This is a genomic window from Alkalihalobacillus sp. NPDC127517 (genome assembly GCF_050276055.1).
Lineage (GTDB): Bacteria > Bacillota > Bacilli > Bacillales > Bacillaceae_D > Alkalicoccobacillus.
On sequence record NZ_JBNNQX010000008.1, the window covers coordinates 1 to 57,671 of the forward strand.

At 40.7% G+C, this 57,671-nt stretch carries 56 protein-coding genes (1 of these 56 running past the window's edge); 6 read left to right on the forward strand and 50 right to left on the reverse strand.

The genetic code is table 11. The features are described 5' to 3' along the window. Positions 1-134 precede the first annotated feature (134 nt). The 25 genes from mqnC to dnaE all read right to left on the reverse strand — a co-directional run bounded on the left by mqnC (position 135) and on the right by dnaE (position 30,300). A complete protein-coding gene (gene mqnC, locus ACQKKO_RS11970) occupies positions 135-1,247 on the reverse strand; it encodes a cyclic dehypoxanthinyl futalosine synthase (protein ID WP_498647439.1) in 1,113 nt (370 codons plus the stop codon). A gap of 98 nt (positions 1,248-1,345) precedes the next feature. After that, a complete protein-coding gene (gene dnaI, locus ACQKKO_RS11975) occupies positions 1,346-2,272 on the reverse strand; it encodes a primosomal protein DnaI (protein WP_498647441.1) in 927 nt (308 codons plus the stop codon). A 2-nt stretch (positions 2,273-2,274) separates the two neighbouring features. After that, entirely contained in the window at positions 2,275-3,723 is a 1,449-nt protein-coding gene (locus ACQKKO_RS11980) for a replication initiation and membrane attachment family protein (RefSeq protein ID WP_498647442.1), read from the reverse strand. A 250-nt stretch (positions 3,724-3,973) separates the two neighbouring features. Then, positions 3,974-4,429: a transcriptional regulator NrdR gene (nrdR, locus tag ACQKKO_RS11985; protein WP_498647443.1), complete on the reverse strand. Its 456-nt coding sequence runs from the start codon at positions 4,427-4,429 to the stop codon at positions 3,974-3,976. A gap of 80 nt (positions 4,430-4,509) precedes the next feature. Next, positions 4,510-4,911: a DUF1499 domain-containing protein gene (locus ACQKKO_RS11990; RefSeq protein WP_498647445.1), complete on the reverse strand. Its 402-nt coding sequence runs from the start codon at positions 4,909-4,911 to the stop codon at positions 4,510-4,512. 104 nt (positions 4,912-5,015) lie between these two features. Beyond that, on the reverse strand, positions 5,016-5,396 hold the full coding sequence (gene speD, locus ACQKKO_RS11995; RefSeq protein WP_203089670.1) for an adenosylmethionine decarboxylase: 381 nt from the start codon (positions 5,394-5,396) through the stop codon (positions 5,016-5,018). Positions 5,397-5,616: 220 nt separating this feature from the next. Further along, the gene (locus tag ACQKKO_RS12000; protein ID WP_498647448.1) at positions 5,617-6,639 is read right to left on the reverse strand and encodes a glyceraldehyde-3-phosphate dehydrogenase; all 1,023 of its coding nucleotides are present in this window, start codon (positions 6,637-6,639) and stop codon (positions 5,617-5,619) included. 147 nt (positions 6,640-6,786) lie between these two features. After that, positions 6,787-7,377, reverse strand: coding sequence for a dephospho-CoA kinase (gene coaE / locus ACQKKO_RS12005; protein WP_498647449.1), 591 nt, complete (start codon positions 7,375-7,377; stop codon positions 6,787-6,789). 10 nt (positions 7,378-7,387) lie between these two features. Then, complete coding sequence (gene ytaF / locus ACQKKO_RS12010; RefSeq protein ID WP_498647451.1) at positions 7,388-8,029, reverse strand: sporulation membrane protein YtaF; 642 nt, start codon at positions 8,027-8,029, stop codon at positions 7,388-7,390. Positions 8,030-8,095: 66 nt separating this feature from the next. Further along, complete coding sequence (mutM, locus tag ACQKKO_RS12015; protein WP_498647453.1) at positions 8,096-8,923, reverse strand: DNA-formamidopyrimidine glycosylase; 828 nt, start codon at positions 8,921-8,923, stop codon at positions 8,096-8,098. A 30-nt stretch (positions 8,924-8,953) separates the two neighbouring features. After that, positions 8,954-11,584: a DNA polymerase I gene (gene polA / locus ACQKKO_RS12020; protein ID WP_498647455.1), complete on the reverse strand. Its 2,631-nt coding sequence runs from the start codon at positions 11,582-11,584 to the stop codon at positions 8,954-8,956. Positions 11,585-11,842: 258 nt separating this feature from the next. Continuing rightward, entirely contained in the window at positions 11,843-13,630 is a 1,788-nt protein-coding gene (gene pnpS, locus ACQKKO_RS12025; protein ID WP_498647458.1) for a two-component system histidine kinase PnpS, read from the reverse strand. Further along, the gene (locus tag ACQKKO_RS12030; RefSeq protein WP_498647464.1) at positions 13,623-14,342 is read right to left on the reverse strand and encodes a response regulator transcription factor; all 720 of its coding nucleotides are present in this window, start codon (positions 14,340-14,342) and stop codon (positions 13,623-13,625) included. Before ACQKKO_RS12030 ends, pnpS begins: the two co-directional genes overlap by 8 nt. A 663-nt stretch (positions 14,343-15,005) precedes the next feature. Next, complete coding sequence (locus ACQKKO_RS12035; protein WP_498647468.1) at positions 15,006-15,416, reverse strand: hypothetical protein; 411 nt, start codon at positions 15,414-15,416, stop codon at positions 15,006-15,008. A 387-nt stretch (positions 15,417-15,803) separates the two neighbouring features. Beyond that, positions 15,804-16,748 (reverse strand): malate dehydrogenase, encoded by a 945-nt coding sequence (gene mdh / locus ACQKKO_RS12040; protein WP_498647471.1) that lies wholly within the window; start codon positions 16,746-16,748, stop codon positions 15,804-15,806. 44 nt (positions 16,749-16,792) lie between these two features. Continuing rightward, positions 16,793-18,109, reverse strand: a complete 1,317-nt coding sequence (gene icd, locus ACQKKO_RS12045; protein ID WP_498647474.1) for an NADP-dependent isocitrate dehydrogenase — start codon at positions 18,107-18,109, stop codon at positions 16,793-16,795. Between the two features lie 48 nt (positions 18,110-18,157). Next, entirely contained in the window at positions 18,158-19,273 is a 1,116-nt protein-coding gene (gene citZ / locus ACQKKO_RS12050; protein ID WP_498647476.1) for a citrate synthase, read from the reverse strand. A 183-nt stretch (positions 19,274-19,456) separates the two neighbouring features. After that, entirely contained in the window at positions 19,457-19,930 is a 474-nt protein-coding gene (locus ACQKKO_RS12055) for a DUF441 domain-containing protein (protein ID WP_498647478.1), read from the reverse strand. Positions 19,931-20,047: 117 nt separating this feature from the next. Then, on the reverse strand, positions 20,048-20,443 hold the full coding sequence (locus tag ACQKKO_RS12060; protein ID WP_498647480.1) for an FxsA family protein: 396 nt from the start codon (positions 20,441-20,443) through the stop codon (positions 20,048-20,050). A 68-nt stretch (positions 20,444-20,511) separates the two neighbouring features. Beyond that, positions 20,512-22,266, reverse strand: a complete 1,755-nt coding sequence (gene pyk / locus ACQKKO_RS12065; RefSeq protein ID WP_498647483.1) for a pyruvate kinase — start codon at positions 22,264-22,266, stop codon at positions 20,512-20,514. Positions 22,267-22,328: 62 nt separating this feature from the next. Beyond that, positions 22,329-23,288 carry a 6-phosphofructokinase gene (gene pfkA, locus ACQKKO_RS12070; protein WP_498647485.1) on the reverse strand — a complete coding sequence of 320 codons (960 nt, stop codon included), beginning with the start codon at positions 23,286-23,288 and terminating at the stop codon, positions 22,329-22,331. A gap of 161 nt (positions 23,289-23,449) precedes the next feature. After that, positions 23,450-24,412, reverse strand: coding sequence for an acetyl-CoA carboxylase carboxyl transferase subunit alpha (gene accA, locus ACQKKO_RS12075; protein ID WP_498647488.1), 963 nt, complete (start codon positions 24,410-24,412; stop codon positions 23,450-23,452). A 19-nt stretch (positions 24,413-24,431) separates the two neighbouring features. Further along, positions 24,432-25,280: an acetyl-CoA carboxylase, carboxyltransferase subunit beta gene (gene accD / locus ACQKKO_RS12080; RefSeq protein ID WP_498647490.1), complete on the reverse strand. Its 849-nt coding sequence runs from the start codon at positions 25,278-25,280 to the stop codon at positions 24,432-24,434. Between the two features lie 283 nt (positions 25,281-25,563). Beyond that, positions 25,564-26,799 carry an NADP-dependent malic enzyme gene (gene ystJ, locus ACQKKO_RS12085; protein ID WP_498647492.1) on the reverse strand — a complete coding sequence of 412 codons (1,236 nt, stop codon included), beginning with the start codon at positions 26,797-26,799 and terminating at the stop codon, positions 25,564-25,566. Between the two features lie 174 nt (positions 26,800-26,973). Next, positions 26,974-30,300: a DNA polymerase III subunit alpha gene (dnaE, locus tag ACQKKO_RS12090; protein WP_498647494.1), complete on the reverse strand. Its 3,327-nt coding sequence runs from the start codon at positions 30,298-30,300 to the stop codon at positions 26,974-26,976. Positions 30,301-30,399: 99 nt separating this feature from the next. Between dnaE and ytrH the strand changes: the two genes are divergently transcribed. From ytrH to ACQKKO_RS12105, 3 genes are all read left to right on the forward strand, one after another. Next, positions 30,400-30,732: a sporulation membrane protein YtrH gene (gene ytrH / locus ACQKKO_RS12095; RefSeq protein ID WP_479822362.1), complete on the forward strand. Its 333-nt coding sequence runs from the start codon at positions 30,400-30,402 to the stop codon at positions 30,730-30,732. Continuing rightward, positions 30,732-31,238, forward strand: coding sequence for a sporulation membrane protein YtrI (ytrI, locus tag ACQKKO_RS12100; protein ID WP_498647497.1), 507 nt, complete (start codon positions 30,732-30,734; stop codon positions 31,236-31,238). The genes ytrH and ytrI overlap by 1 nt, the downstream gene beginning before the upstream one ends. An 87-nt stretch (positions 31,239-31,325) precedes the next feature. Continuing rightward, positions 31,326-31,538, forward strand: a complete 213-nt coding sequence (locus tag ACQKKO_RS12105) for a YtzJ family protein (protein WP_479822366.1) — start codon at positions 31,326-31,328, stop codon at positions 31,536-31,538. 45 nt (positions 31,539-31,583) lie between these two features. Here the strand turns inward: ACQKKO_RS12105 and ACQKKO_RS12110 are convergent, their stop codons facing one another. After that, on the reverse strand, positions 31,584-32,516 hold the full coding sequence (locus tag ACQKKO_RS12110) for a DHH family phosphoesterase (RefSeq protein WP_498647501.1): 933 nt from the start codon (positions 32,514-32,516) through the stop codon (positions 31,584-31,586). Between the two features lie 100 nt (positions 32,517-32,616). Here ACQKKO_RS12110 and ACQKKO_RS12115 point away from each other — a divergent pair, with 100 nt between their 5' ends. Further along, positions 32,617-32,904: a YtpI family protein gene (locus ACQKKO_RS12115; protein ID WP_498647502.1), complete on the forward strand. Its 288-nt coding sequence runs from the start codon at positions 32,617-32,619 to the stop codon at positions 32,902-32,904. Between the two features lie 62 nt (positions 32,905-32,966). Here the strand turns inward: ACQKKO_RS12115 and ACQKKO_RS12120 are convergent, their stop codons facing one another. The 3 genes from ACQKKO_RS12120 to ACQKKO_RS12130 form a co-directional block, all read right to left on the reverse strand. After that, positions 32,967-34,271 carry a DRTGG domain-containing protein gene (locus ACQKKO_RS12120; RefSeq protein WP_498647504.1) on the reverse strand — a complete coding sequence of 435 codons (1,305 nt, stop codon included), beginning with the start codon at positions 34,269-34,271 and terminating at the stop codon, positions 32,967-32,969. An 83-nt stretch (positions 34,272-34,354) separates the two neighbouring features. After that, positions 34,355-34,600, reverse strand: a complete 246-nt coding sequence (locus ACQKKO_RS12125; RefSeq protein ID WP_498647506.1) for a hypothetical protein — start codon at positions 34,598-34,600, stop codon at positions 34,355-34,357. 82 nt (positions 34,601-34,682) lie between these two features. Beyond that, entirely contained in the window at positions 34,683-35,366 is a 684-nt protein-coding gene (locus tag ACQKKO_RS12130) for a metal-dependent hydrolase (RefSeq protein ID WP_498647508.1), read from the reverse strand. 128 nt (positions 35,367-35,494) lie between these two features. Between ACQKKO_RS12130 and ACQKKO_RS12135 the strand changes: the two genes are divergently transcribed. Continuing rightward, on the forward strand, positions 35,495-36,604 hold the full coding sequence (locus ACQKKO_RS12135; protein WP_498647510.1) for a M24 family metallopeptidase: 1,110 nt from the start codon (positions 35,495-35,497) through the stop codon (positions 36,602-36,604). A gap of 46 nt (positions 36,605-36,650) precedes the next feature. Here ACQKKO_RS12135 and ACQKKO_RS12140 read toward each other — a convergent pair whose 3' ends face one another. From ACQKKO_RS12140 to ezrA, 16 genes are all read right to left on the reverse strand, one after another. Next, positions 36,651-37,031, reverse strand: coding sequence for a hypothetical protein (locus tag ACQKKO_RS12140; RefSeq protein ID WP_498647512.1), 381 nt, complete (start codon positions 37,029-37,031; stop codon positions 36,651-36,653). 12 nt (positions 37,032-37,043) lie between these two features. Next, positions 37,044-37,199: a hypothetical protein gene (locus tag ACQKKO_RS12145; protein ID WP_498647514.1), complete on the reverse strand. Its 156-nt coding sequence runs from the start codon at positions 37,197-37,199 to the stop codon at positions 37,044-37,046. A 67-nt stretch (positions 37,200-37,266) separates the two neighbouring features. Then, positions 37,267-38,646, reverse strand: a complete 1,380-nt coding sequence (argH, locus tag ACQKKO_RS12150) for an argininosuccinate lyase (protein WP_498647516.1) — start codon at positions 38,644-38,646, stop codon at positions 37,267-37,269. Next, complete coding sequence (locus tag ACQKKO_RS12155; RefSeq protein WP_498647518.1) at positions 38,643-39,857, reverse strand: argininosuccinate synthase; 1,215 nt, start codon at positions 39,855-39,857, stop codon at positions 38,643-38,645. The genes argH and ACQKKO_RS12155 overlap by 4 nt, the downstream gene beginning before the upstream one ends. Before the next feature lie 301 nt (positions 39,858-40,158). After that, positions 40,159-41,349: an acetate kinase gene (locus ACQKKO_RS12160; RefSeq protein WP_498647522.1), complete on the reverse strand. Its 1,191-nt coding sequence runs from the start codon at positions 41,347-41,349 to the stop codon at positions 40,159-40,161. 244 nt (positions 41,350-41,593) lie between these two features. Further along, positions 41,594-42,574, reverse strand: coding sequence for a class I SAM-dependent methyltransferase (locus tag ACQKKO_RS12165; RefSeq protein ID WP_498647524.1), 981 nt, complete (start codon positions 42,572-42,574; stop codon positions 41,594-41,596). Between the two features lie 107 nt (positions 42,575-42,681). Continuing rightward, positions 42,682-43,182 (reverse strand): thiol peroxidase, encoded by a 501-nt coding sequence (gene tpx, locus ACQKKO_RS12170; protein ID WP_498647525.1) that lies wholly within the window; start codon positions 43,180-43,182, stop codon positions 42,682-42,684. An 83-nt stretch (positions 43,183-43,265) separates the two neighbouring features. Beyond that, positions 43,266-43,691: a GerW family sporulation protein gene (ytfJ, locus tag ACQKKO_RS12175; RefSeq protein WP_479822385.1), complete on the reverse strand. Its 426-nt coding sequence runs from the start codon at positions 43,689-43,691 to the stop codon at positions 43,266-43,268. Positions 43,692-43,718: 27 nt separating this feature from the next. Then, positions 43,719-44,348 (reverse strand): DUF2953 domain-containing protein, encoded by a 630-nt coding sequence (locus ACQKKO_RS12180; protein ID WP_498647530.1) that lies wholly within the window; start codon positions 44,346-44,348, stop codon positions 43,719-43,721. A gap of 78 nt (positions 44,349-44,426) precedes the next feature. Further along, positions 44,427-45,026, reverse strand: coding sequence for an RDD family protein (locus ACQKKO_RS12185; RefSeq protein WP_498647532.1), 600 nt, complete (start codon positions 45,024-45,026; stop codon positions 44,427-44,429). 15 nt (positions 45,027-45,041) lie between these two features. After that, positions 45,042-46,025 carry a signal peptide peptidase SppA gene (gene sppA, locus ACQKKO_RS12190; protein ID WP_498647534.1) on the reverse strand — a complete coding sequence of 328 codons (984 nt, stop codon included), beginning with the start codon at positions 46,023-46,025 and terminating at the stop codon, positions 45,042-45,044. Between the two features lie 57 nt (positions 46,026-46,082). Beyond that, positions 46,083-47,684 carry an amidohydrolase gene (locus tag ACQKKO_RS12195; RefSeq protein WP_498647536.1) on the reverse strand — a complete coding sequence of 534 codons (1,602 nt, stop codon included), beginning with the start codon at positions 47,682-47,684 and terminating at the stop codon, positions 46,083-46,085. Positions 47,685-47,816: 132 nt separating this feature from the next. Beyond that, entirely contained in the window at positions 47,817-48,020 is a 204-nt protein-coding gene (locus ACQKKO_RS12200; RefSeq protein WP_203089581.1) for an alpha/beta-type small acid-soluble spore protein, read from the reverse strand. A gap of 82 nt (positions 48,021-48,102) precedes the next feature. Beyond that, positions 48,103-49,308 (reverse strand): tRNA uracil 4-sulfurtransferase ThiI, encoded by a 1,206-nt coding sequence (gene thiI / locus ACQKKO_RS12205; RefSeq protein ID WP_498647538.1) that lies wholly within the window; start codon positions 49,306-49,308, stop codon positions 48,103-48,105. Further along, positions 49,305-50,456, reverse strand: coding sequence for a cysteine desulfurase family protein (locus ACQKKO_RS12210; protein ID WP_498647539.1), 1,152 nt, complete (start codon positions 50,454-50,456; stop codon positions 49,305-49,307). The genes thiI and ACQKKO_RS12210 overlap by 4 nt, the downstream gene beginning before the upstream one ends. A 113-nt stretch (positions 50,457-50,569) precedes the next feature. Further along, positions 50,570-52,258, reverse strand: a complete 1,689-nt coding sequence (gene ezrA, locus ACQKKO_RS12215) for a septation ring formation regulator EzrA (protein WP_498647541.1) — start codon at positions 52,256-52,258, stop codon at positions 50,570-50,572. A 257-nt stretch (positions 52,259-52,515) separates the two neighbouring features. On the opposite strand from ezrA, the gene hisJ reads away from it, so the two are divergent. Beyond that, positions 52,516-53,328 (forward strand): histidinol-phosphatase HisJ, encoded by an 813-nt coding sequence (hisJ, locus tag ACQKKO_RS12220; protein WP_498647542.1) that lies wholly within the window; start codon positions 52,516-52,518, stop codon positions 53,326-53,328. A 61-nt stretch (positions 53,329-53,389) separates the two neighbouring features. Here the strand turns inward: hisJ and rbsB are convergent, their stop codons facing one another. The 5 genes in view from rbsB to rbsK are tightly spaced (at most 15 nt apart) and all read right to left on the reverse strand, a layout consistent with a single transcriptional unit that may run on beyond the window. Further along, positions 53,390-54,316: a ribose ABC transporter substrate-binding protein RbsB gene (gene rbsB, locus ACQKKO_RS12225; RefSeq protein ID WP_498647544.1), complete on the reverse strand. Its 927-nt coding sequence runs from the start codon at positions 54,314-54,316 to the stop codon at positions 53,390-53,392. Between the two features lie 14 nt (positions 54,317-54,330). Then, positions 54,331-55,275, reverse strand: coding sequence for an ABC transporter permease subunit (locus tag ACQKKO_RS12230; RefSeq protein ID WP_498647546.1), 945 nt, complete (start codon positions 55,273-55,275; stop codon positions 54,331-54,333). Beyond that, entirely contained in the window at positions 55,262-56,761 is a 1,500-nt protein-coding gene (locus ACQKKO_RS12235; protein ID WP_498647548.1) for a sugar ABC transporter ATP-binding protein, read from the reverse strand. Before ACQKKO_RS12235 ends, ACQKKO_RS12230 begins: the two co-directional genes overlap by 14 nt. 15 nt (positions 56,762-56,776) lie before the next feature. Next, entirely contained in the window at positions 56,777-57,166 is a 390-nt protein-coding gene (rbsD, locus tag ACQKKO_RS12240; RefSeq protein WP_498647550.1) for a D-ribose pyranase, read from the reverse strand. After that, positions 57,163-57,671: the 3' portion of a ribokinase gene (gene rbsK / locus ACQKKO_RS12245; protein WP_498647552.1), read on the reverse strand. It continues 370 nt past the right edge of the window; 509 of the gene's 879 nt are visible here — the last part of the coding sequence; its start codon lies off the right edge, out of view — the gene reads right to left on this strand; the stop codon is at positions 57,163-57,165. Before rbsK ends, rbsD begins: the two co-directional genes overlap by 4 nt.

Below are 57,671 nucleotides of genomic sequence, written 5' to 3' on the forward strand. Positions count from 1 at the left end.
CGCGATGGACACCCTTGCCGTCAGCTAACAGTTCCTACTGCCAAGCCTGTAGTGGACTTTCACCACCAAGTTATCACCCATGCTGGGCGCACACAAAAAAGCTTCCTGCCGCTGGCAAGAAGCTTCTCAGATAGTTAGTTTTGCATGATAAAGTCTTTTTCAGCTGATTCTTCCCCGTCAAACACACGAACAATATCATAAGACGTTGTACGTTGCGCTGGAATTTTACCCGCTTCACGAATCAAACGAAGAGTTAAATTCGTGTTGACCTTATGCGTTGTATTGGCAGCTGACACTACGTTTTCTTCCATCATCGTTGAACCAAAATCGTTACAACCAAAATGAAGTGACTGCTTTCCTACTTCAGGTCCCATTGTTACCCATGAAGACTGGAAGTTTGGAATGTTATCTAAGAAGATGCGAGAGATCGCTACATTCTTAAGATAATCTTCTTTTGTCAGTTTCTTTAATCGACGCAGACCCGTATTCTCAGGCTGAAGCAGCCATGAAATAAAGGCTGTGAAGCATTCCGTTTCATCTTGAGCATCTCTCACCCGCTGCAAGTGCAAGGCACGTTCTTCAAATGACTCCCCAAAACCAATAACCATGGTTGCGGATCCGAACATACCAACCTTCTTACTTGCTTTCATCGCATCCATCCACTGTTCCCACGTAACCTTCAGGCGACTAACACGCAGTCTTGTTTCCTCAGTAAGAATTTCAGCTCCACCACCTGGCATACTATCAAGACCCGCTGCATGAAGCTCACGAAGAACTTCTTCCACCGACAAGTCAGACACCTCAGCGATTTTCCAAATTTCAGCAGGAGAGAACGAGTGCATCCAGATATCAGGAAAGCGCTCTTTAATTCCTTTTAACAAATTCGTATAATAATCAAGCTTTAAGTTAGGATTGGTTCCACCTTGCATTAGAATCTCTGTTCCACCGACATCAAGAGTTTCTTGAATTTTAGAGAAGATCACTTCATCATCAAGAACATACCCTTCTTTTGAATTAGGTGGGCGATAAAATGCACAAAAGCTGCAATATGTATCACAGAAGTTTGTGTAGTTTACATTTCGTCCGATGACAAATGTTGTAACAGGCTCTGGATGCCACTTCTTCATAATTGTATCAGCGGCTTTTCCTAGCTTTTCAAGGTCATCACTTTCATATAATTTTACAGCGTCCTCCATGGAAATACGATCCCCATTGACGGCGCGTTCAAGTATTTCATCAACGCTCATGTTGTAACCCCCATCACCTTTTAAAGGATAATTTCATCGTATCATAGATAAATAGAAACTTCCAATTGACAACACCTAAAAAAAAAGGAGAGGCTACGTTAGCTTCTCCGATTCTCACCTTTAATTATTATCGCTTCTGTATAATGCTTAATTCGTTCCATTATTCGCATGGCCTTTAGCTCTTCTGTACCACCTTTATCTGAATAAGCAAGATGGCGTTCCAACTCATCATAATCATAGTTCGATGTAAAAAGAGTAGGTAACTTTTCAAGCATCCGGTGCTGCAAAATGGCACCTAGCACATCATCCCTTATCCAGCTTGACATCGTTTCAGCGCCAATATCATCTAAGATTAATACTTGTGCTTTCTTAACCGCTTCAAGCTTCTCTTGAAATGAACCATCAGAGATGGACTGTCGCATCTCCCGAAAGAAATCAGGAGCGAAGATAATGAATGTTTCAATGTTTCGATCCTTTAATTCGTTCGCAACCGCACCCATCAAATAGGTCTTTCCAACGCCAAATTTGCCATATAGGTATAATCCGTTGCCATCTTCTCCTGGCTTTGCATTCATGGCAAATTGAAGAGCAGCACGACTTGCTTCCATTCGGTCTGTTCCGTGATCTAAATGTTCAAAACTAGCAGAAAGAATTTCTTTAGGGATATAAAGAGATTGAATAAGCGTTTGTTCCTGCTTTTGTTTCTCAGCTTGAACTTTTAAGCTACAGGCATGATACTGAAGCTCTAAATGCTTACGGTCCACATATAGCTCTGGCTGATACCCTTGCATTAAATTAGGGCAACGAACAAGCCCAGGACAGTTATCACAGTTCTCACGCTCTTTTTTGTATTCATAAAGCTTGTTAAGTCCTGTTTGGATCATCTCACTTGTTACAATAGGATGTTCTTCTAAGAAACGAATGATATAAGGGCTTTTTAGCAAGTCTTCCTTCGCACGATCCAATCGCTTTTGAAGTTCATCATTTCCATCCCATTTGGAAAGCGCTGTGTCTATACGTTCCACAATTACCCTCCCTTTTGTTGTTTTGATCGTCTTAATTCTTCGAGCATGCTCTCAAAGCTTTGTTTTGACTGTTGCTCTGTATCATTCGACCGTTCAGTTTTGTTTTCACTTGCTGAAGCCGTTTCCGATTGTGCTTGCTCTTGGGATTGTTTTTCTTCAAGTAGCCATTTTGGAAGCTTATCTTTCTTACGATTTCGTTTCCCTTGTTGTTTTTGCGTGGAATATGAATCCGCAGCTTCCGCCTTGCTTTGCTTCTCTTGCTTTGCCAGTTGCATCGCTTCATGAACAAGCTTTACTTTTTTCCTAGACCAATGACCAGCAATCTTATGAACAAGTGGTTTAGAGAGCTTCATGTCATATTGATACAACACATAATCCAACAAGACATTTGCAACACCTGGTAACAACTGATAATCAAGAATGAGTCCTTCAACAATCTTCACATCAGCTGGTGCGACCTGAGCACCCTCAGAGCGAAGTTCAAGAAGTCTTAATGGCGAAGTCTCCTCGTAAAAGAGGATCGTTCTCTCTTCATCTGTTGTTGGTTCCTTCTGATTCATCGTACGCTCTTTCATCGGCTGTGTTCTCAGACCCAGTCCAGGAGGATTACTCCCATATTCCAACCGATACCAATCCTGTGCTTTTTTCCTTAATAATTCTAAATCAACTCGTTCGTCCGGTCCCACTGCTTGTGAAACAATTTTACTCATTTCAAGCGGATCCACACGATAAACAAAGGCCAGTCGAATGACGGTTTCTTCTACTTCTTTTGTGATCGCCCGTTCTGGAACCACAAAGCTTGAAAGTGCATTTTTCATAAGCTCCAAGTCAAAGTCTTCGAAAGAAAACCCTTGTTTATCATGACGAGAAAGAATTGTTTTATTTGTATAATTCGCCAGTGCTTCCCCGGTTTCTGAACGTAAATTTGAAACCATCTCAGAATGATGTAAGGACGTATACACCTCATCAAATGAATACGTTAACTCCGTATATTCTGATGTCGGAACTGCGTCCACTGAAAAACGATTACGTAATTCTCTAAATTGGGTTTTCCCTAATCGATTAAAAAGATACACACTGAGTACATCATTTTCAAAAAATTGTTTAGGTGTCATAGGTGGTTGCAGTTCATAAAGATAGCGACTCTCTGAATCAACCTTTTGTTTATAGCTTTTTAGTAATCCAATTCCTTCTAGCTTTTTACGTTCCTCAAAGATCTCTGCTAGTGAGAGCTCTGTCATCAACATAAGCTGCCGATGCGTTTGCTCGGAGCTAATCCATTGATCTCTTTCTAAATGTGCCCATAAGGTTGTATATAAACCGTTTGCTACCGTACCTATTAATGGTTGATAGAGTAATACCATTACTTTTTGATCCATATCAGTTAAATAATCAGCCGTTCGAACGGTATATCTATCAACAGGAAGCAGCTCCCTCCAGTGCCAACTCAACGTAGTGCCCCCCTTGTTTCTTCAATCGTGATCATAGTGTAACACGTTCCCTCTATTTCTGCGCCTCATAAATCTGGCAATGCAGGAAACAAGGGCTTTACTATAAAAGATTACATGCTTACATTCAATCTATGAAAAAGCTTGTTCAATAAAACACGAACGGCAAATGATTCCTTTGCAGAATCATTTGCCTTCTTTAAATCCGTTTTTAGTTATTCCTGCTTCTAACCAGCGAACATTGCAAATGCCATTATTCCTTGTTCATTAAATCAGTTAATTCTTTAATGAAGACATTAATATCTTTAAATTGGCGATAAACGGAAGCAAACCGGACATATGCCACATCATCAATGTCTGCCAGTCTTTCCATAACTAATTCTCCAACGTCTTGGCTAAGCATTTCATTTTTCCCAGACCCTCTTAGATCTCTTTCAACATTATTTACTACGTTCTCTAATGTTTCAAGGGAGACTGCTCGTTTTTCACATGCACGAATAAGTCCTCTTAAAATTTTATCTCGACTGAACTCTTGGCGCGTCCCGTCCTTTTTTACAACAATTAATGGAACCTCTTCAACCGTTTCAAAGGTTGTAAACCGGTTTCCACACGATTCACATTCTCTTCGTCTTCGTATTGAGCGAGCTTCATCACTTGGCCTAGAATCCAGTACCCTTGTACCATTAAAATGGCATGTGGGACATCGCATGTAATCATCTCCAACCTTACACAAGTCAAGTCTTCTTTCTACCATTTATTTTATAAAAAAAGACGGGCGCTGACAAGCGGTTATAATAGTTGCTCCCCTAAGCCAGACCCGATATATATCAGTTGTTTATCCAATCTCTTGTACATTAACTCAAGCATCCGTTTACTTTTTCCAAAATCTGAAGGCAAGACGGTATTATATGAGCATGAAAAATCAACCGCCGTCTTAAACGGTCTAACCGTAATAACAGAGGCTACCAGTAAAAACTTTTTCCCGGATGATTGCTCAATAATGATTTCTCCGCGTTCTCGTTCCGTTCGTTTTAAGTTGTATCCCGATTCTTTTACAACAACTTCTATCGCTTCAATGACTTTATCCTTGTTTCCTTTATAATATCTTGTCTGAAGCGATTCATTACTGTGTTTTTCCCCTGTTTCAGCATGACTTCTCGTTAAAAAATGCCAGGTTTCTTTTAATCCCATATGAACCCCTCTTTCTCTACAAAAATCAGTAAGCGTTATCATTAGTATAAACTAAAAAAGTGAATCTGCCAAAAGGCAAATTCACTTTCCTACATACGTTGTAATTAATTAGATTCAACAGCCACTTTTTTAGGCTGAACTGGTCCCATACCTCGAGGTACTTCAATGACTTCGCTAGACGTTGAATGAAGTTCCTGAGCTATATAATTGGAAGCCAGGTGCGGATCTAAATCTCCACAGGTATATACATCTATACTCGCATAGCCATGTTCAGGAAAACTGTGAATGGTTAAATGTGATTCTGAGATGATCACCACTCCACTCACACCATGAGGGGCAAACTTATGAAAAGCTACCTCTCTTACTTCAGCTCCTGCTTTTAACGCGGCATCAACAAAAACCTGTTCAATAAAGTCCATATTATTCAACTTTTCTACATTACAACCCCATAGTTCTGCAATAACATGCCGACCCATTGTGTCCATAAGTTGAATCCCCCTTTACAGTAATAATCATGCCTTTCCAAGCATGCAGCACCACCTATACACACGGGGGAAAGTTAGTCCTATGAGGTCCTAACCCTTTCTGTGTAGAGATCATACCTTGTTTGCCGTTCACGGCTCACGACAACAAGTATACTGTTTTTCAGAGGTCAATGCAATAGACTCAAGTAAGAAACTTGTCATTAATTGCGTATACTCTCACTCATACAGTTAATTCTTTTTTTAGGCGTGCAGCAACATAATTCATTAGATCCACCACTCGACATGAGTATCCCCACTCATTGTCATACCAAGCAAGAACCTTTAAGTGACGAGTACCTTGAACACTTGTAGATAATCCGTCAATAACCGAGGATTGCTCCTCTCCATTAAAATCAATGGAAACAAGTGGTTCATCCGTTATTCCAAGGATGCCTGAAAGCTCAGAGCTTGCCGCTTGTCTAAATGCTGTGTTCACCATTTCTACTGTTACATCTTTCTTTAATTGAACAACCAGGTCTACTAATGACACATTTGGTGTTGGTACTCGTAATGCCATCCCATGAAGCTTTCCTTCAAGCTGAGGCAGAACTTTAGATATGGCTTTAGCGGCACCAGTAGAGGTAGGAATAATAGATTGGCCACAAGATCTGGCTCTACGCAAATCTTTATGAGGGTTATCGATGTTTTTCTGATCATTTGTATATGAATGAACCGTTGTCATCATTCCGCTCTCAATTCCAAATCTTTGGTCGAGTACTTTTGCAACCGGTGCCAAACAATTTGTTGTGCATGAAGCATTTGAAATAATGTGGTGATGCTCTGCCTCGTATTCGTGTTCATTTACACCCATGACAATCGTAATATCTTCGTCCTTTGCAGGTGCTGTAATTAATACTTTTCTTGCCCCTGCTTGCACATGATATCCCGCTGCTTCTTTTGTTTTAAACGCACCTGTCGCTTCAATGACAATATCAATCTCTAGCTCACTCCAAGGAAGGCTTCTTGGATCTCTTGCTTGGAATAACTTAATTTCTTGACCATCAACATATAATTGATCATCCTGAACATCCACTGACAGAGGAAATCTTCCATGCACGCTATCATATTTGATCAGATGTGCAAGCGTCTCTGCTGGATACGTTGCATTAATAGCTACCATATGAACCTTTTTATCAAGCATAGCCTTACGAAAGACCATTCGTCCAATACGTCCAAACCCATTGATCGCTACATTTGTTTTCATCATGATCCCACCCTTTATAGTGTTATACTTTATAACCATTTATTTATTATATAGTATAACACATTATAATTAAGTGCGAATGATTTTCTTGAATATAATAAAAAAACCTACTAAAAATCAGCAAAACTGATCTTTAGTAGGTCATATCTATCCATTCCACGCCTTTAATATGTGACGCAATTCATTTCTTGTCTCTTCCCTAGTACCATGATTATGAATGACACCATCTGCTCGTTCTATTTTTTCATCAATAGGTATTTGAGCATTTATTCGTGATCGGGCTTGTTCCATTCCTGCTTGATCGCGGGACATTAATCGTTTAAGCTGAAGCTCTGGTGTGACATAAACAAGGAGCACCTTATCCACTAGGTAAAATAACTCACTTTCATATAGTAAGGGGATATCCATCACTACATGCTCATGTCCTTCCCTCTGATAAGCCTCAGCCTTTGCAACTAACTCCGACCTCACCACGGGATGAACAATGGCATTTAGTTTCAAGCGCATGCTCTCATTTGTAAAAATTCGTTCGCCAAGCATTGCGCGGTTAATGGAGCCATCTTTATTTAAAATCTCATGCCCAAACGCCTGGACAACTTGATGATACGCTGCCCCGTCTATTTCCAATACTTTTCTAGCAATCACATCGGCATCTACAACAGGAATACCCTCCTGCACCATCATCGATGCCACAGTTGATTTTCCCGTCGCTATTCCGCCGGTTAATCCAATAATCATAAGCTCCTCCTTATATCTTCCAAATTCCGATTATAATGAGAAGAACTCCAGGAATAAAGGCGAGTCGATTAATCCAAGAAATACTCGCAAACCGAAATCCACTTTTCATGCCAAGCATAAGAAAGAAACCACTCATAAAAGCGACGCAGACTGCGAGTAGCCAAGGAGCATACCCTAGTAACGCTGCTCCTACCCCAGCTCCAAATGCATCAAGCGATAAAGCTGCCCCGAGCAAGAGCGCTTCTCTGCCTGTAATAGCGCCAGACTGATCCATATCTGCTTTTAATGGTTCTCTTAGTACATGAATTACAAATCCAAAGATCCTCAGTTGAAAACTAAACGGATGTTCTTTTTTCTTACGCACCGGCTTTGGTTTCTTTTTAACAGGCGCATACACCTGCCATAATGTAAAAAGTCCAATTAAAATAAGTAGGATAGCCCCAATCGCTTCCGCTACATCCTGAGAAAGATAAAGGACGATAGTTTTTCCGAGTCCCATCGCAATAAGAATGGAGGCTCCAGAACAACACGCAATAAATAGAAGAGAAACAAAGGGAATTTTCATTTTTCGAAGTCCGTACGTCATTCCTACTCCGTAGCTATCAAGACTTAGGGCGAATGCAAGCACAACTAATGCAACAAAACCAGACATGAATAGAAGCTCCTTTCTTTAGGCGATCATGTTTTAGCATATGAAAGGAGCTTATTCAATGTACCTTTAGTTCGCTTGACACGTTGGGCAAAAGTGAGTTCCACGTCCGCCAACAACAATTCGAATAATGGTATCGTCACAGTGTTTGCACGGTTCGTTTTTTCGACCATAGACATCCAGCGTCTGTTGAAACATCCCCATCTCTCCTTGACCATTTACATAGGATTTAATGGAGCTGCCACCAAGCTGAACGGCTTCTGACAACGTTTCAATAATACTGTGGTGGAGCTTTTGAAATTCATCATCAGTTAATGATTGGGCAAGCCGCTCTGGATGAATACGCGCCCTGAACAACGCTTCATCTACGTAGATATTCCCTAGACCAACAACAGTTTTTTGATCTAAAAGAAACGGCTTTATCTTGCGTGTGGTTTTCTTGCTTGCATGTGTGAGCAATTCAACCGTAAATGCTTCGTCAAATGGCTCTACCCCAAGCTGAAGCAATGGCATCGTTTCTTCTTCTTTTCCTTTTTCAAAAAGGTGCATGGTTCCAAACTTACGTACATCTTGATACCTAAGCTCTGTTCCATCGGAAAAGCTAAATGTAACGTGGGTATGAGGAACTGGCGAGTCCTCTTGCTTGTATACCCCGTATCTTCCTTCCATGCGTAGGTGAGAGACCATGACTAGATCATCAAGTTCAAAAAGCAAGAACTTGCCTCGTCTTCTCATAGAATGGATCGTTTGTCCCTTTATTTCTGTTGTAAACTCCGCTGGATCAGCTGGTCGTTTAATAATATTTGGCCATGCAATATCAACCGATTGAATGGTTTTTCCGACAACCAATTCTTCAAGCGTTCGTTTGACCGTTTCTACTTCAGGTAATTCTGGCATGTATCATACGCATCCTTTACTTTACTCACTTTATTTTGCTTCGTACCACGTATCGCCAACCGAAACATCTGCTTTAAGAGGGACATTTAATTCCAAAGCAGCTTCCATCACCTCAGGTACGATTTGTTTCATTTGCTCTAGTTCATCTTCTGGTACTTCAAAGATTAATTCATCGTGTACCTGCAAGAGCATTCGACTCTTTAACCCAACAGATTCAAGACGTTCAGCCATGTCGATCATTGCTTTCTTAATAATGTCTGCTGCTGTCCCTTGAATTGGTGTATTCATTGCTGTTCGTTCTGCAAAGCTTCGTAAATTAAAGTTACGGCTGACGAGCTCCGGCAAATAACGTCTACGCTGCATTAAGGTCGATACATATCCTTTTTCACGTGCATCTTCAACAACATTTGACATATACGCCTTCACATTTGGATAACTCTCCAAGTAACGTTCAATAAATTCAGCCGCTTCCTTACGGGTGATATTTAAGCTTTGTGATAATCCATAATCACTAATTCCATACACGATTCCGAAGTTTACAGCCTTAGAGCTTCTCCGCATATTTGATGTAACCTCAGACTCACCTACATGAAAGACATCCATTGCTGTTTTTGTATGGATATCCATATCATTTCTAAACGCCTCAATTAATCCTTGATCTTCTGAAATGTGTGCAAGAACGCGCAACTCAATTTGAGAATAATCAGCAGCTAGAATCGACCAGCCTGGTTCTGATGGAATAAACGCTTTACGAATCGTTCGTCCTTCTTCTAGTCGAATTGGAATGTTTTGCAGGTTCGGATCCGTAGAGCTTAATCTTCCTGTTTGTGTGAGTGCTTGATTATATCGAGTATGAATACGCCCCGTACTTTCATCTACAACTTTTAAGAGACCTTCAATATAAGTAGAATACAACTTACCTAACTGACGATACAGTAAAATATGCTCAATAATTTTATGTTCGTCTGCAAGCTTCTCTAACACATCCGCTGAAGTGGAATACCCGGTTTTTGTTTTCTTCACTGGCGGTAATCCTAGCGTTTCAAATAACACTTCACCAAGCTGCTTAGGAGAATTAATATTAAAGCTTGTTCCCGCTAAGTCATGGATGGTTTCCTCAAGTGCTTTTAAACGCTCTGACAAGTCTTCACCCATTTGCTTAAGCTGCGAGGAATCCACTTTAATCCCCGTAGTTTCCATCCGACCAAGTACCACAGACAGGGGCATCTCCAGATCAAAAAAGAGTTCGGATTGGTTGTTATTTTCAAGCTCTTTCTCTAAATCTTCCTTTAAGTTAAAAATGGCAGACGCTTTACGTCCTAAATGGTCACTTAATGCATCTTCTTCTGGAACACGTTGTTTGGCTCCCTTGCCATACACTGATTCATCATCTTGGACAATCGACAAACCTTTACGTTGAGCGATATCACTCATCCCATGTGAAGATACAGATGGATCAAGTAAGTAGGATGCAATCAACAGGTCAAACTCAACACCATCCAGTTCGATATCCTGCCAGCCGAGTGCGACTACTGTTCGTTTTGCATCAAACACCCATTTTTTCTTTGTTTCATCCTTGGCCCATTCCACGAATAACTCAGATTCAACTGCTGTGGTTGTTGGGATGAAATAGGTTCCATTTTCATTTGTAATGGCAAAGCCTTCAATTGGTGCATGGTGATAATGTTCACCAAGTACCTCTGCCACTAAAGCAGCTGGTGTAGCAAGGTGCTCTTCTGTTACTTCATCAACGAGTGTAATGTCCATTTCACTTAATTCTTCTGAAGGTGTTTCGCCGTTTTCATCTGGTAGTCGATTTAAAAGGGAAGAAAAATCTAGATCCTTAAAGAAAGCCGATACGTTTGCTACATCGTAGTCACCAAAGGCTAGATCGTCTATTCCTAAATCAACTGGAACCTCTGTAAAAATGGTTGCAAGCTTTTTACTCATTAAGGCTTGTTCACGGTGCTCCACAAGTCGTTCTTTCATTTTCTTACCTGAAATTTGGTCTACCGAATCAAGAACTGTTTCAACAGAACCAAATTCCTTTAATAACTTCAGCGCTGTTTTCTCACCGATTCCTGGAACACCAGGAATATTATCTGATGAATCACCCATTAATCCTTTGAGATCAATAATTTGTTTTGCAGAGATTCCATACTTCTCATCGATGGCTTCTAGATCATATCGATCCATATTGGTGATTCCTTTTTTCGTTAAATGCACTTCCACTTTATCTGTAACGAGCTGCAGTAAGTCCTTATCTCCAGAAATAACTTTCACATTCCAGCCTTCCTGCTCCGCTCGACTGGCAAGCGTTCCAATAATATCATCCGCTTCATACTCCGTCGCCTCATGTCGTTTAATTCCATACGTATCAAGAAGTTGGCGGATAAATGGAAGCTGTTCAGACAGCTCTGGTGGTGTTTTTTGTCTTGTTCCTTTATATTCTGAAAAGGTCTTATGACGGAACGTCGATTTTCCGGCATCAAAAGCCACCAACATGTGGGTTGGCTTTTCATCCTCAAGTATTTTTAGAAGCATCGTTGTGAATCCGTACACCGCATTTGTGTAAATTCCTTTATCATTCGACAAAAGCGGTAACGCAAAAAAAGCTCGGTACGCAATACTATTTCCATCTATTAAGATTAATTTCTTCATGTGGGTCCGCCTCATTTCTCTGGTTATCCTTGTCACAATTGTACCATAGGCAAACTTAAATAGAAAAAGTCGAGAAATGAAGACACAAAAAGAGGACGAAAGCATAAGGGGGAGCTTTCGTCCTTCAAGGGGGTGAACAATATCATCCAGCCAGGGTTAGTGGGACTGGAATTATCATTCGTGGTAGACCGTTCACTTATTGAGTATAAGGATAAGCTGTTAAACAGTCATAAAGGCATTGTAAATGTTTTGTAAAGATTAAAAGAGTTCTTCTTGTTGCTCTTTAGGAAAAACAAGTGTAAACACTGTGCCTTGACCTTGCTTACTTTTCACTTGAATACTTGCATGGTGAGCCTCAGCCAAATGCTTTACAATCGCTAAACCTAAACCAGTTCCGCCAGAATTACGGCTTCTCGCTCGATCCACACGATAAAAGCGTTCAAATACTCTTGGGATTTCTTTATCTTCTATACCAATCCCTGTATCCGAAACCTTTAATTCAACAGATCCCGGTTTTCCCTTAATACTCACCTTAACTTCCCCGCTCGCAGGAGTGTACATAATCGCATTGTTAATGATGTTGATCAGGATTTGCTTCATGCGTTCAGGATCCCCTTGCATGGTTGAATCCCCCGAGGCTTCAAGCGATAAGGTAATCTCTTTCGCTACTGCCTTTTCAGATAGCATTGTCACAACTTCTTCAGCAATTTGCTCCAGCGTCATATTTGTCCAGTGAACCTGAAAATTGGAGCGCTCTACTTTTGACAGCTCGAGTAGATCGTGAATTAAGCTCTGTAACCTCTCACTTTCCTTTAAAATGATCTTTAAGAACTTCTCTCTTAGCTCTTCTTGATTCATCGCTCCATCTAGCAATGTTTCTGAGAACCCTTTAATTGAAGTGATTGGTGTCTTCAGCTCATGCGACACATTTGCTACAAAATCTTTACGGATTTGTTCAAGCTTCTTCTGCTCCGTGATATCGTGCAAGACAAGTGTCATTCCTCTCATCTTACCTGATGCATCTAAAACGGGCGCTCCATACACATCATATACCTTAGCCATGTATGGTTTGCCAAGCGTCAGCTGATCTCTCTGCTTCGTTTCTGTAATAAAGACCGATTGAATAAATTGGACCAACCCAGATTCATCCATAACGTCATGATAGAGTCGATTCAACCATGCCTGATCTTCCACCTGGAAAATCATTCGACTTGCTTTATTCATCACGGAAATATCACCACGAACATTAATTAGAAGCAAGCCACTTCCCATGTTCTCAATAAGTGTTTCCATTCGCTCCTGTTGCGCTTGATGCCGTTTCGAAATGTAATCTAAATTATAAGCCAACATATTGAGCGACCTACTTAGCTGCCCAATCTCAGCATGTTGGTTTTCAAAGGTGCGAGCAGAATAGTCCCCTTTTGCTAATCGTTTCGCCACCTTAACCGATTCATCAATCGGCTTCATCATCTCTTTTGTCACCCTAAAAGCTAAGAAAGAAATGAGTGAAACAGCTATAAAAAAGCTTGCCCCAATAATTAACCAGATGGTTCGATCAACAGAATTTAAATCCTCCATTGGTAACCCTAATCGAAAATACCCTACTTTGGCATTTGTTTCATCGTAAATAGGTACAGCATAATAAAGAAGCTCTTGATCTAATGTTTGGCTATAACGAATTTCAAAGCCATCTTCCTCAAGATCAGCCTCCCGAATTTCAGGTCGATCCAAATGGTTGTCTAAAGGCTGCCCCGTTTGTGCGGATTCACCTAACACCTGACCTTCGAGATCGATAATGGTCACACGAGCAATCACGCGGTCACTAATAATCTCTGCCAGCTGATCCAAGTCAGAGTCAGAAGTTAAATCACTCCAAAGCTCTTGGACCATGTAAGAGCCTAATTGCGCCTCACTCTCAAGTCTTTCCGTGATCGTTTTTAAATAAAAGTCCTTGTACCATTGTCCGATGGCTAATCCAAGCCCAGACATGACTATGAGTGTAATCAGTGTAACTGTAGAAATTAAACGAAAACGCAGCTTATGCATCTAGCAACGGTTCTTCCATTTTGTACCCTAAGCCACGAATGGTTTTAATATAAACGGGTTTCTTTGTATTCGGTTCAATTTTCTCTCGCAAGTGACTGATGTGGACATCCACAATTCGGGTATCCCCTACGAATTCGTAGTCCCATACCGCATTAAGTAACTGATCTCGAGTCAGTACCCGTCCTTTATGATTTGCAAGATATAATAGCAATTCAAATTCTTTTGGTGTGAGCGATAACGCCTGTCCTCTGCAGTTCACTTCATAATTCTCCGGAAAGATATCAACCTCTCCAATGCGAATCATCTCAGAGGCATCCTCCGTTGATTGTGGTTGCTGATTCGCTTGAGCCGCCCTTCTTAGGATAGCACGCACTCTAGCCACAACCTCTCTTGGACTAAACGGCTTTGTCATATAGTCATCCGCACCCAGTTCAAGGCCTAGCACCTTATCAAATTCATCATCTTTTGCTGTTAGCATAAGAATAGGTGTCTGCACTTTGCTGATGCGAAGTTGTTTACATACATCGATTCCATCCATTTCAGGTAGCATCAAATCTAGCACAATCAAGTCAAACGGCTGTTGTTTTGCAAGCTCTAGACCTTCTGCACCATCTTTCGCTGTTTCAACCTCGTACCCTGCCTGTTCAAGATTAAATTGGAGTAACGTTACAATTGATTCCTCATCATCTACTACTAAAAGTCGTTTTCCCATAAAGGATATCCTACACTCCTTACATTTTAATTGAACAGTCTTCTCTCTATTTACATGTAGTATAACAAATTTTATTCAAACATTTGCGATAATCTTTACATAAGTTAATAAATGCTTCGATCAGCTTACGAGAATTTAAGATATTTAGTAGGAGAAAAATCAGAAATACAATGCTGCGCTTTGTATGCCGCTACCGGAATGGCTGGCTCGCTTTCCTAGGGAAGGCGCTGAACTAAATTGGCTGGCGCCAATTCATTTCACCTCTGCCTTTTCGTCCCTTAGGAGTCGGCCGGCCATTCCGTCCGCTCGGTTTGGTTCTGACACATTGCGGTTTGCACAACAATCTAGATTAGTGTTCTAGTTGCCGCTACCAGAATAGCCGGCACACTTTCCTAGGGAAGGCGCTGAACTAAATTGGCTAGCGCCAATTCATTTTTTCACCTCTGCCTTTTTGTCCCTTAGGAGTCGGCCGGCTATTCAGTCCGCTAGTTTTGTTTCTATGAATTTACTAGGATACGTTCTATTTGGTTATAGAAAATTTTTTTATTCCTCCAAAATTGTATGAAGGGGATATCTAGATAGTGAAATAGAGCAGTTCACTATTGCGGATCATTTGTAGTAGTCATAAAAACACTTAAGGAGTAAGGCAATAATAAAGTCTAACTATAGAGGGCTATTGTTAAAATCTCCATTTTTAGTTGCGTTCGATACACCCCAATAGATCAAGCGGAATACGGCAGTGTTCAGGCAAAAAATCCAGAAGTATTCAAATGCACTGTAATTAGGAACACTGATTAAAATGGAGTTTAAAAATACGAGGCTTAGAGACAAATACTCGATTACAGAATCTTTTAACCCAATGTTCTTATAAAGGACTTTCGTTTTCGTAAGGTTAAAAACATCTTTTAATTCTTTTGTACGATACCCTTTAACAGCTCCTAGACTGATTACATAGATCCCTAAAGCAGGTCCATAATCTATACTTAATACCCAGGTTGATGCACTGTACAATAAAGTAAATAGAATGAGAACTATTTTAACATCTCTCCTCGCCATGTTAGTTCGATCGAACACGTAACGTTAATCATGCTTATCAGAAATCAATCACTACATTTAGATAACCTACTACATATATGTACTACAAATTCGATAATTATAATCGTAATCCTATATCATTTTTAGCTATTTATTTTTTTTATTGTCTAACAATGATCTTATAATTTATTATCACTAACCAGCGGACGGAATGGTCGGCCGACTCCTAAGGGATCTAAGGGCAGGGTTGAAATGAACTGGCTCATGCCAGGTTAGTTCAACGCCCTCCCTAGGAAAGCGTGCCGATCATTCCGGGAGCGGCATATAGTCTCACATCACGGTTCTAGTGTTTTAACATTTTTAGTTTTAAGCAATACGCAAAGAAACAAGCCACACGAAAGCATGACTTGTTTCTTTTTGTCCGAATTATTCGTTTGGCAGAGCTTCCATTACACTTCGAACAGAGTCTACTGAGCGATCTAATTGGTTCTTCTCATCCTCTGTAAGGTCTAGCTCGATAATCTTCTCAATTCCGTCTCCACCGAGAATCGTTGGGACTCCAAGATATAGATCGTCATAACCGTACTCCCCTTCAAGATAAGCAATCGTTGGTAACACTCGCTTTTTATCTTTAAGGATTGCTTCAACCATTTGAGTAAGAGAAGCAGCTGGTGCGTAGTATGCACTACCATTTCCGAGTAAACCGACAATCTCTCCGCCGCCTTTACGAGTACGCTCAACAATTTCACTAATACGCTCCTCAGAAAGTAAGCTTTGAAGCGGTACGCCACCTGCTGCCGAATAACGAATTAATGGCACCATGTCGTCTCCGTGTCCACCCAGCACAAATCCAGTAATGTCCTCAACGGAAATATTTAGCTCCTCTGCAATAAACGAACGGAATCGTGCTGTATCAAGCACACCAGATTGACCAATAACACGATTTTTCGGGAAACCCGATTCCTTGTAAACCGTATATGTCATGGCATCGGCCGGATTTGTAAGCACGATGATATAGCAATTAGGTGAGTGTTTCACAACTTCTTTTGTCACAGATTTCATGATACCGGCATTTGTGCTAACAAGATCATCACGACTCATGCCCGGCTTACGAGCAATGCCAGCTGTAATAACAACGACATCAGAGTCCTTTGTATCTTCATAGCTTGATGTGCCAGTAATCTTTGCATCTGTCCCTTGAACTGGCGTTGATTCAAACATATCTAACGCTTTCCCTTTAGTTGGTCCTTCCATATTCGGAATATCAACAAGAACTACATCTCCAAGCTCTTTTTGAGCAACCATAAGAGCGGTTGTAGCTCCCGTAAAGCCTCCACCAACTACTGAGATCTTTCTGCGTTTAATAGCCATTTGCTGTTCACTCCTTTAATCGATATCATCTGGTTCACTGCAAATTATGAGAGGTTTTTAATTAGTTCATCTGCAAAACCTGAGCATGAAACCTCAGTTGCACCATCCATCAGTCTAGCGAAATCATACGTTACCACTTTGCTAGCAATGGTTTTATCCATAGAGTTCATGATCAGATCAGCAGCTTCGTTCCAGTTTAAGTGGCGAAGTAACAGCTCTCCTGATAATAGAACAGAAGAAGGGTTCACTTTATCAAGACCAGCATACTTAGGTGCTGTTCCATGAGTCGCTTCAAAGATAGCATGTCCAGTGTCATAGTTGATGTTTGCTCCCGGAGCAATACCGATTCCACCAACCTGTGCAGCTAGTGCATCAGAGATGTAGTCACCGTTTAAGTTCATTGTTGCAACAACATCAAATTCTTTTGGACGAGTCAAGATTTGTTGTAAGAAAATATCAGCAATTGAATCTTTTACGACAATCTTACCTGCAGCTTCAGCTTCAGATTGTGCTTTATCTGCTGCTTCTCTTCCTTCTGCTTCAACAATCTTGTCGTACTGAGCCCATGTGAATACTTTATCACCGTACTCACGTTCAGCAAGCTCGTAACCCCAAGATTTAAATGCGCCTTCAGTGAACTTCATGATGTTTCCTTTATGAACAAGTGTCACGCTCTTACGTCCTTCAGTTAGAGCGTAGTCAATAGCTGCACGAACTAGACGCTCTGTTCCTTCTTTGGAAACAGGCTTAATTCCGATCCCTGATGTTTCAGGGAAACGAATTTTCTTAGCTCCCATTTCGTTTTTCAAGAATTCGATCAGCTTTTTCACTTCATCTGATCCTTCTTGATATTCGATACCAGCATAAATATCTTCAGAGTTTTCACGGAAAATAACCATGTCTACATCTTCAGGACGTTTAACTGGAGAAGGAACTCCTTCAAAATAACGAACCGGACGTAAGCAAGTGTAAAGATCAAGCTCTTGTCTAAGTGCTACGTTTAAAGAACGAATTCCACCACCAACTGGAGTCGTTAGAGGTCCTTTAATTGCGATTAGGTATTCACGAACGGCATCAAGCGTTTCTTCTGGTAACCAGCTACCTGTTTCGTTAAACGCTTTTTCACCAGCTAAAATTTCTTTCCATACAATTTTCTTTTCGCCATTATATGCTTTCTCAACTGCAGCGTCTAATACGCGAGAAGCTGCTGCCCAGATATCAGGACCAATTCCATCTCCTTCGATATAAGGAATAATCGGCTCATTTGGTACATCCAACACACCATTGTTTACTTTAATAATCTCTCCACTAGACATAATATAGACCTCCTGAAAAGTTTTGACCGACGCATGATCGGACATACTGAAAATTATATGTACTAGGAGGGGTTCCCCTCCTGTAACACCTTATTAACGTTGCTCCAAAGGAACAAATTCTTGCTTACCAGGTCCAACATATTCAGCTCTTGGACGAATTAAACGGTTATTTGCATATTGTTCAAGAATGTGAGCTGTCCATCCCGATGTGCGACTAATCGCAAAAATCGGAGTAAATAAATCATGATCAATTCCTAAACTATGATAAACACTCGCAGAATAAAAGTCTACATTTGGAAGAAGACCTTTTTCATTGGTTACGAGTTCCTCGATACGTACAGACATATCATACCACTTTGTTTCACCTGTTGTATCCGTTAATTGCTTAGACATATCACGTAAAAACTTCGCACGCGGATCACCATTTTTATATACACGATGTCCAAAGCCCATGATCTTTTCTTTGTTGTCAAATGCGTTCTTAATATACGACTCTACTTGATCCACATCGCCAATCTCAGAAAGCATTTTCATCACTGCTTCGTTCGCTCCCCCGTGTAGAGGACCTTTAAGAGCTCCAATTGCTGCAGTTATACCAGAATAAACATCTGATAACGTCGCAACACAGACTCTCGCTGTAAAGGTAGAAGCATTTAATTCATGGTCCGCATGAAGAACAAGGGCTTTATTAAAGGCCGTGACTTCAAGGTCATTTGGTTCCTCGCCTTTAAGCATATAAAGGAAATTAGCAGCAAAGCTTAAATCCGGGTTCGGTTTTACAGGCTCCTTACCTTGGCGGATTCTAGAAAACGCTGTCACAATCGTTGGGATTTGAGCTTGAATGCGTAAAGCTTTTGAACGATTTGCTTCTTCTTCCATCTTGTCCGCATCAGGGTCGAACAACCCTAGTGTTGAAATGGCTGTACGTAAAACCGCCATTGGATGAACCTTATCTAAAGGTAAGGCCTTTAATTGATCTATCACTTGTTCAGGTACTTCCGCATGATGGGCAAGTTCATTCGTGAAATCTTTTAGTTCATCTTGATTTGGTAATCGACCGTTCCAAAGAATATAAACAACTTCTTCGAAACTAGCATGTTCAGTCAAATCGTTAATGTCATAGCCTTGATACGTTAAAACATCATCAATAATTGAACTTACACTAGACGTTGTAGCTACAATACCTTCTAAACCTTTTGTAGTAGTCACGCAGATCTCCCCTTTTTAATCAAACTTTAATGTGCTAAAAAGTAAATGCTTTCATTTCAGTTTTCAGAGATTCTATTACTAATAGAAAATTGTCTCATCCATTCTCATTTATCTTACCTTGACTGTCATTAATGCTCAATAAAAGCGACTTCATTTTTTATGAAACTGAAGGATACGTAGATGTTATCCACCAAGATTCATAAAAAATGTGACCGCCTTCATTGTTAGATACGCAACACCGGCCCCAATTAATGGACCTACTGCCACTCCATTCAAAACAGCAACAGCAAAGATGGTTCCAATGACAAGTGCTACCGTGATATGTGGGTCATTTTGTAAGAGATCTATTCCATTTGCAGCAATTAGCGCAACGAGTACGCCTGAGCCAAGCGCAATCCAGGCATAGGATGACTTAGCGGCCTCAGCAAGATGTTTAAAACCAATGTCACCTGTTGCGATTGGTGTTAATACAGCAATCGTAATAACGGTTACACCAATATTTAACCCTTTTTGCTGAAGAAGCGGGAATAGCTTATCTCCAAGCCCAATCCATTTCACAACAAGCAAAAATACAACAGCAATCAAGAGCGATTGATTTCTCGCCACGATTGCAATCCCCATTAGAATCAACATAAACAAGGTGGCATGAGAAATCAAAGTATGGACCCAACTTTCCTCTTAGCAATTCATAGTTATCATATCACAGTTTAATTCATTCCGCTATATCTGTCGATTGGAGCAGAAACTGCCAGCCGAAGTAAGGATATTATACATTTATCGACGGGACCTAACAATAACCTGTCCTTTTTGAAACAGATGATACATCCACTTTACTGCTAATGCCTTAACAGCCGCTCTTGAGAAGGGAAGAAACAGCAGAATTCCAATGAAATCCGTTAAAAATCCCGGAAGAAACAGACATAAAGCACCCAGAAAGACGCAAATTCCATCTAATACGGCTCCAGTTGGTGGTTGGCCACTTCTTGCCTGCATCTTCATTAGTCGGACAGCTTGTAATCCTTCTCTTCTAGCAAGTAGAATGCCAAGAAGACTTGTTGCTATCATTAAAGCCATTGTGGTCCATATACCCACCCATTGAACCATAAAATAAAACCCAACTATTTCAATCGCAGGGACTATAACTGCTAATGCTACAATATATTTTTTCATTCAAAAACTCCTCTAATTGAAAAATGAAGATAAAAAAACTGGAGAAGGAAATCCTTCTCCAGCATTTATTATAGTACACTCGCGTGGCCTCTGTAAATGTCACCGCGTGCTCCATCAACAGTCACTTCTTCACCATCAACGAATAGTTTTAAGGCTCCTTCAACTCCAACAATGACTGGTGTAGCAAGATTTAATCCAACTACCGCCGCATGAGAAGTTAAGCCGCCTTCCTCTGTAATAACCGCTGCTGCTTTTTCAAAGGCAGGGATCATATCTTTGTCTGTGCTGTACGTAACAAGGATCGCGCCCTCAACCATTTTCTCGTTTGCTTCTGCAGCTGTTGTGGCAACAACAACTTTACCAGATGCAGAACGGCGGCCGATTCCTTGACCTTTTGCAACAACTTCACCGATGATATGAACCTTAAGTAGGTTTGTTGTACCAGGTTCACCAACAGGAACACCTGCAGAGATAACAACAAGATCACCTTGATTGATACGTCCAGACTTTCTAGCTCGTTCAACCGTTGATTCTAGCATTTCATCTGTTGTTCCAGCTCTTTCACCTAGAAGCGGCTCTACACCCCATACTAGATTCAATTTACGATACTCGCGTTCGTTACCAGTAACCGCTAAGATTGGTGACTTTGGACGATACTTAGAAGCGATACGAGCCGTATAACCACTTTCTGTCGCAGTTAGAATAGCTGCTGCGTTAAGTGTTTCAGCAGTGAATACAACCGATTGGCCAACTGCACTCGTAATAGAAGGCTTGGCTTCTTTCGTTTTTCTTCTCAAGATCGCTTCATAGTTCAGAGCTTTTTCTGTTCTTGTTGCGATATTGTGCATCGTTTGAACAGCTTCTACAGGATAGTCTCCCGCTGCCGTTTCACCTGATAGCATAATTGCATCAGTGCCATCAAAAATAGCATTTGCCACGTCACTTGCTTCTGCACGAGTTGGACGAGGGTTACGTTGCATGGAATCAAGCATTTGAGTTGCTGTAATAACAGGCTTTGCAACGGCATTACATTTTTTGATAAGCATTTTTTGTACTAATGGTACCTCTTCAGCTGGAATTTCCACACCAAGGTCTCCACGAGCAACCATTAAACCGTCAGATACTTCAAGGATTTCGTCAATGTTATCGACACCCTCTTGGTTTTCAATCTTAGGAATAATCCCGATTGAATGAGCATCATTCTGCTCTAGTAATTCACGAATTTCTAGTACATCCGATGCTCTGCGCACAAAGGAAGCAGCAACAAAGTCAACGTTCTGCTCAATACCAAATTTAATGTCTGCTGCGTCCTTATCTGTAATACCAGGTAAGTCTACACTTACATTTGGAATGTTACAGCCTTTTTTATTTTTAAGTACTCCGTTATTCAGTACTTTTGTTTTGATTTCATCTTGTCCAATTTCCAATACTTCAAGACCAATTAGCCCATCGTCTAATAAAATGGTAGAGCCTGGTTCTACATCATTTACAAGACCTGGATATGTAATCGAGATCTTTTCGCAGTTTCCGACTACTTCTTTCATCGAAACGATTAACTCTTGACCTGCTTTTAGTTCTGCTACTCCACCTTCAAGTGTTTGAGTGCGGATCTCTGGTCCTTTTGTATCTAAAAGAATAGCGACGGTTTTTCCTGTTTTCTCTGAAGCTTCACGAATGTTTGTAATACGAGCACCGTGCTCTTCAAAATCCCCATGAGAAAAATTCAATCTCGCCACGTTCATTCCCGCTTCAATTAATTGAACCAGCTGTTCTACTGATTCACTTGCAGGTCCTATTGTACATACAATCTTTGTTTTACGCATAAATTCCTCCTGAATGATTAGATGTTTACTTTACTATTTTAAATCAAGAAACCCGTACCCTTTTAGATAGACAGTTCTTGAGATAACATGTACATGTCTAAGTCTACTGTATGCTTTTTAGATAGCGCTTCGTCAATATCATGATAGACAAGCTTGTTCTGTTGAATACCTACCGTTACACCTGATTTTCCAGCAAGTAATAGATCAACAGCTTTTGCTCCCAAACGGCTAGCAAGTACACGGTCAGCTCCAGTTGGAGAACCGCCACGTTGAATATGACCTAGTACCGTTACTCTTGTCTCCATATTTGTTGCTTCTTTAAGGCGTTGTCCAAACTCCATACCGCTACCTACGCCTTCAGCTACAATAATAATACTATGTTTTTTGCCACGCTCTTGTCCACGTTTTAATCGGTAAGTGATTTGGTCGAAATCATAGTCAGCTTCTGGAATCAAGATTGTTTCTGCTCCATCCGCAAGTCCAGCCCATAAAGCCAAGTCTCCTGCATGACGACCCATCACTTCAATGATGTACGTACGCTCATGTGATGTAGCTGTATCTCGAATTTTATCAATCGCATCAATGACCGTATTTAAGGCTGTATCAAAACCAATTGTAAAGTCAGTTCCAGGAATATCGTTATCAATCGTTCCAGGCACACCAATTGTCGGGAAGCCATGTCCTGTTAGCTTTTGAGCTCCTTGGAATGAACCATCTCCACCAATGACAACTAAACCTTCTATGCCAAATTTCTTTAATTGTTCGATTCCTTTTTGCTGGCCTTCAAGCGTTTTAAATTCCTCGCAACGTGCTGTATAAAGCATCGTTCCACCACGATGAATGATATCACCTACAGAGCCAAGCTCCATTTTCTTAATATCTCCAGCAATTAAACCAGCATAACCGTAGTAAATCCCGTACACTTCTATATCATGGTATATCGCTTTTCGCACAACTGCACGAATTGCAGCATTCATACCTGGAGAATCTCCACCACTTGTTAATACACCGATTCTTTTCAAACTATTTCCTCCTTCACTCACTCGAAAAAACATTCAACATGTTTCTATTCTATTTTATCATGCTCTCAATTAAAAAAAATACCATGTTCATATAAAGAATACAAACTTTCATCAAAAAAAGAAGGATTCTTATGTCAAGAATCCTCCATTCTCCTATCTATTCACAGTATTTCTATTGAATGGCTACCCATTAGCTTATACTTTTCGTGTCTTGATAAAAGAAGTTCGTCCTCTGTATGCACACTTAATGCTTGTAATGATTGTTCAATGACTCGACCAATACTTTCAGCCTGTGTCTCAACATCCAGATGCGCGCCACCTTTTGGTTCATAGATAATTTCATCTATCACTTCAAGTCTCTTTAAATCTGGAGCCGTAATCATCATCGTTTCTGCAGCTCGTTGTGCTTGTGTTGAATCCTTCCAAAGCAATGCTGCCGCACCTTCAGGAGAAATCACAGAATACGTGGAGTTCTCGAGCATATGAATGTGATCAGCTACGCCTAAAGCAAGAGCGCCACCACTTCCACCTTCTCCGATGACAATGGATATAACAGGTACTTTTAACCCAGCCATTTCAAGAAGATTACGTGCAATTGCCTCACTCTGTCCACGTTCCTCTGACTCTTTCCCCGGGTCTGCTCCTTTTGTATCAATAAAGCAAATGATTGGTCGCTTAAATTTCTCAGCCTGCTTCATTAATCGTAGAGCTTTGCGGTACCCTTCTGGTCTTGGTGATCCAAAGTTACGACGAATGTTTTCTTTCGTATCCTTGCCTCGTTGGTGTCCAATCACAGTAACGGCCTGACCATTAAACTTTGCAATCCCACCAACAATAGCTTCATCTTCACTAAACAACCGATCGCCGTGAAGTTCAATAAAGTCCTCAAACAAATGGTTAATGTAGTCAAGCGTAGTCGGTCTCTTGCTGTTACGTGCAATTTGAACCCGTTCCCATGGCTTCAAATTGCCGTAAATTTCTTTTTCCAATTCGTGCAGACGATCTTCCATCCGTTTAATCTCTGCAGATAAATCAATGTCCTTCTCATGCGCAAAGGTTTGTAGTTCTTCTATCTTCTCTTTTAATTCATTTATTGGTTTTTCAAACACCATTTCATTTCCCATTAGTACGTGACTCCCTTCTTTAGGACGGCGTGTGCATGTCTAGAATTTTTGTGAGTGTTTCTTTCATATCATGTCTCGGGATAACTTTATCTAGTTGTCCATGCTTTAATAAAAACTCCGCCGTCTGAAAGTCTTCTGGAAGTTCTTGTCTTGTTGTTTGTTCGATGATTCTACGTCCCGCAAATCCAATTAATGCACGAGGTTCTGCGAAATTATAATCACCTAGAGAAGCGAAACTTGCCGATACTCCTCCCGTTGTTGGGTGTGTCATAATAGAAATATATAATCCACCCGCACGGTTCAGCATCTGAAGAGCTGAGCTTGTTTTGGCCATTTGCATTAAGCTTAAAACACCCTCCTGCATACGTGCACCACCAGATGCTGTAAACAAGATAAGAGGTCGATTCAGTTCGATCGCTTTTTCAATTGCTCGTGTAATCTTTTCTCCTACAACTGTACCCATGCTTCCCATACGGAAACGAGAATCCATAATAGCAATGACTACGGGAAACGAATTAATCGTTCCTTCTCCTGTTACAACGGCTTCGTTAAGCTTCGTCTTTTTCCGATCAGATTCTAGCTTTTCTTCATAACCAGGAAAATTAAGAGGGTTTTTACCAATCATTCCTTTGTCATATTCGACAAATGAGTTTTCGTCGAGTAAAAAGTCCAGACGTTCGTACGCACTCATCCGATGATGGTGACCACATGAAGGGCAAACCTGTAAATTCTTTTTGAAATCCTTCGTATAGAGAATGGTTCCACAGTTTTGACATTTGGTCATTAAACCTTCTGGAACTTCTTGCTTCGCTCTTTCAGAAGGAATCGTCGCGTACCTTTTTTTCTTTGAAAATAAATCTTTAAGCATATTTGCACCTCACTAGCATCCGACAACCTCCTAGAGGATTGTCAATCGCTGAACAAGTAGTAGTAGGGTCTCTTAAAAAAGAGAGCCAGATAAAACATATACAATATAAATTCTAAAAATAATATATAAGAACCACATGACAATTTCAATCAAACTAAAAAAGAATGATTTACCTTGACTATATTCTATGACCGGTCCAAGCATTCCTGCCGAAATCAATTATAACATACAACAAGCCGGCGGTTATCCTCCGGCTTGTTGTATGTATAATCTATCTTGTGTGTTAGTCGTTAATTAATGTTAACTCTCTTGTACGCGCTGCTACTTCTTCAGGATCCACTTTAATTCTAGCAACACCTGTTTCCATCGCTGTTTTTGCTACTGCTGCTGCTACAGCTGGTGCTACACGAGCGTCAAATGGTGCCGGAATCACGTAATCTGTTGTTAAATCGGATTCATCAATTAAGTTAGCAATCGCATAGACTGCTGCCACTTTCATTTCTTCGTTAATATGTGTTGCTCTTACATCAAGTGCACCACGGAAAATTCCTGGGAAAGCCAACACATTATTTACTTGGTTCGGAAAATCTGAACGTCCTGTACCAATAACCGATGCACCCGCTGCTTTTGCATCTTCTGGCATAATTTCTGGAACTGGATTAGCCATGGCAAAAATGATTGGGTTATCGTTCATGCTTTCAACCATTTCTTTTGTGACAGCACCTTCAGCAGATACACCAATAAAGACATCGGCTCCTTTAATGACATCAGCAAGTGAACCTTCTTGACGTTTTGCATTCGTATGTTTAGCGACAGAATCCTTAATTGGATTCATCCCATAGGATCTACCTTCAAAAATAGCTCCTTTTGTGTCACACATTACAATTTCACGTACACCCATGCTTAGCATTAATTTGATAATGGCAATCCCTGCAGCTCCAGCACCGTTTGCTACAACTTTAATTTCAGAAAGCTTTTTGCCGCTTAATTTAAGCGCATTAATTAATCCAGCAAGGGTTACGATAGCCGTTCCGTGTTGATCATCGTGGAAAATGGGTATATTTGTTTCTTTCTTTAATCTTTCTTCAATTTCAAAACAATCAGGAGCAGCGATATCTTCGAGATTCACCCCACCAAATGTTGGCTCAAGAAGTTTAACCGTTTGAACGATCTCGTCGACACTGTTTGTACGTAAGCAAATTGGAAATGCATCTACACCAGCAAAGGACTTAAATAGTACTGCCTTTCCTTCCATTACAGGTAAAGAAGCTTCAGGACCGATGTTTCCAAGCCCAAGTACTGCTGTACCGTTACTTACGACTGCAACCATGTTTCCTTTCATCGTGTATTCGAATACATTCTCAACATCTTCAAAAATCTCTTTGCATGGCTCTGCTACACCTGGAGAATAAGCTAAGCTTAGGTCTCTAGCATTTTTGACTGGAACTTTCGCTTTCGATTCTAATTTCCCTTTGTTTATTCTGTGAATGTGTAGGGCTTCTTCTCTTGTCGTTGGCAAAATATCCACTCTCCTCTTTTTTTATATACGCTGACCTATACCGGGTCCATCCTTTAACAAACACATTTATTATAAACAAAAGTTTCGGACCCGCCAAGTACATGGAAAGCTAAGTTCAGAAAATCTCAATTTTTTTAGTTTAAAAAGTCTATGAATCTCTTATTTCTTTTCTCGTCATTGTACAACAAGATTCTCTTCTCCAACAATGTGCTTTAATCTAGTCAGAAGAGGTTGATTCAGATCAATATTATACTCATTTGATAGTGCTTCTCTTTCGTTTGTATCCTCAAAAAAAAGCACGACTGGGGTGTTCCCCTTTGACTCTAAAAGCACGGGCTCAATTTGTGTCCATTGGCTGGGTAACTGTTTATTTAACCGGATAAACAGACGTTTGTTATGTCTTCCCTTTAGTTTATCTAACGGGACTGCCTGATCCATAATAAATTGCTGTCTATCACGGCTATCATCCATTTTCCCTTCAAGAAAAAGCAGACCATTTGGCTTTAGTAGTTCTCCACACTCTTTCCATGCTTTAGGAAAAACAGTCACTTCGCAATGACCACTCTCATCGCCAAGCTTTAAGAATGCCATCGGGTCTCCTTTTTTGGTTGTAATTCGACGTACATCTTCTACCAAACCCGCGATTCGCACCTTTCCTTTTTTCGTAATGGCTTGTTCAATTGTCACGCGATGATACTGACTTAACACCTGTTTGTATTCACTAACAGGATGTCCGGACAAATAAAAGCCAAGTGCCTGCTTCTCATACATCAGCTTTTCTGTAGGAAGCAGAGGCACAGCCTCTAAGTAATCAGGCAAGTCAGGATTAAGTGTGAATAATCCTTCTGTTTCTGCTTGAAACTCTCTTACGCTTTCTCCGTACTCAACCGCCTCATCTAACGAATGCAACAGTGTGGATCGCTCGAGTTCCCATTCGTCAAATACACCTGCTTTAATCAAGCTCTCAAGCGCTCGTTTAGACACAATCTGTGGATGTAGCCTTGTACAAAGATCAAATAAATGTTCAAATGGCCTTATTGAACGCTCACGAATTAATTCTTGTACTGCACCTACACCAACATGTTCAATAGACAGCAATCCAAACCGAATTCCCTTCTCATCATTTGTAAATAAGTGTCCACTTTTACTAATAGATGGAGGTAGTATCGTTTGTCCCTGTTGCCTAGCTTCGGTTAGGTATAATGCTAACTTCTCTTGATTATGCCATACAGATGAAAGAAGTGCAGTATAAAATGCTGAAGCATAGTGGGTTTTTACATACGCAAGCTGATAACTTAAAAGACTGTAAGCAACCGCATGACTTCGATTAAACCCATAATTTGCGAATTGTTCAATTAATGTGTACGCACGTGTGGCAGTGGACTCATCGTACCCAAGATCAATTGCACGAGAAACAAAATTCTCCTTTTGTTGATGAAGCGACCCTTCGTCTTTTTTGCTGATGGCCCTTCTGAGAAGATCAGCCTCAGCTAATGAATAGCCAGCAAGCTTTGCTGCGAGTTGCATGATTTGCTCTTGATAAACGAGGACGCCGTATGTAGGCTTCAGGATCGCTTCAACATCTTTATGCAAATAATCAATCGTTCGCTTCTGTTGTTTCCCTTCAATGTAAACGGGAATATAATCCATAGGACCCGGTCGGTACAAGGCATTCACCGCAACGATATCTTCAAATTCAGTAGGTTTTAGTCGAGTTAATACACTTCTCATCCCATCAGATTCCAATTGAAAGATTCCAGTTGTATTCCCACTTGCAAGTAATGCGAACGTCGCACGGTCATTTATTGGGAGATCCTGGAGTGAGAACGATTGCTTAGTTTGTTGCTTGATCGTTGCTGCAATTGTTTCGAGCAGTGTTAAATTTCTGAGACCAAGAAAGTCGAACTTTAACAATCCAATCTCTTCAACAACCTCCATAGAGGCTTGTGTTAGGGCTACACGGTCCCTACCTCTTTGGAGCGCTACTCGATTCGTTAACGGTTCCGCACTTATAATGACGCCAGCTGCGTGTGTTGAGGTATGTCTTGGTAACCCCTCAATGGTTTTAGCCGCATCTATTAATGTTCCTGCTTCATGATTATCGACATAAAGCTGATAGAGCGTTTTGCTTTGATTAAGCGCCTTTTGAATCGTCATTTTCGGAGTTGCTGGTACTTCCTTTACTACTCGTTCAAGTAACCCTGGTTCGGTCCCCATTACTTTTGCAGTCGCCCGCAGCGCAGCCCGTGCTGCAAACGTACCAAACGTAAGAATTTGCGCCACGTGATGTGAACCATATTTATGTTGGACATATTCAATTACTTCGTCACGACGGTGATCTGGAAAATCGATATCGATGTCTGGAAGCGTAACTCGTTCAGGATTCAAAAATCGCTCAAATAACAGATTGTAGTGAATAGGATCTACATGTGTAATATATAAGCAATACGCAACGAGTGATCCAGCTGCCGAGCCACGTCCCGGACCAGCTAAGATGCCTTCGGTTCTGGCAAACTTCATAAAATCCCATACAATTAGAAAATAGTCGTTAAAGCCCATCTCATGAATAACTGATAATTCGTATTCTAACCGTTCCTTGACAGACTCCATGTTCGATTGATTCGTATATCTTTCACGTAAGCCTTGCTCACATAACGAGCGTAAATAATCTGATGATGACTGAGCCGCAAGTGGATATTTAGGTAGTTGACGGTCTAAAGGTAATGAGAGATTGATTGAATCAGCTAGCTCTTCACTATTTTGAAGAGCCTGCGGAAAAGCATGGAACCATTGAGTCATCTCATCAGCAGATGGTAAGCTACCATCTTCAAGCTCAATTTGATCTGGATGAATCTCTAGATCAATTGCTCGCAACAACTTGTAGCTTGAATGATCTTCTTTGTTTAGATAACGTACTGGTTTAGCCGCAATCAAATGAATATTCTCCTGCTCGGCAAACATCGCTAACTGGTTCTGATACGTCTCATCGCCGTCCAACATTAATTCGAGATACCACGATTGTTGAGCACCTCGCCAACTATCCATCCATTGGACAATCGACTTTTGATTGTTCGCTTTAATCCACCGAGACACAAATACTTGTTTATAGGGAATAATCACGGCACAGTCTGTAACCTCAGCTGCTAGCCACTCTTGCTTTGTTATATATTGCTCACGATCTTCTTTCATTCCAAGCATTGTGGCGAGCTCTAATAAGTGTCGATAGCCTTGATTTGATTTCGCAATCACACGAAGAGGGAAGGATTCATCATGACCTTTCTTAGTTGGTTCAGATACGGTAATTTCCATACCAATGAGTGGTTTCATACCATGGTTCACACATGCCTGATAGAAAGGAACCGCACCATACATCACGTGATGATCAGTCAGCGCTAGCGCACTATACCCACGCTGTTTAGCGGTTTGAACAAGTTCATCTATCTGTATAGATGAGTTCAATAAACTGTATTCACTATAGATCGCGGTCTGAACAGCACCCATGTTTTCATCCTCCTTTCTTTAACTAATCAATAAACTGTCATACTTTTAATAGCTTGACTCATATATATAAGGACGACCCTATAAGAGGAGGCGCCTAAATTGACGAGAGAAATGCTTGCAACACTTGTAATTGATTTCTTTGTTGCATTTGGTGTCATTATTGGTGGTGCATTAATAGGCGGTATTGGGGCCTTTTTACTTGGAAAGCCACCGTTACTCGCCATTCATAATTTAGCAGGTAGTTTAAAGATTTGGGCCATTGTCGCCGCTCTTGGAGGCACCTTTGATGCGATTACAACGCTTGAAAGAGGCCTTTTCAGTGGAATTCATGATGATATTTACAAGACACTTATGATGGTGTTTGCAGCGTTATGTGGAGCGCACACAGGTACAATCTTAATTCAGTGGATTGTTGGAGAACCTTTATCATAATGAGAATTCCATCTAACGTGTCACGACCTGGCTGGTTACGTTTTTTTGCTGGAATCATGCTCGGTAGTATTCTAGGGTGGGTCTTCTTCTTATACCAGTATGGGCAGATTTATGATGGCCTGATCGTTACACGTATTCAACAGGACTTAAAGATTGAAACGCTTCAGGAACGTATTGAACAGCTTGTTAGTGAACAAAAAAGTCAAAATGCGGATAACCAAAAAAAGCTTACCATTCAACAAATCGAAGTTCATTTTAAGATGGATTCACGGCTAAGTCTTGATCAACTAACCCTTTATGACATTCGACAGTCCATTTTATCAGAGCTTGCCTATTTAGAACGTAAAGATATAGAGTCCGTTCACCATACAAAAGATTTACTCATACGTACCATTGAAAATAAAACCTTTACGGTCGAAGATAAAAACTATCGAGTGAAAATTAATGAGGTGTATTTATTTACAACCTTGCATCTTTATGCCGAAATTGAAGTGGATCATCGTTAATTTATCTGAAATTTCATCAAAAGACTGGATTTAGCTTACTTTTCCTTTATACTAGAATATAGACATGAGGTTAGGAGGCCATCCACTATGGACATGACTGGTAAAGATATGGTCATTAATCGTAAGGATATGGCACGAAAAAAACTTGCAAAGCTTAAAGCAGGTCAAAGTGCCTTCGCAGAAACAAATGAAGTTGCTGATCTCCTGCGGAAGCTTGCTAAGGAAGATGGCGTGGCTTTCCAAGAAGATCATACCGATTTAGGCGCATGGTTTATCCCTGAGACAGAGAAAAGTGAATAAGAGAGTAAGGAGAGGACTTCTGCTGAAGGCCTCTTTTTTTGAATCTTAATGACTCTCACAAGCTTGTATAAGCTTACTCACAATCTCATCTGTTTCTTCCCAGGAATAAGCCGTTGCTCCAGAAGCCAAAGCATGGCCGCCACCCTGATGCTCTGCAGCAATTGTATTAATAACAGGTCCACGTGAACGTAACCTTACCCGAATTCGGTCCTCTTCTTCCACAAAAAAGACCCAGGCCATCAGCCCTTCTACTGATGAAAAGCTATTAATTAATTGGGAAGACTCGTTACTTGTCACATTGAATTGTTTGAGCACTTCTTTTTGTAGCTTCATTACACCTACCTGGCCCTCGTAGATTTCGAAATGCTGTAATACATACCCTTCAAACCGCGTCATTTTTAGCTCTCTTTTATAAAGTTCTGCATAAAAAGCATTTACATCAATCTCTTGTTCTAAAAGCAAGGCTGTGCGGCGTAACGTTTCTGGCTTTGTATTTGGATATCTGAACCTGCCTGTGTCCCCGACAATGCCAGCATACAATAATAAGGATGAGCTTTTTGATAAATGCAGGGACTCAGACTGTTCCACCAGTTCAACAATCATCTCACTTGTGGAGCTTGCTGCAACATCTACCCATACTATATCACCATATGGCTCTTCGTTTGGGTGATGGTCAATCTTAACGAGCTTTGCACCTTTTTCGAATCGGTCGTCGCTAATTCGCTCTTTTGTTGCACTGTCACATACAATCACAAGTGCTCCTTCATAAACTTCATCAGAGATCGTATCCATTTCACCTAGGAATTGAAGCGATGGCTCAACGTCGCCTACCGCGTAAATTTGTTTCTCAGGATAAGAATTCTTTAAAAGCTCCGCTAACCCCAATTGTGAACCTAGTGCATCAGGATCAGGTCTGATATGTCTGTGTATAATGATCGTATCATGTGCTTGAATAAAATCGACTATGTTGCTCTTCATTTTTAATAGCTCCTTTGAATCATTTAGTGTAAGATCTAGTAATTTCGAACGTGTCACGCTACAATGCAAGTATGATCTGTTTTTTTAGGGAGGGTGAACAATGGACAAGCTATTAATTATTTTAATTGTTTTAACCGGTGTCTTTTTTCTCTATAACCGCATCCAAGCATGGAGAAAACCCGATTCATTAATTAAAAAGATTTATGAAACGCGTTCCAGGCTTTTTCTTGGGGTGTTCCTACTTGTATTCAGCTTAAATTTACTTATTATCCCTAGAGGAATCATTGATATTATCATTGGACTCGTGTTAATTGTTTTTGCACTTGCCAATACCATTTATGGTTATAAAGCATATAAACACTATATTGCTCAGGCAGAGCCGTCTTGAATGAAAACCGTTGAACCCATAAGCCATATGATTGGCTTATGGGTTACTGTTTTTTTATCCAATCAATCAATTAATTGAGCCATCACGAGTGCCTTTCCTACGATTCGTTCCGCGTCATAAAGCTCTACATCTATTTTTGCGTGCTTTCGCCCTAGCTCCAGGACATTTGGAATGACTGTGATTAAGTTGTCAATTTGAACTGGCTTTAAAAAGTACAAGGTCATGTTTTCAACCACTAAGTCACCTTTAGAACGAGACCGTAAAACCCGACTCCCTGCTTCTGTTACCAGTGTGGTCATCACCCCATAAGAAACCGTACCAAGATGATTACTCATCTGTGGCGAGATTAAACATTGATACTGACCTTCTAGACCAGGAACCTGTTCCATTCGGCTGACTACAATGTCTTCAATCGTTTCTCCTACTTGTGGCTGGCGTTGAATCATCTGCAACGCTTTTAAGACGTCCTGCCTGCTCACAATACCTGTAAGATGATTTTGGGTATCAACAACCGGCAGCAACTCGATTCCTTCCCAAACCATGACATGAGCAGCAGAAGCCACAGATGTTCGCTCGCTCACCGTTATTGGGTCAGCTGTCATCACTTTGTCGATGGTCGTTTGTTTTGAAATGTCTACTACATCCTTAGCAGCAATCATTCCCTTAACCTTTGTAAGCTTGTCCACAACAGGGTAACGACTATGTCCAGTTTGTTCGTTAAGCTCATGCCAACGATGAACCACATCGTCTGTATAGAGCAACGAAGTCTCTTCTAGTGGTATGAGAATATCGTTTACCAAGACAATTTCTTTTTTTATTAATTGATCGTAAATCGCTCGATTAATCATGGCTGCTACTGTAAATGTATCATAGGTCGTTGAAATGATAGGTAAGTCCAGCTCATCTGCTAATTTTACAATATGAGGATCTGTATCAAAGCCCCCTGTGATTAAGACGGCCGAACCGGCTTCCAATGCAAGCTTGTGTGAGTCATAACGGTTTCCGACGATTAATAAGTTACCTGCAGTAACGTAACGCATCATCGCATCTTTTGTCATCGCGCCAATCACAAAACGATTTAGTGTTTTGTGCAAGCCCTGTTTTCCACCGAGAACTTGACCTTCAACGATATTAACGATTTCGGCATATGTTAGTTTTTCAATGTTTTCTTTTTTCTTTTTTTCAATTCGAATGGTCCCTACACGTTCAATCGTGCTGACCAGACCTTGATTCTCCGCTTCTTTTATTGCCCGATATGCTGTACCTTCACTTAAGGAAAGAGCTTTGGCAATTCGGCGAACCGATATTTTCTCGCCCACGTGCAATTGCGTTATGTAATCAAGAATTTGCTCATGCTTTGTAGCCATCTGCTCTCACGCCCTTATTCTTCCAGCTCATCAATCATTCATGTATAGACTTATTATACGTCTGAAAGAATAGGGCTTCAAGTTCATTCGTATTCGTTTTGTCTGACTCTGGTAGGAACCGTTTCACTTTTCGTTTGCTGTTGAGCTTGATTCTTAGGATGCGAGCGAATCCAAGCAAACAGATTACTCAGTAAGACCACTCCTGCGAATACAATCCAACTAAGCGCAAACCAACCGCTCACTCCTCCCTCTCCTAAAGGTAAATATTGAATCCCGTATGAGATTAGAACCCCTGCTAGTAACAAACAAATGAGATATCGCTGTTTCAATTGTACTCACTCCTTTTCTGCTATCCTATGTGAGCTTGTACAAAAAAAGACCAGCCTTTAGCTGGTCCGAGTCTTGCTATGATTATAATGTTAGTTCGTCACCTGGCTGCATCACTTGTCCTACTCCTGCTTTAAGCCTCGAAACAAAATCATCAGGATTTTGTTCTATTCCAGGAAACGTGTTGTAGTGAATCGGCACGACTGTTTTGGCTTGAACCCACTCTGCCGCTGCTGCCGCATCCTCAGGTCCCATCGTTAATGTATCTCCAATCGGTAAGAAAGCAAGATCAATGCTGTTGCGCTCACCAATCATTTTCATGTCTCCGAATAACGCAGTGTCTCCTGCATGATAAATCGTTTTTCCTTCTGCTGTAAAAAGAATTCCTGCGGGCATGCCTGTGTAGACAATGGTTTGATTTTCTTCATCGATCGCAGACGACCCATGAAAGGCTTGCGTTAATTTCACTTTGCCAAATTCAAACTCATGCGCTCCACCGATATGTAGCGGCTGCGTTTTCACACCTTTCCATCCTAAATAAGTAGCCAACTCAAAGGTACCAATCACTAATGCGTCATTTTTCTTTGCAAGTTCTACCGTATCCCCCACATGATCATTGTGACCATGAGTAAGCAAAATGACATCTACTTTTTGATCTTCAACCTTCAAATCGGTTTGTTCGTTGCCGTTAATAAAGGGATCAATTAAAATCGTTGTCCCATTTGTTTCAATTTTGACAACTGAATGTCCGTGGTAGCTTATCTTCATACGCTCATCTCCCTTTTATCAAAATCATCACTCTTATCTCTAACCGATAATCTGCTCTTTAAAACGCTACATTCGTTCGACTTCAACGAATTATGGTAAAGTAGAATAAACAACAAAGGAGGATCATCATGTCACTCACACGACTCGAAACCATCCAACAAGCCCTTCGTGATCAACAGATTGCTGCAGCTTTTATTCAAGGCAAGGAAAATGTATTCTACTTAACTGGGTTCCGAACGGATCCGCATGAACGAATTGTTGCCCTTATTATTTTACCAAATGAGGCACCTTTTTTGATTGTACCAGGCATGGAGAAATCTTTGGTTCAAAAAGCAGGGTGGACAGGAGACATCCTTACATACAGTGATACGGATAATCCTTGGACTGTTCTTGGACAGGCTTTATCACGTTACTCTTTAAAGGGAGATTCGTTATGGGTAGAAAAACGCCTCATTCCTCTTGAAAGAGCCGAGGCGCTTCAAGCTCTGTTTGGCATGAAAGAGATGCATGATGCTGAACCCACTTTAATGAGTTTACGTTCAATCAAATCAGAGAAAGAAATAGCTGTTTTACGTGAAGCTGCTGGCCTTGCTGACCTCGGTGTCAAAATTGGTGTTGAGGCGATTGCTGAAGGACGTAAGGAAATTGACATTTTAGCAACGATTGAATATGAATTAAAACGAAAAGGCATTACAGAGATGGCTTTTCAAACAACCGTAATTAGTGGAGCAAATTCTGCCGATCCACACGGAAAACCGGGCATGAAAACCATTCAACATGGAGATCTTGTATTATTTGATCTTGGTGTTGTACTTGATGGTTATTGCTCAGACATTACCCGTACGGTGGCTTATGGTGACTTATCTGATGAACTTCGCCATGTGTATCAAACGGTATTAGAAGCGCAAACCGGAGCAATCTCCCTCTGTAAACCAGGAACAGAGCTTGGAGCTCTTGACCGGAAAGCTCGCTCTACCATTACAGAAGCAGGATTTGGAGAGTACTTCCCGCATCGACTTGGTCACGGATTAGGTGCTGACGTCCACGAGCTGCCTTCAATCAATGAAACAAATACGGAAACACTTAAAGCAGGTATGACATTCACCATTGAACCTGGTATCTATCTACCAAACAAAGGTGGCGTCCGTATTGAAGACGATGTGTTGATTACTGAAGATGGCTATGAGCTATTGACGAAGTATCCAAAGGAATTACAGATTGTGAAGCCAACGAGCTAACATTAAAGAAACGGCCCCAACAAATGGGACCGTTTTTCTTTATGTGTCAAGACTTATACCAGCCCCATGTATATAGATGATCCGTTTCATCAATAAAACGGATATCAAAGGACTCAAGCTTGGGGAACTTCTTCTCGAGAATCGCTTTATACTGCTCTCTCGAACGATTTCGATTGATTTGAAGCGTCTGAACCATTTGATCAACTTCTGTTTTCGCTACATTTCCTTTTACAACCCTCTGACCGGTTTCATATTCATATTTATTCGGACTATCATATTCCCATTCGTGCTCTGTGCCGTTTTCAACTACAGTTACCCGCAGTGAAAAAACTTCCATAAGCTCAAATCCATTAGCACTTGTTTGCAAAGGAGAGCTCACAATGATAAAAATTAGTAAACCTAAAAGAATTTGACTGAGACATCTCATGATAGACCCTCGTTAAAACCGTTCGTTTGTCGGTTTTTTAGGGGTAGCTTGCTTCGCATCTTGTTCAATCGTTCCCATATTATAGGAATCCATTAGCTGTTGATTCACTTCTTTTTCGCCTTCTGTCATTTCAGTTACCCATTCATTTTCTTGATTTTCTTTTGCCATAACAAAAACCTCCTGCCACTAGTCTTTTTACAGTTCTAGTATGGCAAGAGGTTTGCTAAATTATGTGTTACTCGTTTTCTAAAATAGATGCTGCTTTTTTTAAAGCTATTTTCACTTGCTCAAAGCCTGTTCCACCCGCACTATTTCGTCTCGCTACAACCGTTTTTGGTTCTAATACCTCATAGATATCTTGCTCAAATAACGGATGAGCCGCTTGGAAGTCTTCATAGCTAAGATCAAGTAAAAATACACCTTTGTTAATAGCTGTTAATACAAGCTTTCCAACGACTTCATGCGCATCGCGGAAGGGAAGCCCTTTTGCCGCCAGATAATCCGCAAGCTCCGTCGCATTAGAAAAATCATTGTGCACAGCTTTTTCCATTACTTCTGTCCGCACGTCCATCGTATCAATCATTCCAGCAAAGATCTTTAAAGACCCCTTCACTGTATGAACTGCATCAAACATGCCTTCCTTATCTTCTTGCATATCCTTATTGTAGGCAAGAGGAAGTCCCTTTAATGTAGTAAGCAGTGAGAATAATCCACCATAAACTCGTCCAGTTTTACCACGGATCAGTTCAGCCATGTCCGGATTTTTCTTTTGTGGCATAATACTGCTTCCAGTTGCAAACGCATCGTCCATCTCAATAAATTGAAACTCTTGGGAAGACCAAAGAATCAATTCTTCACATAAACGTGACAAGTGCATCATCGTCACAGAAGCAGCACTTAAAAATTCAACAATGAAATCACGATCACTTACAGCATCCAAGCTATTCTCATAGATGCTATCAAAGCCTAATAACTCCGCAGAATATGCACGGTCAATGGGAAACGTTGTTCCAGCTAATGCTCCTGCACCGAGTGGTGAGACATTTACACGTTTTAAGCTATCCTCAAAGCGGCCAAAGTCACGTTGAAGCATCCAGAAGTACGCCATCATATGGTGAGCAAACGAAACAGGCTGGGCACGCTGAAGATGAGTATAACCAGGGATTAAGGTCTCAACGTGATTTGAGGCTTGATTTAAAAGAGCCTGTTGAACATTACGCAATGCATCCATAATGTTCTTTGTCTCATTGCGTAAGTATAAATGCATATCAGTGGCTACCTGATCATTACGGCTTCTACCCGTGTGAAGTTTACCACCGACTGGTCCAATTTCATCGATTAGAAATTTCTCTAGGTTTAAATGAATGTCTTCGTTTTGAACGGAGAATTCAAGTTCACCAGCTTTGGCCTTTTCTTTTAAGATTTCAAGGCCTGCTTTAATTTGCTCTGTTTCTTCAGAAGTCAGAATTCCACACTTACCAAGCATCGTTACATGAGCCATGCTTCCTTGTATATCTTCCATAACAAGGGCCTGATCGAAACCGATGGATGCACCGAATGCATCCACCCATTCCTCAGCAGTTTTTGTGAATCTTCCACCCCAAAGTTTTGTCACAGTGTAACCTCTTTTTTCGTCTCTTTATTAATCATGCTATGAACCTTGGTTGGAAGACCCCAAAGTGAGATAAATCCGATTGCTGCATTATGATCGAACTCATCGTCTGGTGTGTACGTAGCAAGCTTCTCGTTATATAGAGAGAACTCCGACTTACGACCTTCAACAATGGCATGGCCTTTAAATAACTTCACACGTACAACACCCGTTACAGACTTTTGTGTTTCTTTTAAGAATGCTTGAAGTGCTGGTTGTAATGGTGAGAACCAAAGTCCTTCATAGATTAGTTCTGTTAATTTCTTTTCAACAACTGGTTTAAAATGAGCCATTTCTTTAGGCAGTGTAAGGTCCTCTAACTCTTTATGAGCATTAAGTAGTGTAATTGCACCTGGACACTCATACACTTCACGTGATTTGATACCTACAAGACGGTTCTCAACATGGTCGATACGCCCTACGCCGTGTTTCCCTGCTACATCATTTAGATGCAGGATAAGCTCTGCTAATGGGTACGCAACGCCATCAATGGAAACAGGAACACCTTTATCGAATCCAATTTCAATCACATCTGCAACATCAGGTGTTTTATCAAGTGGAGCTGTTAGCTCGTATGCACCTTCTGGTGGAGTAGCCCATGGATCTTCAAGAATTCCACATTCATTACTACGGCCCCATAAGTTTTGATCCACTGAATAAGGGTTATCAAGATCAACTGGAATTGGAATGTTGTGTTTTTTTGCATATTCAATCTCTTCATCACGAGACCAAGCCCACTCACGTACAGGAGCCAATACTTTTAGATCTGGATTTAGTGCTTGAATGGATACTTCAAAACGAACCTGATCGTTTCCTTTTCCTGTACAACCATGAGCAACAGCTGTTGCACCAGTTTGCTCAGCAATCTCAACTAATTTCTTGGAGATTAGCGGACGAGAAAGAGCTGAAACCAGTGGATATTTTTGCTCGTACATTGCGTGAGACTGAAGCGCAGGAAGAACAAAGTCTTCTGCAAATTCTTTCTTCGCATCAATTGTATAGGATTGAACTGCTCCAACAGATAGCGCCTTCTGCTTTACGAAATCAAGGTCTTTCCCCTCACCTACGTCAAGCCCTACTGCAATCACGTCATATCCTTTATCTGTAAGCCACTTCACAGCGACTGATGTATCTAATCCTCCAGAATAAGCTAAAACCACTTTCTCTTTACTCATAACTAGTCCCTCCAATGAATATTCATACTCTTTTTATTATTTTTATACAAACATATTCAAAAAAAATGCATCTACATATGATTTAGATGAAGATCGAATGCATAAGCAATCATCTTTTCTTATTAATATACATAACTTTAACAAGGCTTTGCCGTTTTGGCAAGAGAAAACTGCATATTTCTTAAACATTTTTTTATCGATGATTGAGTTCAGATCAAGATGCTACCGCTCAAAATGTTCTGAGATATACAAAAAAGGTGCTACTCTCTTTAGAAAAGAGAATAACACCTTATCTGAATGCTTATACAGTTGTTAGTCTTACTGTATCACGTGCAATCATTACTTCTTCATTTGTTGGAATGATAATCACTTTAACGGGTGAATGTGGGAAGTTAATAAATGCTTCTTTTCCACGAACTTCATTAAGAGATGGATCAAAGTAAACACCCATAAATTCAAGTCCACGAAGTACACGTTCACGGATTGTTGCACTATTTTCACCGATACCAGCTGTAAAGACAATGGCATCTACACCACTCATACGTGCTGCATAAGATCCAATGTACTTATGAATACGTGAAGTGAATACGTTAAGAGCTGTTTCCGCGCGTGCATCTCCTTCATCAGCTTTCTCTTGAATATCACGAAGATCACTTGAGAAGCCAGTTAGACCGAGTAGTCCACTGCGCTTGTTTAGCGTATCAAGAACTTCAACAGCCGTTTGGCCTGTTTTATCCATGATAAAAGGAATAAGTGCCGGATCCAAGTTACCAGAACGAGTTCCCATTGTTACACCAGCAAGTGGCGTAAAGCCCATTGATGTATCAATTGATTTTCCACCTTCAATGGCAGCAATACTTGCTCCATTTCCAAGGTGACAAGAAAGAATACGTAGCTGTTCGATTGGGCGATCTAATAGCTCAGCTGCACGCTCAGATACGAACTTGTGAGACGTACCATGGAAGCCATATTTACGAATACCAAATTCTTTGTAATATTCATAAGGCAGGCTGTATAAAAATGATTCTTCAGGCATTGACTGGTGGAATGCTGTATCGAATACCGCTACTGCAGGAACATTTGGAAGAATCTCCTTAAATGCTTTGATTCCTACAATATTAGCTGGGTTATGAAGTGGTGCAAGCTCAGAAACGGTTTCAATTCCTTTTAATACTTCATCTGTGATCAGAACTGAATCATTAAATAACTCTCCCCCATGTACAACGCGGTGACCAATGGCGTTAATTTCATCAAGAGAATCAATGATTCCAAGTCCAGTTAATTTCTCAAGTAGAAGCTTAACTGCTACTTCATGGTTCGGGATATCTGTAATCGTTTCGTTCTTTTCTCCATCAACTGAGATTTGGAAGACTCCGTTTTCTAGTCCAATTCGTTCAACTAAACCTTTTGTAACCACTTCTTCTTCAGGCATTGTAAGTAGCTGAAATTTCAAAGATGAACTCCCAGCATTAATCGCAATAATTTTAGACATTAAAAAAGCCCACTCCTTTTTGTAGACACCCATCTCTTTATCATAAGGTTGTCCTTCTTATCATATTTAAGCACCGAAATCCCTGTAATTCAAGTGTTACAGGCGATTTTAAAGGAAAGTCAGTGAATTCTGAATACGTCCCCTTGTTATGAAATCTGTTCTAGTAATTGCTAATTATGCCCTATTAAACGTCTTTAAAGCGCTTCATTTTTCATGACATACAGATCAAACATTCTGTGTTGTATTACAGCTTCAATTCTTCTTCAAACCATTTATTTATTTGCTTCATCATATCAGCCAATGCTTCTTTTTTATCAAATGAAGGCAGTTCAGCTAGCAGCGCATGTCTAGGAACAATGGTTTTTTCACCTTTCTTTTGCACAAGTAAAAAGCTTTTACCATGTTGTTTTTCATTAAACATCGTCTTAGGCAGTTGTAACAAAGCAAGAATCGTTGTGTGTTCTTTTAAATACGCATGAAGAGACTCTGCTTGATCACTTTCAAATAGAAAGTTTGGTACAAGATATAAGGCATAGCCACCTGGATGAAGTGAGCGAATGCCTTGCTCAATCATTAGGTGATGAATGAACGCATGTCCTTCCTCCGCCTTTAGGTCATAGGTAGAAGCGACTTCATCCTTAGGATAATAGCCAATCGGCAAATCGGTAACAACAAGCTCACCCGGAGCTAACGCTACTTGCAAACTATCCTGGTGGAATAGATCAACTTGGTGCTTTTGGAGATTTGCATTCATGTATGCAATTTGAAGGAGTGTTTCATCTGCTTCAAACCCACTTGCCTCAAGCTTTAATGGAGAGTGATTTAAAATGGTTGTTAATAAATTTCCCGTACCTACCGCTAAATCTAATAAACGTACAGAAGATGTTTGTTTTGAAGTAACTTTATTAATCAAATAGGAAGCAAAAAGACTGACCGCGTCAGGCGTCATTGAGTGATGCGGCTGTACAGCCCCTTTCATTCCTTTTAACACGCACATCTGAAACACTTTCCGTACGGTTTCACTCTCAAGTGTTTCAGCATCAATCTGATTTAGTATGCGCAAAAGCTCTCCATCTGTTTCATTGATTTGTCGCGTCTGTTCTTGAAAAATGATTTCTCCTACTTTGGCAATGGCCTCGAGATACGTTACCTCTGCTTGTTTCTCGATTAACATTGCCCCTTCATCTATACAACGATATAATTCATCAAATGTTAAAGTAGCCAAACTTGTACAACTCCTTATTCCGGTTTGTGACACTGTTCGTTATTGTACAGGAGATTTTGTCCTTACACAATAAAATCCCGCTGAGGATTCAGCGGGATCACACAAACTTACTTAGCTTCTCTTGCAGCAGCAATTGCCTTTTCGTAATCAGGATGATTTGTTGCTTCAGACACGTACTCAACATGTACAAGAGTACCTGCTGTATCAATAACAAACACAGCACGTGCGAGTAAACGTAGCTCCTCCATCACTAAACCATACGCTTTACCAAACGCAAGATCCTTATGATCAGAAAGAGTTTGTACATGCTCAAGTCCAGATGCTGCACACCAACGCTTTTGAGCAAAAGGTAGGTCCACACTGATCGTTAGTACCTCTACGTTTTCAACTGAACCCGCCTCTTCGTTAAAACGGCGTGTTTGCGCGTCGCATACACCTGTATCAATGGAAGGAATGACACTAATTAGTTTTATACTTTCCTTTGCATCTGCAAGACGATATTCAGAAAGATCGTTAGCTAAAACGGAAAAATCAGGCGCCTTTTGCCCTACTTGTACTTCTGTTCCTAGGATCGTCATTGGGTTTTCTTTAAAGCTAATCGTTGCCATGTCTGTAGTTCCTCCTTAGATTGAGTTGCCTCAATCTATATCATACGTTAAGAACGAACGGACTAGCAAGCAATGCGACAAGTTTAAATCGGTGGATGTTCAGAATCTCTGCCCTTTTCATGAGAAGAAGAACGGAGCATGCTTTGAATTTTCTCAGCAACTTGTGGAGCGAGATCAAGAAGTCTTTCATATAGATGAGTCTGACTGTCTAAATGAATCATCTTAATACCGGACTTACCAACAACTAAGAAAGCTATCGGTGTAATGGACACTCCGCCCCCACTTCCTCCACCAAACGGATGTGTGTGTTCTGGTGATTGTTGACCCTTATGTTCAATAATAAATTCACTCCCACCAGCTGCAAAACCAAATCCTACTTTAGAAACTGGCATAATAACACTTCCGTCAGGTGTTTCAACTGGATCGCCTACAATTGTATTCACATCAACCATTTCTTTTAGGTTTTCCATGGCTGTTTTCATTAAGCCTTGAATAGGGTGATCTGACATGATGTATCCTCCTTTATTTCTTATCGTTTAGTGTGACTCGGCCATCGGACGTTTTCTCCAATGCCATAAAACCGATAGTCCTGCTCGAATAGCATGTCCGATCCGAAAGGAAAACATGCACTGTACGTGCGTGTGCGTCCCAGGTGTTCGGTACAAAGGGGCAATCTGAAGTTCAGGTAAACGAGGGAATGTGACATATAGATTTAAGAGACCTACAAGCAGTGATTTAATCGTCCACAAATAGCCTACCGTTTGTGCGGTTACCATAGCATCTCCCACCCCACACTCCGTTTGCCATTTTAGTTTATGTATATATATATGTTTGAACCTAGTTCGGATGAGCGAATGAAAACTGAGGAGATAGCCTTCCCATTCCTTAATTTTCTGAAAAACGACTAACAGATTAATGAGGCTAAGTGTTTTTTTCTTTGTTGTTTCCTCATTATCACTCTGTTCGGGTTCTGTTTTTACAACACTTGCTGTCTTTTGATTATCTGGTAATTCGTATGTGTAGATTCGAAGGCTGAGCACGGTGAATGTACATTGTAACGTTTGTTTTTGATCAATAAAGGAGTAGTTCAAGCTTACATTGACTTTCAAAAAGCATAACCAAACAATCAGAGCAGTGATAGTTATAAGAATAGCCATCCAAATCATTGCTTCGCTCCTTTCAGACTCTTATTGTGTCCCATTTAACCAAAAATAACCTGCCCATAATGGACAGGTTATTTATAATTATTTCTTATCATGGATGACACTTGTATCCGCTACGAGATCATGAAGTCCCCGTTTTGTTGGAACAAATGCGACAAATAAATAAAGGATTAAGAAGATTTGAAAGCCGAAAATTTGGAGATGATAAAATAATCGACCGATTCCTTCACGAAAGATGATTTGCTTCCAGCTTAAAGGCTGACCATTATCTGAGACGACCTTTATACCAAGAACCATTTTCCCAACGGTTTTGCCTATAAACTTCGTCATAAGTGCATAGTAGATAAAGAAGGTGATCGCATACACAAATGTTAATGTAGCAAATGGTCCAACCGTTTGAACTCCTTCTCCTAAAAAGGTAAACCACGAGAGAATGAGAATACTATTTAAAGAAGAAAGCACAACCTGGTCAAGCAGAAATGCCCAGAACCTTACCCAAAACCCAGCATACTGAACAGTTGCTATTTCTTGATGCATAACAGCTGGCTCGTTTGCCGATGGTTGACGATTCTCTTCCTCCTGAACGTGTAGCTCATCCGTTGTATGAATGGGTTCCTGACTCTTCTTTAAGCGAGCCCTTCTTGAGCGAGCAAGAGGAGTTGACGCACTTTGATTCATCATAAGAAACTCCCCTTCCTATTCAGCGTATAAATATTTTAAAGATGGCGCACGATTTTCAAAAATGAGTTTTTGTAGCATTGTAATTTCTGGATCCTGCCCAAACATCTTGTGAGCTGTTAATCCAAAGAAATTATAAAGTCCCATTGAATAATTATAGCTCACGACTTGGTACGTTCCCCCGCCTAAGTCTTCACTTAACAACTCAATTGTATCATCAAGACTACCAAGTTCATCTACAAGCCCGTTCTCCAGCGCTTGTTTTCCACTATAAATTCGACCGTCCCCAACGCTTCGAACCGTTTCTTCATCCATGCCGCGCCCTTCTGAAATAATTCGAACAAATTCGTCGTAGGACTCATCAACAAATGATTGAAGGATCTCACGTTCTTCATCTGTCATTTCTTTATATGGAGACATAATATCTTTATATGGACCACTTTTAATCGTATTAAATTTAATTCCGTAATTTTCAGCTAGCTCTGCAAAGTTAATCGATTCCATGATTACTCCGATCGAGCCCGTTATAGTGTTCGGATTGGCAACAATTTTGTCAGCCGGAGCTGCAATATAATATCCACCGGATGCTGCCATACCTCCCATTGATATGTACACGGTTTTATCATGCTCTTCCTTAGCTTCTACAATCTTTTCATAGATTTCAGCACTCTCGAGTACTCCCCCACCTGGTGTATTCACCCGAATAATGATGCCGTTGACTTCATCATCATTGCTTGCATTTTCAATCTGAGTAAGGAAGGCCTGATGATCATACATTCCTGTGTCAAAAATGGATTGAGCCCCTAAATCTTGAATCACTCCGTCTAGATTCAAAACAACAATCTTTCCACTTGTTCCTGGTTGGATGACTTCCTCTCCAAATTCAGAGCCAGTGTACTCCTCCAAGTCTAAGTTCGCAAAGCCGACTGCAAGATTTGTAATGGTTGAGATAATTAGTAAACCTGCTACGACCGCCAAAGCTGTCCAACGTTTCCAGTTCATCATTCCACTCCTTTAAAGCAATTTAAACCACCTATCATTATACCATAAAAAACCAGTTTACCGAGCTTCTTTTTCATACATCACCGTGTTATCTACAATCGTCATTAACACATCTGCTGTTAAGTACTCTTCAATGTCACATTCGAATAAATGATGAGATAACACGGTAAAGTCCGCATCAAAACCTAATGCAATCTTCCCTCTTCTCTCTTCCATTCCAATAGCATACGCACTTCCCGTTGTAAACAACTGAACTGCTTCATATCGACTTAATTTTTGATCAGGCAAATACCCTTCATGTACGTCTTCATCAGGATGGCGACGAGTTAAGGCAGCATGCATCCCGAGCAATGGTCCAGGTGGTTCAATTGGTGCATCTGATCCACCAGCACAGTGCAATCCTTCTTCTAACAACGTTTTCCACGCAAACGAGGAAGCCAGGCGCCGAGAACCTAACCGATCTTCCACCCATGGGAAATCAGTTGCTACAAAACGAGGCTGCAGGTCGAGAATGGCTTTCAGCGGCTTAATCCGCTTAATCAGTTCAGGACGCGTGACCTGTAAATGAATCAAACGATCTCGTCCTTCTACAGGTGGGCATTCTTCTAATGCATCGATAGCCTGCTCTAGCGCTGCATCTCCAATCACATGAACGGCGACAGGCATTTGGTGTTCTCTTGCTTTTTTAACAAGTGCTTTAAACGCTTCTTCGGTGTGCATAAAAACACCATAGTTTTCAGGATCATCAGAATACGGCTCCGAAAGTCTTGCCGTTCGACCGCCTAACGCACCATCCGCAAAGATTTTCATGGATCCAATTTCAAGATAATCTGTTAACTTCCCTGGCCCGTATCCGCTTTTTTTCATCGCATCCATTTGCTCATGATGAATGAGGAAATTCGTTCTGAAGCGAAAACCTTCCTTATGTATTAACGATTGAAACACATCTAAGGTTTCAGAAAATCCGTTATAATAATTCATATCTTCTGTATGCCCACCGGTAATTCCTTGAGTGAGTAAGTCTTGAACCGAGAGCTTTAAGGCTTGATACACATATTTGCGATCTACAGGAGGCATCACCTCTTTAATTAAATCAACAGCTGTATCCATTAAGTATCCAGTTGGTTCCCCTTGTTCATCACGCTCAATGACTCCACCTGGAGGGTCTGGTGTTTCTTTTGTAATACCAGCAAGCATAAGAGCTTCTGAATTAACTAAGGCTGCGTGACGACATACTCTAGAAGCATATAATGGTTTATGTGGGCTTATCTCATCTAATTCATATCGTGTAAATATTTTTTGGTCTGAAAAATTATATTCATTCCAGCCCTCTGCGATGACCCATGTCTCGTCTCCGCTCGCTTGAGCTTTGTTAATAAGCCAGCTTTCCATTTCTAGAGACGATGTAGCTTGAGACAGATCAAGTCGCAATAGTTTTTCTCCATGTCCAATCATATGCAAGTGACTGTCAACAAATCCCGGATACACAAATCCACCCGCTACATCCTTAATTTCTGTAATAACTTCTTTATATTGTTCAAGTAACTGTTCTTTTGCTCCCATTGCTGCAATTCTTCCATCTACAACATAAACCGCTTCAACCGTTTCGTCTTGATTACTAAGCGTAAAAAACGTTCCATTTTGCCAAAGAGTCCCCATCGTAATCTTCCCTTCGTGTAATGTTGCCTACGTCTTTCTATCGTGACAGAAACAAATACATTCGGCAATATTTTTGTCCATAACGAAAGAGAGGAAGCTCAATGCTCCCCCTCGAATCCAATACGTATGAAATTAATAGCTACCGCCACCAAGTTGCTTTTCAGCCGCTTGTACAAGACGTTTAGTGATCTCTCCACCTACAGAACCGTTAGCACGTGCTGTAGTGTCAGCTCCTAATTGAACACCAAATTCAGAAGCGATTTCGTACTTCATTTGGTCAAGAGCTTGTTGTACTCCAGGTACTAAAAGATCGTTTGAACTTTTGTTGTCTGCCATGTTGTTTCACCTCCCTCGGTACTTATAGAATGACCCGAGAGAGCAGAAACATGCAAAAAGAAATTTGGTAAAATTTATTTATTTAAAATAGATCTTCTATGGCTTGTTCAACATCATTTAGATTTGTTAGATCAATGGTCTCGATTCCTGCTACCGCGCGCTCTACATGTTCGTCAACCTTAATGTATTGTTCAAACTTATTCGCGTGTTTACGTGAAGGCTTTGTTTTTGAATCGGATGGCAAAAAGATCGTGCAGCAATCTTCGTATGGCAGTATCGACGTTTCGTACGTGCCGATTTTCTTTGCCATATCCATAACCTCTAACTTGTCCATTGTAATCAATGGACGTATAACAGGATAATTCGTTACCTCATTAATGGTATGAATGCTGTGAAGGGTTTGACTTGCCACCTGACCTAAGCTATCTCCCGTAGCAATTCCTAGGAAGCCCTTTTCCTCTGCTACCCTTGTGGCAATACGCATCATCATTCGTCGCATAATTGTCATTTGAAAATTACTTGGAGCCTCATCCCGAATATGCGTTTGTACATCAGTAAAAGGTACAATATGAACCTTGATATTCCCGCCAAATGAATTCAGCCTTTTAGCTAAATCCAGCACCTTTTGCTTTGCACGCTCACTTGTATAAGGTGGACTATGAAAGTGGATGGCTTCAAGATCGGATCCGCGCTTCATGGACAGGTAACCTGCAACCGGACTATCAATTCCTCCAGAAAGCATAAGTAAAAGCTTACCGCTTGTTCCTGCTGGTAAACCTCCCGCCCCTTTAAACGAACTGGTTGTAATGTAAGCAGCCGTTTCTCTGACCTCCACATGAATAGTCGCATCCGGGTGATGCACATCTACCGTTAAGTGCTCGGTATTTGCGAGTACATATCCACCAATTTTGTGATTCAACGTTTGTGAATCAACAGGAAACGGCTTATATGCACGACGTGTGACGATTTTAAATGTGCGAATGGTTCCTTCTGACTCTTGCACTGCCTTTAGTGCTGCTTTTTGCATATCCTCTACCTCGTGGTCCACTCGAATCGCTAAGCTAAACGAATGAATCCCAAAGATATCTTTTAATAATTCAACAATTGGCGCTGGCTCTGCCCCATTTAATTCAACAATGATTCGACCAAATGTCCGCTTCACCTTAATGCCCTGTATTGATTTTAATACTTGTCTAATATTTGAAAGGAGTTGCTTCTCAAAAGCAACTCGGTTTTTACCTTTTAACGCAAGTTCACCGTAACGTATTAAAATATGATCATATTTCATACTCGTTCTTTCACCACTTTTCTAATTCTAGGCAGGAGTTTATCCATTGCCGATATAAATGCTTCTATTTCCTGTTTAGTTGAATCATAAGACAAACTAATACGAATGGCGCTGCTTGCTATTTCCTCCGCTTTACCCATCGCAAGTAAAATTCGACTTGGTTCAAGTTGTTTAGAGGAACAAGCTGACTGGGTGGATACATAAATTTCTTGTTCAGCAAGCTCTTGAATGATTACTTCAGGCTTATACCCAGGCGCTGAAAAATTAACAATATGTGGCGCTCCCTGTTCGGGGTCGGAATTTAAAACAAGTGAATCAGATGCATTCGCATAGTCTACAAGACGCTTGCGAAGTTCCTGAAGCTTTTGTCTTTCACTCTTTGCTCGCTCAATCTCCATCTTATATGCTTTAGCCATCGCCGCAGCTCCTGCTACATGTTCGGTTCCACCTCTATAACCAAATTCTTGATCGCCACCATGAAGCTGAGGAGTCAATTGAAGGTTTGGACGAATATAAAGAAGTGCTGTGCCTTTTAAGCCATGAAACTTATGAGCTGATATCGTCAAAAGGTCAATCTTAGCCTTCTTAATGGATAACGGAACCTTGCCGGCTCCTTGGACATGATCAACATGAAACCGCACATGAGGGTACCGGGCGAGTAACGCACCAATGTCCTCTACGGGTTGAATTGTACCTGTTTCATTATTAACATGACTAATCGATACTAAAGAGGTTTCCTTTGTAATAGCCTGCTCTAGCTCATGTATTGAAAGACATCCATACTCATCAACAGGTAGATACGTCACGTGATATCCATTCGTTTCAAGCCATTTAAAGGTTTCACTAACAGACGCGTGCTCGCTTGCAGTTGTGATAAGATGTGTTCCCTTTTGGAAGGAAGACAACAATGTTCCTTTTATCGCTAAGTTGTTGCTCTCTGTGCCGCTCGCTGTAAACAGAATGGATGGTGGTTCCACTTCAAGTAATTCAGCCATCAGTGCTCGTGACCGGTTGAGTACTTTTTCAGATTCAACGCCTAATCGATGAAGGGAAGAAGCATTCCCGAAGAACTGCTTTGACACCGTTAGATATGTTTTCAAAACCTCTTCATTTGGAGCGGTTGTTGCACTGTTATCTAAATAAATCATGTCGTTCATTCTCCTTTGTGTGCATCCGTATATACTAGCATCATCTAATGAAATTGACAAAGGCAGGTCTTTAGAAGGCGTAAAAAAACCCCTTCCATAGAAGGAGCTTTTCCTTACGCAGAAACGTGTTCTGATACCCGCTCTACGACCCCTTTTTCGTAGGGTTCCACAGCACGCACAGCACATTCAATCGCTTCATCATATTCATAATTTCTGAACAACCGTTCGGCTTGAGCGAGTAACTGACGAGATTCTTCACTACGATTCCGGTAGCGATTGCTATACTGAATCACTCGTTCAGCGAGCTCTGCTGACTTGATGGTCTCAGCAATTAATTCATCATTGGCTTCAATTAATAATATAGCCTCTTCAACCTTTTCTGTTACTTGTTTCATCTCGAGTGGAACTTGGTCTAATAATTCAACAGCTTCTTGAATCTTTTTGTCCCCTACTTCCAATTGTTCAAGTGCTCTGGCAGGTAGACCAGGAATATTACTCTTCCGTATGACTCGTTTACCTTCTAACACAATCGAGCGAAGTCTTGAAATCGTTTCTTTTGCTTTTAATTCTTCTTCACGTAATTCGTAGAGCTTACCAGAGCCTTGTTTAATATAGTCTGCTAGCTCATCTAAACGCTCTTCCCACTCTAAAACCATCTCATGAATGGACGTAAAGGTTTGCTTTTCATTTTCAGTTACATCAACAATAACTTGAAGCTGGTTCGTCATCTCTGTTAGCTGCTTTTGAAGATGTTCCTTTGAATCGACTTCCTCTTGAGCCAATCGATAGCTTTTTTGAACATGTGCAAGTTCACTGAGAAGATTATGTAATTCCTGACTTGTTCGGTCAAGCTGATGTTTCAGGTTAGGAAGTTGCTCTAGTGTCTTTTTCTTAGATTGAACTTCTTCATCAAGCGTGTCATAAATCTGTTCAATTTGATTAAGAATAACTGTCATTCGTTCATCCGCTGTTTCTGTATCCAGGTTCTTTAGTAGCGTTTGAATTTCTTCGACTTCTTGCTTCATATCTTCAAGCTTTGGTTCAAGAGCTAGCGGATCAAGCTGATAGCCCTTCTCTTTCATATCAGAGATGCCAAGCTCTAAGTTCTTTATTTCGGCAGGAAGCGTTGTTCTGATTTGTACCATCATCTTAGGTAAAACCTCTGCTTGTGCTTCTACTTGAATCAGGATCTCCTTTAGTTGAAGGAGTTCTTGTCGGGCCTGGAGGTAACTACCTGACTTTGTTGCCTCATCAAATGAAGCAAGTCCTGCTTTTACATGACTCATGTTTTCGTCTAACAACCCGATTGCCTCATAAAAGGATCCACGCTTCTTCAACAGATCGCTTGAAAGCTTCGTATACTTCTCACGTAACTCACCGATTTCATTGCGGTTTTTCTGTTCACTTGTGACAAGCTGCTCGATTTCATCAATCATAATGTCGAGTTCACTATCAATTGTATCTAAACGCTCATGAGTAGACTGCACTAGCTCTTTTGCCTTTTTAATTTGATATTTATTTGCATGCTCTTCAATGTCAAAAAGTGTCTCTTCTATGTTTGGCATAATTTGACCAACAATTTCATCCCAATTGCTTCGCCACAACTCAAACTTTTCTTCTGTTTCACCAGCCATTTGAAGTTGCTTCACCTTCGCTATTTCATCAGGGATCGGCCTGGTTGAAATACCATTTTTCTTTTCCTCCAGCTTATCAACGTCCTTGTAAATGTTTTTTCGTATGTACATGCCTACTAAATAGGCGATTATCGCGATTGCAAGAATAATGAGAATTAAATAAACCACTTGAGGGACTCCCTTCTCTAGCTCCAGTAATGCATATTCATGAGATGATGAAAATGGTAACTGAGTTAATATATATGTAATTTCTCTAACAATCCTCAAAATCCTCTTTTTTTCGTAAGATTATCGAGTTCTTTCTACAATTAAGTATGTATTATGATACCATGAAACCAACTATTTGTGTTCTCTTTTGTTGGAATGATTTGTTTATGCTGTGTCTAACTCAAATAGCCTATCTGAATGAAAAGGATGAGATCAATTTGCTTAAATATGATGGACATATCCACACCCATTTTTGCCCACATGGTACAAAAGATGAGTTAAATCGGTATTGTGAGCAAGCTATTAAGGAAGGGTTATCTGGCATTTCATTCACTGAGCACGCCCCTCTACCAGATCAATTTGTTGATCCTGCCCCTACCAAGGATAGTGCCATGCCAAAAAATCAGCTGTATCAGTACATTGAACAAGTACAAGCTATAAGAACACAGTATAAGGATCAATTAACAGTTGGTATTGGTCTTGAAGTGGACTTTATTGAGGGCTACGAGACAGAAGTATCTACCTTATTAAACGAAGTTGGACCCATGCTTACGGACAGCATTTTGTCCGTACATTTTTTAAAGGTACATAATCAATACATGTGTATGGATTTTAGCCCTGAGCTTTTTCAAGAAATTGCTTTGGCTTTAGGTTCCGTTGATGCTGTTCATCAGTTGTATTATCAAACCGTACAAAAGTCTATCCAAGCAGACCTGGGACCGTATAAACCACAACGAATTGGTCACATCACACTCGCGAAGAAGTTTCAAAAAAAGGTGCGGCCCACTCATTCATTCACCAGTGAGATCCACCAACTTCTACTAGATATAAAAGAGCATGGATACGCCCTCGACTATAATCTTGCTGGTTTGCGTAAACCGTTGTGTAAAGAAAGCTATCCACCTTACGACATTGCACTTCAAGCAGCTGACTTAGGTATCCCTTTAATACTAGGATCTGATTCTCATCAAGCAAAGGAAGTATCTATTGCATGGAGCGAGTATCATGGCATTCCGTTGTCAACGCCTTAACCTATTCATAACAAATGCCTCCAAAGGGTACAAGTCCTCTGGAGGCATCTTTAATGCTTGATTATTTTTTAATAAGCTCTAGATCAACCGGAATAAAATCTTCTACGTCTTCTCCATTTAACACACTGTTTGCTGCTTCTAATGCTTCATATCCAATAATCGTTGGTTGCTGTGCTACGGTACCAGCCATACGGTCATTTCCAACTGCTTCTACAGCATCCGTTGTCGCATCAAAACCAATAATAACGATATCATCTTGTCCCGCAGCTTCGATTGCTTCTAGTGCTCCTAGAGCCATTTCATCGTTATGTGCAAAGACACCTTGGATGTCACTGTTCCCCTGAAGAATATTCTCCATTACTGTTAATCCTTCTGCACGGTCGAAGTTAGCTGTTTGCTTCGCTACCACATCAAGTGAGTCCGCAGCGATATTATTAAAGCCTTCCCCACGCTCACGAGCAGCAGAGGATCCTGGAATTCCTTCAAGCTCAGCCACTTTAGCCCCTTCACCCACTAATTCAACCATGAGTTCTCCTGCAAGCTCTCCACCTGCAATATTATCTGAAGCAATATGTGTAACAACCTCTCCGCCATCAGCGCCACGGTCTACTGTAATAACCGGAATATCTGCGTTGTTTGCGGCTTCAATGGCAGCTGTTACGGCTGAAGAGTCTGTCGGGTTAATAACAATTAAGTCGACTCCACGTTGAATGAGATCTTCAACATCACTAATTTGTTTTGAGCTATCATCCTGTGCATCCACTGTCACTAGATCTAGACCAAGTTCAGATGCCTTAACCTCCGCTCCTTCTTCTAAAGTTACAAAGAACGGGTTATTTAGCGTGGACACTGAGAAGCCTACTGTAAAGTCTTCACTGCCACCTTCTGTGCCCTCGTTATCATTTCCTTCACTAACAGGTGATTCTGTTGAGCAAGCTCCCAATAATAGTGCTGTACTTAGTCCTGTTGCCGCTAACCATTTTTTCATCTCTACTCTCTCCTTTAAGCTGATTTTTTGCGGTCAATTAAAACCGCCAATAAGATGACACTACCTTTTACTACTTGTTGAAAAAATGAACTAACCCCCAATAAATTAAGCCCATTGTTCAACACACCTATGATCAAGGCACCAATTAATGTGCCGACGATCCATCCTCTGCCTCCTGTTAAGCTTGTACCACCAAGTACAACAGCAGCAATCGCATCAAGCTCATACATGGATCCAGCAGTTGGTTGAGCAGAATTCAAGCGAGACGTCAGTATCACCCCTGCAACCGCTGCCAGAAAACCTGTTAAGGAATAAACATAAATTTTAATTCTGTCTACTTTGATACCAGAAAGGATAGAAGCTTCTTCATTTCCCCCTACTGCATAGACTCGTCGACCAAACGTCGTTTTCTTAAGAACCATATATAAGATGACAAAACTAACTAGCATCGTAATAGCAGGCATCGGAATTCCAAAGAAGTAACCGCCGCCAATCATTTGAAAAAGAGTGGAATCCCCCAAACCGGTGATTGGTTTACCGTCTGTGAACATTAAGGTGGCTCCACGGAAAATCGTCATGGTTGCAAGTGTTGCAATAAACGGAGCAACCTTTCCTTTAGAAATAATTAAACCATTAATCGCACCAAGCCCCGTCCCTATGATGAGACCTAATGCAATTGCAAGAACAGGATCAACACCCGCTGCAAGTAAGGAAGCTGTAACAGCACCTGATAAAGCTAGAATGGCACCGACTGATAAATCAATTCCACCAGTTAAAATAACAAAGGTCATCCCAAAAGCGATTAATGCATTAATGGAAACTTGTCTAAGAACATTTAATAGGTTTGAAAAGGATAAGAATCCTGGATTTAAAATACTAATGATTACCACAATGATAAACAAACCGATAAATGGTCCAAGTGTTGTGGCCAGTGATTTCATATGCTTATTTGCGAACATGTTTATCTCCTCCAGTGGCGTAATGCATAATGGTCTCTTCTGTTAATTCATCTCGGTTTAAAACACTCATTAACTTGCCTTCAAACATAACGGCCGCTCGAGTACTTAATCCAATAATTTCTGGTAGTTCAGAGGAAACCATTATAATGGCCACACCAAGTTTTGCTAGTTCATTCATAATGAGATAGATTTCTTTTTTGGCACCAACATCAACACCTCTAGTTGGTTCATCAAGAATCAGTACCTTTGGATCGGTTCCAAGCCATTTTGCGATAACCACCTTCTGTTGATTCCCACCACTTAATGACTTAGCAAGCTGATTTGGTCCCGAAGCTCGAACACCTAACTTTTGAACAAGCTCATCATGCAATCGTTTTTCCTTAGATGATTGAACCCACCCAGAACTTGATATCGCTTTCAAATTCACCAAATTTAGATTTTCTTTGATTGAGAAATCAGTAATTAACCCTTTGGTTTTCCTGTCTTCAGATACAAACCCTAATCCTTGATGGATGGCATCTGAAGGATTTCCAAGCTTTAAGGCTTGTCCGTCTAGTTCAATCAGTCCAGCGTCTGCCTTCCGGTACCCAAAGATCGTCTCGACAACCTCTGATCTTCCAGCCCCCATCAAACCGGCAATACCAAAGATCTCACCTGAGCGAACACTAAAGGAAATGTCATTAAATTCACCTTGACGAGTAAGCCCTTTCACTTCAATCTTGATTTCACCAGGGTTCAGATCGTGATCCGGATATCTGCCGCCAAGTTCACGTCCAACCATCATTTTAACGATCTCATCAAAGCCTGTTTGAGCAATGACTTTTGTTCCTACATATTGACCATCTCTTAAAATCGTAATGCGCCCGCAAAGCGAGAAGATCTCTTCCATACGGTGAGAGATGTAGACGAATGTGACACCTTTTTTCTGCAAGGTGCGAACAGCCTCAAACAATGTATCGATTTCGCGATCGGTTAAAGCTGCTGTTGGCTCATCCATAATAATAATATCGGCATTTGTCATAAGAGCTTTTGCAATTTCAATCAATTGTTGTTTCCCAACTGAAAGTCTTCCCGCACGCTCTGTTGCTTTAACCTCTAGGCCAAGCTCACTTAATTTCTCTTCTGCTAAACGATTCATTTCTTTTGTTTTCAGCCAGCCGGTTCGTCCAACTGTTTGTTCATTTCCTAAAAATAGATTTTCAGCCACTGATAATTCAGGCAAGATATTTAACTCCTGATGGATAACGGCAATTCCATCTAGCTCCGCTTCTTTTGGATGTTTATAATGAACTGTTTTACCTTTAACTGAAATAGACCCTTCGTCGGAACTGTAGATTCCCGTTAAAATTTTCATTAATGTCGACTTTCCTGCACCATTCTCACCCATTAAAGCATGGATCTCTCCCTTCTCCAGGGTGAACGAAACGTCTTTTAAAACGTGGTTGCCACTAAATGATTTATGAATTCCTTCCATTTGAACAATCATATCTGAACCTCCTTTTTAGAAAATAACTCCTGCGCGGAGGATGACATTTGCATAAGGTGTGCTCTCACCTGTGCGTATAATGACTTTTGCCTTTGATGTTTCTTGTTTTAATTTCTCATGAGGCAAGTAGTAGGTTGGGATCTCTTGCCTTGAGAAGATTTGATTGATGTATGAGTTATCCGTCTTTATTTCCTCAGCTAGAATAAAGGCCTCCACCTCCATATCCATTAATAGCTCAGTAAGTACGTCCAAAAAGCTAGGTACACCGCGTTTTATAGAGAGATCAATACATTCAACACCTGGTGGTACAGGTAAACCACAATCTGCAATAACAATCTGATCTGTATGTCCAAGTGAAGCTAACACTCTTGCAATATCTCGATTTAACATTCCTTGTTTTTTCATGTTAACTCCTTCTTAGACAATTGTTGATGCACTTCGTCGTGAGTTGGCATCCCACTTTGTGCTCCTAATGATTGAACGGATAAGGCGGCGGCGGCATTCGCATAAACAATCGATTGCTCCAGGCTTTCACCATTTGCAAGCGTTGCAGCTAAGGCACCATTAAATGTGTCACCTGCTCCTGTTGTATCAACAAGCTGTACAGAGTGACCGGCCACTCGCTTTTGCTTACCAGCTTCATGCCAGCTCACACCTGCTTCTCCCTCTGTAACAATGATTTTCTCCTGGTACTCATTTGAGTTTTTAAACAGTAATTCATATTCCGTTTCATTTGGCGTAATGTAATCGGCTAAAGCTAAAATCTTGTCGGATAGTGGATAAGCTGGTGCCGGATTTAAAATGACTTTTGTTTGATGCTTCTGACAGATCGCTAGCGTTCTTTCAACAGCTTCAAGCGGGATTTCTAATTGCAGAAGAACAACATCACTATCCGCTAACACGTGTTCAA

What these genes read in the sequence shown, in the direction of transcription:
- mqnC (WP_498647439.1), bottom strand. Translation starts at nt 1,247, where the DNA reads ATGAGCGTTGATGAAATACTTGAACGCGCCGTCAATGGGGATCGTATT.
- nrdR (WP_498647443.1), bottom strand. Translation starts at nt 4,429, where the DNA reads ATGCGATGTCCCACATGCCATTTTAATGGTACAAGGGTACTGGATTCT.
- ACQKKO_RS11990 (WP_498647445.1), bottom strand. Translation starts at nt 4,911, where the DNA reads ATGGGATTAAAAGAAACCTGGCATTTTTTAACGAGAAGTCATGCTGAA.
- speD (WP_203089670.1), bottom strand. Translation starts at nt 5,396, where the DNA reads ATGGACACAATGGGTCGGCATGTTATTGCAGAACTATGGGGTTGTAAT.
- ACQKKO_RS12000 (WP_498647448.1), bottom strand. Translation starts at nt 6,639, where the DNA reads ATGAAAACAAATGTAGCGATCAATGGGTTTGGACGTATTGGACGAATG.
- coaE (WP_498647449.1), bottom strand. Translation starts at nt 7,377, where the DNA reads ATGATTATTGGATTAACCGGCGGAATAGCGACGGGAAAATCAACTGTG.
- ytaF (WP_498647451.1), bottom strand. Translation starts at nt 8,029, where the DNA reads ATGTCTGGTTTTGTTGCATTAGTTGTGCTTGCATTCGCCCTAAGTCTT.
- mutM (WP_498647453.1), bottom strand. Translation starts at nt 8,923, where the DNA reads ATGCCAGAATTACCTGAAGTAGAAACGGTCAAACGAACGCTTGAAGAA.
- polA (WP_498647455.1), bottom strand. Translation starts at nt 11,584, where the DNA reads ATGAAGAAATTAATCTTAATAGATGGAAATAGTATTGCGTACCGAGCT.
- pnpS (WP_498647458.1), bottom strand. Translation starts at nt 13,630, where the DNA reads ATGCATAAGCTGCGTTTTCGTTTAATTTCTACAGTTACACTGATTACA.
- ACQKKO_RS12030 (WP_498647464.1), bottom strand. Translation starts at nt 14,342, where the DNA reads ATGGGAAAACGACTTTTAGTAGTAGATGATGAGGAATCAATTGTAACG.
- mdh (WP_498647471.1), bottom strand. Translation starts at nt 16,748, where the DNA reads ATGGCTATTAAACGCAGAAAGATCTCAGTAGTTGGTGGAGGCTTTACG.
- icd (WP_498647474.1), bottom strand. Translation starts at nt 18,109, where the DNA reads ATGTCCGATCATGCGTCGGTCAAAACTTTTCAGGAGGTCTATATTATG.
- ACQKKO_RS12060 (WP_498647480.1), bottom strand. Translation starts at nt 20,443, where the DNA reads ATGAAAAAATATATTGTAGCATTAGCAGTTATAGTCCCTGCGATTGAA.
- pyk (WP_498647483.1), bottom strand. Translation starts at nt 22,266, where the DNA reads ATGCGTAAAACAAAGATTGTATGTACAATAGGACCTGCAAGTGAATCA.
- accA (WP_498647488.1), bottom strand. Translation starts at nt 24,412, where the DNA reads ATGGGAAATGAAATGGTGTTTGAAAAACCAATAAATGAATTAAAAGAG.
- accD (WP_498647490.1), bottom strand. Translation starts at nt 25,280, where the DNA reads ATGCTTAAAGATTTATTTTCAAAGAAAAAAAGGTACGCGACGATTCCT.
- dnaE (WP_498647494.1), bottom strand. Translation starts at nt 30,300, where the DNA reads ATGGGTGCTGTTCAGACCGCGATCTATAGTGAATACAGTTTATTGAAC.
- ytrI (WP_498647497.1), top strand. Translation starts at nt 30,732, where the DNA reads ATGAGAATTCCATCTAACGTGTCACGACCTGGCTGGTTACGTTTTTTT.
- ACQKKO_RS12105 (WP_479822366.1), top strand. Translation starts at nt 31,326, where the DNA reads ATGGACATGACTGGTAAAGATATGGTCATTAATCGTAAGGATATGGCA.
- ACQKKO_RS12110 (WP_498647501.1), bottom strand. Translation starts at nt 32,516, where the DNA reads ATGAAGAGCAACATAGTCGATTTTATTCAAGCACATGATACGATCATT.
- ACQKKO_RS12115 (WP_498647502.1), top strand. Translation starts at nt 32,617, where the DNA reads ATGGACAAGCTATTAATTATTTTAATTGTTTTAACCGGTGTCTTTTTT.
- ACQKKO_RS12120 (WP_498647504.1), bottom strand. Translation starts at nt 34,271, where the DNA reads ATGGCTACAAAGCATGAGCAAATTCTTGATTACATAACGCAATTGCAC.
- ACQKKO_RS12130 (WP_498647508.1), bottom strand. Translation starts at nt 35,366, where the DNA reads ATGAAGATAAGCTACCACGGACATTCAGTTGTCAAAATTGAAACAAAT.
- ACQKKO_RS12135 (WP_498647510.1), top strand. Translation starts at nt 35,495, where the DNA reads ATGTCACTCACACGACTCGAAACCATCCAACAAGCCCTTCGTGATCAA.
- ACQKKO_RS12140 (WP_498647512.1), bottom strand. Translation starts at nt 37,031, where the DNA reads ATGAGATGTCTCAGTCAAATTCTTTTAGGTTTACTAATTTTTATCATT.
- ACQKKO_RS12145 (WP_498647514.1), bottom strand. Translation starts at nt 37,199, where the DNA reads ATGGCAAAAGAAAATCAAGAAAATGAATGGGTAACTGAAATGACAGAA.
- ACQKKO_RS12155 (WP_498647518.1), bottom strand. Translation starts at nt 39,857, where the DNA reads ATGAGTAAAGAGAAAGTGGTTTTAGCTTATTCTGGAGGATTAGATACA.
- ACQKKO_RS12160 (WP_498647522.1), bottom strand. Translation starts at nt 41,349, where the DNA reads ATGTCTAAAATTATTGCGATTAATGCTGGGAGTTCATCTTTGAAATTT.
- tpx (WP_498647525.1), bottom strand. Translation starts at nt 43,182, where the DNA reads ATGGCAACGATTAGCTTTAAAGAAAACCCAATGACGATCCTAGGAACA.
- ytfJ (WP_479822385.1), bottom strand. Translation starts at nt 43,691, where the DNA reads ATGTCAGATCACCCTATTCAAGGCTTAATGAAAACAGCCATGGAAAAC.
- ACQKKO_RS12180 (WP_498647530.1), bottom strand. Translation starts at nt 44,348, where the DNA reads ATGATTTGGATGGCTATTCTTATAACTATCACTGCTCTGATTGTTTGG.
- ACQKKO_RS12185 (WP_498647532.1), bottom strand. Translation starts at nt 45,026, where the DNA reads ATGATGAATCAAAGTGCGTCAACTCCTCTTGCTCGCTCAAGAAGGGCT.
- sppA (WP_498647534.1), bottom strand. Translation starts at nt 46,025, where the DNA reads ATGAACTGGAAACGTTGGACAGCTTTGGCGGTCGTAGCAGGTTTACTA.
- ACQKKO_RS12195 (WP_498647536.1), bottom strand. Translation starts at nt 47,684, where the DNA reads ATGGGGACTCTTTGGCAAAATGGAACGTTTTTTACGCTTAGTAATCAA.
- ACQKKO_RS12200 (WP_203089581.1), bottom strand. Translation starts at nt 48,020, where the DNA reads ATGGCAGACAACAAAAGTTCAAACGATCTTTTAGTACCTGGAGTACAA.
- thiI (WP_498647538.1), bottom strand. Translation starts at nt 49,308, where the DNA reads ATGAAATATGATCATATTTTAATACGTTACGGTGAACTTGCGTTAAAA.
- ACQKKO_RS12210 (WP_498647539.1), bottom strand. Translation starts at nt 50,456, where the DNA reads ATGATTTATTTAGATAACAGTGCAACAACCGCTCCAAATGAAGAGGTT.
- rbsB (WP_498647544.1), bottom strand. Translation starts at nt 54,316, where the DNA reads ATGAAAAAATGGTTAGCGGCAACAGGACTAAGTACAGCACTATTATTG.
- ACQKKO_RS12230 (WP_498647546.1), bottom strand. Translation starts at nt 55,275, where the DNA reads ATGTTCGCAAATAAGCATATGAAATCACTGGCCACAACACTTGGACCA.
- ACQKKO_RS12235 (WP_498647548.1), bottom strand. Translation starts at nt 56,761, where the DNA reads ATGATTGTTCAAATGGAAGGAATTCATAAATCATTTAGTGGCAACCAC.
- rbsD (WP_498647550.1), bottom strand. Translation starts at nt 57,166, where the DNA reads ATGAAAAAACAAGGAATGTTAAATCGAGATATTGCAAGAGTGTTAGCT.